At 72.7% G+C, this 54,427-nt stretch carries 60 protein-coding genes and 1 tRNA gene (2 of these 61 only partly in view); 33 read left to right on the top strand and 28 right to left on the bottom strand.

Features of this window, described 5'->3' with window-relative positions; all coding sequences use genetic code 11:
• On the bottom strand, window positions 1-687 hold the 5' portion of the coding sequence (locus FHX75_RS13635; protein ID WP_154939977.1) for a YibE/F family protein. The gene continues 651 nt to the left of window position 1, outside the view; the window shows 687 of its 1,338 coding nt (coding positions 1-687); the start codon lies at window positions 685-687; its stop codon lies off the left edge, out of view.
• A gap of 318 nt (window positions 688-1,005) precedes the next feature.
• Here FHX75_RS13635 and FHX75_RS13630 point away from each other — a divergent pair, with 318 nt between their 5' ends.
• From FHX75_RS13630 to FHX75_RS13620, 3 genes are all read left to right on the top strand, one after another.
• Window positions 1,006-3,039, top strand: coding sequence for a heavy metal translocating P-type ATPase (locus FHX75_RS13630; RefSeq protein ID WP_154939975.1), 2,034 nt, complete (start codon window positions 1,006-1,008; stop codon window positions 3,037-3,039).
• Between the two features lie 30 nt (window positions 3,040-3,069).
• Window positions 3,070-3,717, top strand: coding sequence for a hypothetical protein (locus FHX75_RS13625; protein WP_154939973.1), 648 nt, complete (start codon window positions 3,070-3,072; stop codon window positions 3,715-3,717).
• 68 nt (window positions 3,718-3,785) lie between these two features.
• Complete coding sequence (locus tag FHX75_RS13620; protein WP_154939971.1) at window positions 3,786-4,415, top strand: DUF305 domain-containing protein; 630 nt, start codon at window positions 3,786-3,788, stop codon at window positions 4,413-4,415.
• A 58-nt stretch (window positions 4,416-4,473) separates the two neighbouring features.
• On the opposite strand, the gene FHX75_RS13615 is transcribed toward FHX75_RS13620, so the two are convergent.
• A complete protein-coding gene (locus FHX75_RS13615) occupies window positions 4,474-4,773 on the bottom strand; it encodes a metal-sensitive transcriptional regulator (RefSeq protein ID WP_154939970.1) in 300 nt (99 codons plus the stop codon).
• A gap of 95 nt (window positions 4,774-4,868) precedes the next feature.
• On the opposite strand from FHX75_RS13615, the gene FHX75_RS13610 reads away from it, so the two are divergent.
• From FHX75_RS13610 to FHX75_RS13590, 5 genes are all read left to right on the top strand, one after another.
• On the top strand, window positions 4,869-5,078 hold the full coding sequence (locus tag FHX75_RS13610) for a heavy-metal-associated domain-containing protein (RefSeq protein ID WP_154939967.1): 210 nt from the start codon (window positions 4,869-4,871) through the stop codon (window positions 5,076-5,078).
• A 34-nt stretch (window positions 5,079-5,112) separates the two neighbouring features.
• Window positions 5,113-6,108, top strand: coding sequence for a hypothetical protein (locus FHX75_RS13605; RefSeq protein ID WP_154939965.1), 996 nt, complete (start codon window positions 5,113-5,115; stop codon window positions 6,106-6,108).
• A 14-nt stretch (window positions 6,109-6,122) separates the two neighbouring features.
• A complete protein-coding gene (locus tag FHX75_RS13600) occupies window positions 6,123-8,381 on the top strand; it encodes a heavy metal translocating P-type ATPase (RefSeq protein ID WP_154939963.1) in 2,259 nt (752 codons plus the stop codon).
• 179 nt (window positions 8,382-8,560) lie between these two features.
• Window positions 8,561-8,734: a CsbD family protein gene (locus tag FHX75_RS13595; protein ID WP_154939961.1), complete on the top strand. Its 174-nt coding sequence runs from the start codon at window positions 8,561-8,563 to the stop codon at window positions 8,732-8,734.
• 282 nt (window positions 8,735-9,016) lie between these two features.
• Window positions 9,017-9,520: a hypothetical protein gene (locus tag FHX75_RS13590; protein WP_154939959.1), complete on the top strand. Its 504-nt coding sequence runs from the start codon at window positions 9,017-9,019 to the stop codon at window positions 9,518-9,520.
• Window positions 9,521-9,604: 84 nt separating this feature from the next.
• Here FHX75_RS13590 and FHX75_RS13585 read toward each other — a convergent pair whose 3' ends face one another.
• The 4 genes from FHX75_RS13585 to FHX75_RS13570 form a co-directional block, all read right to left on the bottom strand.
• A complete protein-coding gene (locus FHX75_RS13585) occupies window positions 9,605-10,240 on the bottom strand; it encodes a dihydrofolate reductase family protein (RefSeq protein ID WP_154939957.1) in 636 nt (211 codons plus the stop codon).
• Between the two features lie 29 nt (window positions 10,241-10,269).
• Complete coding sequence (locus tag FHX75_RS13580) at window positions 10,270-11,514, bottom strand: RNA polymerase sigma factor (RefSeq protein ID WP_154939955.1); 1,245 nt, start codon at window positions 11,512-11,514, stop codon at window positions 10,270-10,272.
• Window positions 11,511-11,870 carry a YciI family protein gene (locus tag FHX75_RS13575; protein ID WP_246158287.1) on the bottom strand — a complete coding sequence of 120 codons (360 nt, stop codon included), beginning with the start codon at window positions 11,868-11,870 and terminating at the stop codon, window positions 11,511-11,513. Before FHX75_RS13575 ends, FHX75_RS13580 begins: the two co-directional genes overlap by 4 nt.
• Before the next feature lie 118 nt (window positions 11,871-11,988).
• A complete protein-coding gene (locus FHX75_RS13570) occupies window positions 11,989-13,230 on the bottom strand; it encodes a DUF2786 domain-containing protein (protein ID WP_246158020.1) in 1,242 nt (413 codons plus the stop codon).
• 234 nt (window positions 13,231-13,464) lie between these two features.
• Between FHX75_RS13570 and FHX75_RS13565 the strand changes: the two genes are divergently transcribed.
• Window positions 13,465-14,250 (top strand): DUF3152 domain-containing protein, encoded by a 786-nt coding sequence (locus tag FHX75_RS13565; RefSeq protein WP_154939949.1) that lies wholly within the window; start codon window positions 13,465-13,467, stop codon window positions 14,248-14,250.
• Between the two features lie 128 nt (window positions 14,251-14,378).
• A complete protein-coding gene (locus tag FHX75_RS30755; protein WP_170285368.1) occupies window positions 14,379-14,744 on the top strand; it encodes an STAS domain-containing protein in 366 nt (121 codons plus the stop codon).
• Here FHX75_RS30755 and FHX75_RS13555 read toward each other — a convergent pair.
• From FHX75_RS13555 to FHX75_RS13545, 3 genes are all read right to left on the bottom strand, one after another.
• Window positions 14,698-15,453 carry a GAF and ANTAR domain-containing protein gene (locus tag FHX75_RS13555; protein ID WP_211364460.1) on the bottom strand — a complete coding sequence of 252 codons (756 nt, stop codon included), beginning with the start codon at window positions 15,451-15,453 and terminating at the stop codon, window positions 14,698-14,700. The two genes, FHX75_RS30755 and FHX75_RS13555, sit on opposite strands and share 47 nt — an antisense overlap.
• 146 nt (window positions 15,454-15,599) lie before the next feature.
• Complete coding sequence (locus tag FHX75_RS13550) at window positions 15,600-16,796, bottom strand: PP2C family protein-serine/threonine phosphatase (protein WP_154939943.1); 1,197 nt, start codon at window positions 16,794-16,796, stop codon at window positions 15,600-15,602.
• A gap of 71 nt (window positions 16,797-16,867) precedes the next feature.
• The gene (locus FHX75_RS13545; protein WP_154939941.1) at window positions 16,868-17,296 is read right to left on the bottom strand and encodes an ATP-binding protein; all 429 of its coding nucleotides are present in this window, start codon (window positions 17,294-17,296) and stop codon (window positions 16,868-16,870) included.
• Between the two features lie 172 nt (window positions 17,297-17,468).
• On the opposite strand from FHX75_RS13545, the gene FHX75_RS13540 reads away from it, so the two are divergent.
• A complete protein-coding gene (locus tag FHX75_RS13540; protein WP_246158017.1) occupies window positions 17,469-18,137 on the top strand; it encodes a DUF1707 SHOCT-like domain-containing protein in 669 nt (222 codons plus the stop codon).
• A 148-nt stretch (window positions 18,138-18,285) separates the two neighbouring features.
• Window positions 18,286-18,504 (top strand): hypothetical protein, encoded by a 219-nt coding sequence (locus FHX75_RS13535; RefSeq protein ID WP_088964186.1) that lies wholly within the window; start codon window positions 18,286-18,288, stop codon window positions 18,502-18,504.
• A 114-nt stretch (window positions 18,505-18,618) separates the two neighbouring features.
• On the opposite strand, the gene FHX75_RS13530 is transcribed toward FHX75_RS13535, so the two are convergent.
• Entirely contained in the window at window positions 18,619-19,035 is a 417-nt protein-coding gene (locus tag FHX75_RS13530) for an FUSC family protein (RefSeq protein ID WP_246158014.1), read from the bottom strand.
• A gap of 246 nt (window positions 19,036-19,281) precedes the next feature.
• On the opposite strand from FHX75_RS13530, the gene FHX75_RS13525 reads away from it, so the two are divergent.
• Entirely contained in the window at window positions 19,282-19,605 is a 324-nt protein-coding gene (locus FHX75_RS13525) for a nuclear transport factor 2 family protein (protein ID WP_154939939.1), read from the top strand.
• 64 nt (window positions 19,606-19,669) lie between these two features.
• Here FHX75_RS13525 and FHX75_RS13520 read toward each other — a convergent pair whose 3' ends face one another.
• From FHX75_RS13520 to FHX75_RS13510, 3 genes are all read right to left on the bottom strand, one after another.
• Entirely contained in the window at window positions 19,670-20,851 is a 1,182-nt protein-coding gene (locus FHX75_RS13520; protein ID WP_154939937.1) for a low temperature requirement protein A, read from the bottom strand.
• 180 nt (window positions 20,852-21,031) lie between these two features.
• Window positions 21,032-21,550 (bottom strand): DUF5994 family protein, encoded by a 519-nt coding sequence (locus FHX75_RS13515; protein ID WP_154939935.1) that lies wholly within the window; start codon window positions 21,548-21,550, stop codon window positions 21,032-21,034.
• Window positions 21,551-21,553: 3 nt separating this feature from the next.
• Window positions 21,554-21,979, bottom strand: a complete 426-nt coding sequence (locus FHX75_RS13510; protein WP_154939933.1) for a LapA family protein — start codon at window positions 21,977-21,979, stop codon at window positions 21,554-21,556.
• Between the two features lie 613 nt (window positions 21,980-22,592).
• On the opposite strand from FHX75_RS13510, the gene FHX75_RS30750 reads away from it, so the two are divergent.
• The 5 genes from FHX75_RS30750 (at window position 22,593) to FHX75_RS13490 (ending at window position 27,577) form a co-directional block, all read left to right on the top strand.
• Entirely contained in the window at window positions 22,593-22,766 is a 174-nt protein-coding gene (locus FHX75_RS30750; RefSeq protein ID WP_170285367.1) for a hypothetical protein, read from the top strand.
• Window positions 22,763-23,794, top strand: a complete 1,032-nt coding sequence (locus FHX75_RS13505) for a glycosyltransferase family 4 protein (protein WP_154939931.1) — start codon at window positions 22,763-22,765, stop codon at window positions 23,792-23,794. Before FHX75_RS30750 ends, FHX75_RS13505 begins: the two co-directional genes overlap by 4 nt.
• A gap of 110 nt (window positions 23,795-23,904) precedes the next feature.
• Window positions 23,905-25,041: a glycosyltransferase gene (locus FHX75_RS13500; RefSeq protein ID WP_154939929.1), complete on the top strand. Its 1,137-nt coding sequence runs from the start codon at window positions 23,905-23,907 to the stop codon at window positions 25,039-25,041.
• Window positions 25,038-26,090, top strand: a complete 1,053-nt coding sequence (locus tag FHX75_RS13495) for a glycosyltransferase (protein ID WP_154939927.1) — start codon at window positions 25,038-25,040, stop codon at window positions 26,088-26,090. The genes FHX75_RS13500 and FHX75_RS13495 overlap by 4 nt, the downstream gene beginning before the upstream one ends.
• A complete protein-coding gene (locus tag FHX75_RS13490; protein ID WP_154939925.1) occupies window positions 26,087-27,577 on the top strand; it encodes a glycoside hydrolase family 130 protein in 1,491 nt (496 codons plus the stop codon). Before FHX75_RS13495 ends, FHX75_RS13490 begins: the two co-directional genes overlap by 4 nt.
• A 34-nt stretch (window positions 27,578-27,611) precedes the next feature.
• Here the strand turns inward: FHX75_RS13490 and FHX75_RS13485 are convergent, their stop codons facing one another.
• Window positions 27,612-28,331, bottom strand: coding sequence for a SigB/SigF/SigG family RNA polymerase sigma factor (locus tag FHX75_RS13485; protein ID WP_246158285.1), 720 nt, complete (start codon window positions 28,329-28,331; stop codon window positions 27,612-27,614).
• A 444-nt stretch (window positions 28,332-28,775) separates the two neighbouring features.
• Here FHX75_RS13485 and FHX75_RS30745 point away from each other — a divergent pair, with 444 nt between their 5' ends.
• Together FHX75_RS30745 and FHX75_RS13480 are read left to right on the top strand one after the other, a co-directional pair.
• Window positions 28,776-28,925, top strand: a complete 150-nt coding sequence (locus FHX75_RS30745; RefSeq protein ID WP_170285366.1) for a hypothetical protein — start codon at window positions 28,776-28,778, stop codon at window positions 28,923-28,925.
• Window positions 28,926-28,957: 32 nt separating this feature from the next.
• The gene (locus FHX75_RS13480) at window positions 28,958-30,004 is read left to right on the top strand and encodes a fatty acid desaturase family protein (RefSeq protein ID WP_154939921.1); all 1,047 of its coding nucleotides are present in this window, start codon (window positions 28,958-28,960) and stop codon (window positions 30,002-30,004) included.
• Window positions 30,005-30,094: 90 nt separating this feature from the next.
• Here the strand turns inward: FHX75_RS13480 and FHX75_RS13475 are convergent, their stop codons facing one another.
• Window positions 30,095-30,292 carry a hypothetical protein gene (locus FHX75_RS13475; RefSeq protein WP_154939918.1) on the bottom strand — a complete coding sequence of 66 codons (198 nt, stop codon included), beginning with the start codon at window positions 30,290-30,292 and terminating at the stop codon, window positions 30,095-30,097.
• Window positions 30,293-30,722: 430 nt separating this feature from the next.
• On the opposite strand from FHX75_RS13475, the gene FHX75_RS13470 reads away from it, so the two are divergent.
• Both FHX75_RS13470 and FHX75_RS13465 read left to right on the top strand, forming a co-directional pair.
• Entirely contained in the window at window positions 30,723-31,466 is a 744-nt protein-coding gene (locus tag FHX75_RS13470) for a protein kinase family protein (RefSeq protein ID WP_154939916.1), read from the top strand.
• Between the two features lie 126 nt (window positions 31,467-31,592).
• Window positions 31,593-31,668 (top strand) — tRNA-Arg (locus tag FHX75_RS13465).
• Window positions 31,669-31,689: 21 nt separating this feature from the next.
• Here FHX75_RS13465 and FHX75_RS32235 read toward each other — a convergent pair.
• On the bottom strand, window positions 31,690-32,007 hold the full coding sequence (locus tag FHX75_RS32235) for a tyrosine-type recombinase/integrase (RefSeq protein WP_154941957.1): 318 nt from the start codon (window positions 32,005-32,007) through the stop codon (window positions 31,690-31,692).
• Complete coding sequence (locus FHX75_RS13455) at window positions 31,991-32,548, bottom strand: DUF2716 domain-containing protein (RefSeq protein ID WP_170285365.1); 558 nt, start codon at window positions 32,546-32,548, stop codon at window positions 31,991-31,993. Before FHX75_RS13455 ends, FHX75_RS32235 begins: the two co-directional genes overlap by 17 nt.
• A gap of 245 nt (window positions 32,549-32,793) precedes the next feature.
• Here FHX75_RS13455 and FHX75_RS13450 point away from each other — a divergent pair, with 245 nt between their 5' ends.
• On the top strand, window positions 32,794-33,312 hold the full coding sequence (locus FHX75_RS13450; RefSeq protein WP_154939912.1) for a hypothetical protein: 519 nt from the start codon (window positions 32,794-32,796) through the stop codon (window positions 33,310-33,312).
• Window positions 33,313-33,764: 452 nt separating this feature from the next.
• On the opposite strand, the gene FHX75_RS13445 is transcribed toward FHX75_RS13450, so the two are convergent.
• Entirely contained in the window at window positions 33,765-34,292 is a 528-nt protein-coding gene (locus tag FHX75_RS13445; RefSeq protein WP_154939910.1) for an alpha/beta hydrolase family protein, read from the bottom strand.
• Window positions 34,293-34,537: 245 nt separating this feature from the next.
• On the opposite strand from FHX75_RS13445, the gene FHX75_RS13440 reads away from it, so the two are divergent.
• Window positions 34,538-34,885, top strand: a complete 348-nt coding sequence (locus FHX75_RS13440; protein WP_154939908.1) for an Imm8 family immunity protein — start codon at window positions 34,538-34,540, stop codon at window positions 34,883-34,885.
• 318 nt (window positions 34,886-35,203) lie between these two features.
• Here the strand turns inward: FHX75_RS13440 and FHX75_RS32230 are convergent, their stop codons facing one another.
• Together FHX75_RS32230 and FHX75_RS13435 are read right to left on the bottom strand one after the other, a co-directional pair.
• Entirely contained in the window at window positions 35,204-35,461 is a 258-nt protein-coding gene (locus tag FHX75_RS32230) for a DUF7710 domain-containing protein (RefSeq protein WP_425463491.1), read from the bottom strand.
• Between the two features lie 252 nt (window positions 35,462-35,713).
• Window positions 35,714-36,328: a class I SAM-dependent methyltransferase gene (locus tag FHX75_RS13435; RefSeq protein WP_154939906.1), complete on the bottom strand. Its 615-nt coding sequence runs from the start codon at window positions 36,326-36,328 to the stop codon at window positions 35,714-35,716.
• 1,151 nt (window positions 36,329-37,479) lie between these two features.
• Between FHX75_RS13435 and FHX75_RS13430 the strand changes: the two genes are divergently transcribed.
• Window positions 37,480-38,028, top strand: a complete 549-nt coding sequence (locus FHX75_RS13430) for a hypothetical protein (protein WP_154939904.1) — start codon at window positions 37,480-37,482, stop codon at window positions 38,026-38,028.
• Window positions 38,029-38,112: 84 nt separating this feature from the next.
• Window positions 38,113-38,886 (top strand): hypothetical protein, encoded by a 774-nt coding sequence (locus tag FHX75_RS13425; RefSeq protein ID WP_154939902.1) that lies wholly within the window; start codon window positions 38,113-38,115, stop codon window positions 38,884-38,886.
• 18 nt (window positions 38,887-38,904) lie between these two features.
• Here FHX75_RS13425 and FHX75_RS13420 read toward each other — a convergent pair whose 3' ends face one another.
• A complete protein-coding gene (locus FHX75_RS13420; RefSeq protein WP_154939900.1) occupies window positions 38,905-40,737 on the bottom strand; it encodes a glycoside hydrolase family 15 protein in 1,833 nt (610 codons plus the stop codon).
• Between the two features lie 430 nt (window positions 40,738-41,167).
• Between FHX75_RS13420 and FHX75_RS13415 the strand changes: the two genes are divergently transcribed.
• Complete coding sequence (locus tag FHX75_RS13415) at window positions 41,168-42,949, top strand: adenylyl cyclase (protein WP_154939898.1); 1,782 nt, start codon at window positions 41,168-41,170, stop codon at window positions 42,947-42,949.
• Window positions 42,950-43,196: 247 nt separating this feature from the next.
• Here the strand turns inward: FHX75_RS13415 and FHX75_RS13410 are convergent, their stop codons facing one another.
• Both FHX75_RS13410 and FHX75_RS13405 read right to left on the bottom strand, forming a co-directional pair.
• A complete protein-coding gene (locus FHX75_RS13410) occupies window positions 43,197-43,793 on the bottom strand; it encodes an ATP-dependent Clp protease proteolytic subunit (RefSeq protein ID WP_154939896.1) in 597 nt (198 codons plus the stop codon).
• Window positions 43,794-43,932: 139 nt separating this feature from the next.
• Window positions 43,933-44,520 carry a helix-turn-helix domain-containing protein gene (locus FHX75_RS13405; RefSeq protein ID WP_154939894.1) on the bottom strand — a complete coding sequence of 196 codons (588 nt, stop codon included), beginning with the start codon at window positions 44,518-44,520 and terminating at the stop codon, window positions 43,933-43,935.
• Window positions 44,521-44,674: 154 nt separating this feature from the next.
• Here FHX75_RS13405 and FHX75_RS13400 point away from each other — a divergent pair, with 154 nt between their 5' ends.
• On the top strand, window positions 44,675-45,691 hold the full coding sequence (locus FHX75_RS13400) for a potassium channel family protein (RefSeq protein WP_154939892.1): 1,017 nt from the start codon (window positions 44,675-44,677) through the stop codon (window positions 45,689-45,691).
• 95 nt (window positions 45,692-45,786) lie between these two features.
• Here the strand turns inward: FHX75_RS13400 and FHX75_RS13395 are convergent, their stop codons facing one another.
• The 3 genes from FHX75_RS13395 to FHX75_RS13385 all read right to left on the bottom strand — a co-directional run bounded on the left by FHX75_RS13395 (window position 45,787) and on the right by FHX75_RS13385 (window position 50,394).
• On the bottom strand, window positions 45,787-46,821 hold the full coding sequence (locus tag FHX75_RS13395; protein ID WP_088964140.1) for a 2-oxoacid:ferredoxin oxidoreductase subunit beta: 1,035 nt from the start codon (window positions 46,819-46,821) through the stop codon (window positions 45,787-45,789).
• The gene (locus FHX75_RS13390; protein WP_154939890.1) at window positions 46,814-48,661 is read right to left on the bottom strand and encodes a 2-oxoacid:acceptor oxidoreductase subunit alpha; all 1,848 of its coding nucleotides are present in this window, start codon (window positions 48,659-48,661) and stop codon (window positions 46,814-46,816) included. The genes FHX75_RS13395 and FHX75_RS13390 overlap by 8 nt, the downstream gene beginning before the upstream one ends.
• Before the next feature lie 290 nt (window positions 48,662-48,951).
• Window positions 48,952-50,394 (bottom strand): hypothetical protein, encoded by a 1,443-nt coding sequence (locus tag FHX75_RS13385; RefSeq protein WP_154939888.1) that lies wholly within the window; start codon window positions 50,392-50,394, stop codon window positions 48,952-48,954.
• Window positions 50,395-50,540: 146 nt separating this feature from the next.
• Here FHX75_RS13385 and ndhC point away from each other — a divergent pair, with 146 nt between their 5' ends.
• Window positions 50,541-50,918: an NADH-quinone oxidoreductase subunit A gene (gene ndhC, locus FHX75_RS13380; protein ID WP_154939886.1), complete on the top strand. Its 378-nt coding sequence runs from the start codon at window positions 50,541-50,543 to the stop codon at window positions 50,916-50,918.
• Between the two features lie 12 nt (window positions 50,919-50,930).
• Here the strand turns inward: ndhC and folP are convergent, their stop codons facing one another.
• Window positions 50,931-51,800 (bottom strand): dihydropteroate synthase, encoded by an 870-nt coding sequence (folP, locus tag FHX75_RS13375; RefSeq protein ID WP_154939884.1) that lies wholly within the window; start codon window positions 51,798-51,800, stop codon window positions 50,931-50,933.
• 155 nt (window positions 51,801-51,955) lie between these two features.
• Here folP and FHX75_RS13370 point away from each other — a divergent pair, with 155 nt between their 5' ends.
• Genes FHX75_RS13370 through FHX75_RS13355 form a run of 4 tightly spaced genes read left to right on the top strand, consistent with a single transcriptional unit; the run spans window position 51,956 to window position 54,374 of the window.
• Window positions 51,956-52,660, top strand: coding sequence for a DivIVA domain-containing protein (locus FHX75_RS13370; RefSeq protein WP_154939882.1), 705 nt, complete (start codon window positions 51,956-51,958; stop codon window positions 52,658-52,660).
• Window positions 52,657-53,154 carry an SRPBCC family protein gene (locus FHX75_RS13365; RefSeq protein ID WP_154939880.1) on the top strand — a complete coding sequence of 166 codons (498 nt, stop codon included), beginning with the start codon at window positions 52,657-52,659 and terminating at the stop codon, window positions 53,152-53,154. The genes FHX75_RS13370 and FHX75_RS13365 overlap by 4 nt, the downstream gene beginning before the upstream one ends.
• Before the next feature lie 42 nt (window positions 53,155-53,196).
• Window positions 53,197-53,796 (top strand): DNA-3-methyladenine glycosylase I, encoded by a 600-nt coding sequence (locus tag FHX75_RS13360; protein WP_154939878.1) that lies wholly within the window; start codon window positions 53,197-53,199, stop codon window positions 53,794-53,796.
• The gene (locus FHX75_RS13355) at window positions 53,793-54,374 is read left to right on the top strand and encodes a hypothetical protein (protein WP_154939876.1); all 582 of its coding nucleotides are present in this window, start codon (window positions 53,793-53,795) and stop codon (window positions 54,372-54,374) included. Before FHX75_RS13360 ends, FHX75_RS13355 begins: the two co-directional genes overlap by 4 nt.
• 49 nt (window positions 54,375-54,423) lie before the next feature.
• Here the strand turns inward: FHX75_RS13355 and FHX75_RS13350 are convergent, their stop codons facing one another.
• Window positions 54,424-54,427, bottom strand: the end of a protein-coding gene (locus FHX75_RS13350) for an enoyl-CoA hydratase/isomerase family protein (RefSeq protein ID WP_154939874.1). It continues 788 nt past the right edge of the window; 4 of the gene's 792 nt are visible here — the last part of the coding sequence; its start codon lies beyond the right edge, outside the window; its stop codon occupies window positions 54,424-54,426.

Raw genomic sequence — 54,427 nt, 5'->3', positions numbered from 1 at the left:
CACCAGGCTGCCGAGCGTGCCGAGGACCGCCACCGAGGTCTGCGCGGTGATCCCGTGGGTCAGGTACAGCACCACGAACATGATCAGCGCCGAGCCGGTGATCGCGATCAGAAGTGGCGAGCCGCCCGCCGCGATGCCGGGCACGACGAAGGTCAGCAGGATGGCGAAGCTGGCGCCCAGCCCGGCAAGCGCGGCCAGCCCGCGCAGCCGGCCGAACGCCACGATCGCCGCCGCGAAGAGCGCCACCAGCCACACCAGCGGCTTGCCCCGCTGGTGTTCGGCGATCTGGTAGCTGGTGGCGGTGGGGTCGGCCGGGTCGGCGAGCTGGACCAGCACCACCTCGTCGCCCACCGCCACGGCGGGTGCGCCCGGGCCGGCGGGCACCGGCGTCTCCACCTGCTGCCCGTTGTCCGGGCCCTGCTCGACCCGGACCGTCACGGTCCCGCACGGGCCCTCGACGGCGCCGGGCGCCTCCGGCGTCGGTGGGCAGGGTTCGGTCACCACCCGGGTCACCGTGCCGTGGTGGCGCGCCGGCTCGGCGCCGCCGTCGGCCTGCCGCGAGTCGCGCGGCCACAGCACCAGGGCGGCGATCACCGTGACGACGAACAGCGGGACCACCGTCGCGACGAGGATCCGTCGCACCCCCGGTGGGGCGGACGGAGCGGGACGGGTGTGGTCGGCGCCCATTGCGAGTCTCCCAACGATCCAGGGCGGAGTACGTGTCAGCCGGCCGGTCGGTTCAGCCGCGGAACGCGCGTGGCGGGCCGCGTACCCCGGTGTGGGCCCTGGGTGCCGGCGGGGTCACCCAGGGCGACCGGACGGTGCTGTCGCCCGGTGTGGCGACCCGCCCGGGCGGCCGCCCACGGCAGCCGAGCCCGGCGCGGTACGCGGGTCGGCGGCAGCAGCGGCGGATGGCGAGTCATGGCCGGAGAATCGTAGCCAGGTTCGGTGCGGGTCCGCCCGGTTCGTGCCATCGGCAGCGCGTTCACCGGGCATCGTGAGGGCATGGACCAGCAGGCCGGCCCGGCCCGGCACCCGGGGTCGGACCGGCACCGGGGGCACGACCGGCACGCCGGGCACGACCCGGAGATGTTCCGCCGCCGGTTCTGGCTCTGCCTGGCGCTGACCCTGCCCGTGGTCGCCACCAGCCACATGGTGATGGAGTGGTTCGGCTACTCGCTGGAGTTCCCCGGCCGGTCCCTGGTCGGGCCGGTGCTCGGCTCGGTGGTCTTCTGGTGGGGCGGCTGGCCGTTCCTCGTCGGCGCGGTGCGCGAGGTGCGCGACCGGGCCCCGGGGATGATGCTGCTGATCGGGATGGCGATCAGCGTCGCGTACGCCGCCTCGCTCGCCACCAGCCTCGGCGCCTTCGAGCTGGACTTCTGGTGGGAGCTGGCCGCCCTGGTCACCATCATGCTGCTCGGGCACTGGCAGGAGATGAAGGCCGTCGGGCAGGCGCGGGGCGCGCTCGCGGCGCTGGCCGCGCTGCTCCCCGACGACGCCGAGCGGGTCGGGCCGCAGGGCGGCACCGAACGGGTGCCGGTGAGCGGGCTGCGGGTGGCCGACGTGGTGCTGGTCCGCCCCGGTGGCCGGGTGCCGGCCGACGGGCGGATCGTCGACGGGGCCGCCGAGCTGGACGAGTCGATGGTCACCGGCGAGTCCCGCCCGGTCTCCCGCGCGGTCGGGGACCGGGTGGTGGCCGGCACCGTCGCCACCGACTCGGCGATCCGGGTCCGGGTGGAGGCCGTCGGCGACCAGACCACCCTCGCCGGCATCCAGCGCCTCGTGGCACAGGCGCAGCAGTCCGGCGGGCGGGCGCAGGCGCTGGCGGACCGCTTCGCCGCCTGGCTCTTCTACGTCGCCACGGGTACCGCCGTGCTAACCGTCGTGGGGTGGACCGCGCTGGGCGAGCGGGACCAGGCCGTGGTGCGGACCGTCACGGTGCTGGTGATCGCCTGCCCGCACGCGCTCGGCCTGGCCATCCCGCTGGTGATCGCGCTCTCCACCGCGCTGGCCGCCCGCTCCGGCGTGCTGGTCCGCGACCGGCTCGCGCTGGAACGGATGCGCACCGTGGACGTGGTGCTCTTCGACAAGACCGGCACCCTCACCAGGGGCGAGCACGCGGTGGTCGGGGTGGCCGCCGCGCCGGGGACCGGCGAGGACGAGGTGCTGCGGCTCGCCGCCGGGGTCGAGGCGGACAGCGAACACCCGCTGGCCCGGGCGATCGTCGCGGCCGCCGCCGAGCACGGCGGCCCGGCCCCGGCCGCCGGCTTCCGCTCGCTGCCGGGGCGCGGCGTCCGGGCCGACATCGACGGTGCGCCGTACGCGGTCGGCGGCCCCGCGCTCCTGCGTGAGCAGGGACTGGAGCTGCCCGGGGCGCTGGAGCCGGCGGCCCGGCGCTGGGCGGAGCGCGGCGCGGCGGTGCTGCACCTGGTCCGCCTGCCGGACACCGTCCTCGGCCTGCTCGCCCTCGCCGACCAGGTACGCCCCGAGGCCCGGGAGGCGATCGCGGAACTGCGGGCCGAGGGGGTCCGCAGCATCGCGATGATCACCGGGGACGCCCGGACGGTGGCCGAGGCGGTCGCCGCGGACCTCGGCTTCCGGCCCGGCGTCGACGAGGTCTTCGCCGAGGTGCTCCCCGCCGACAAGGACCGGAAGGTGACCGCGCTGCAACGCCGGGGGCTGCGGGTGGCGATGGTCGGGGACGGGGTCAACGACGCGCCGGCGCTGGCCCGGGCGGACGTGGGCATTGCGATCGGGGCGGGCACCGACGTGGCGATCGAGTCGGCCGGAGTGGTGCTGGCCTCCTCCGACCCGCGCGGGGTCGCCGGGGTGGTCCGGCTGAGCCGGGCGGCGTACCGGAAGATGCGGCAGAACCTCGCCTGGGCGGCCGGCTACAACGTGGTGGCGCTGCCACTGGCGGCCGGCGTGCTGGCCTTCGCGGGGGTGGCGTTGAGTCCGGCGCTCGCCGCGGCGCTGATGTCCGCCTCGACGATCGTGGTCGCGCTCAACGCCCAGTTGTTGCGCCGGGTACGCCTCTGATCCCCGCCCGGATCGGGCTAGCGTGGTCGGGTGCGAACGGTGACGGTGCGGCCGGCCGGGTGGTGGGCCCGGCTGCTCCTGCTCGCCTGCACCCTGCTCGGGCTGGCCGCCATGCACACCATCGGCCACGGCACGCACTCCGTCGCGTCCCACCCGGACGGCCACGCCGCCGTGTCGCAGCGGGCGCCGGTTGCTCAGGCCGCCCGGTCCGAGGCGGTCCCGGTCGCCCACGGCGCCACGCCCGCAGCGGTCCCGGCAGTCCAGGCGGCTCCGCCCGAGGCGATCCCGGCCGCCCACGGCGCCGCGCCCGCAGCGGTCCCGATCGTCCATGTCGCCGGGCCGGTGTCGTTCGCCGGCCAGGGCGGCGGGGTGGTGGTGGGTGACTGCTCCGGGGTCGGCTGCGAACGGGTCGCCGCCGACCAGTCGGCTCGTGCCCGCCCGCGCGGCGCAGTGGCGCTTCCCGCCGATCAGCCGGGCGGTGCCCCGAGTGGCTGGAGTGTCTGCCTGGCGGTGCTCGGCGCCTTCACGGTGGCACTGCTGCTGGCGACGCTGCTGCTCGGCCGTGCCCGCCCCGCCGTCGACACCCGCCACCCGTCGGGGCCGTCGCGTGGGCCGCGCGCCCCGCCACCCCGCCCGGTCGGGCTTCGCCTCGCCACGGTGTCGGTGCTGCGCAGATAGGCCGCCCCGACGCGGCCACGCCGCGTCCGGAGTCCGCTGCGTACGTACCCACACCGAAAGGTTTCGACATGTCCACTCGTACCATCGCGCGCCGTGCCGCCCTGGCCGGCGTCGCCCTGAGCGCCGCTCTCGCCCTGGCCGCCTGCGGCAGCGACGACCACCAGGCCGGCTCCGGCCACGACATGCCGGGCGCGGGCGCCACCGCCGGCCCCTCGGCGAGCGCGTCCGCCACGTTCGGCGACGCCGACATGATGTTCGCCCAGATGATGATCCCGCACCACCAGCAGGCGGTGCGGATGTCGGAGCTGGCCGACAGCCGTGCCCAGGACCCGGAGGTCAAGCACCTCGCCGCGCAGATCAAGGCCGGCCAGGCACCGGAGATCGCCACCATGACCGGCTGGCTCACCGCCTGGGGCCGGCCCGTCCCGTCCGGCAGCCCGAGCAGCGGCCACCACGACCACGGCATGCCGGGCATGATGTCCGACGCCGACATGGCGAAGCTGGCGGCCGCCTCCGGCCGGGAGTTCGACCGGCAGTTCCTGACCATGATGATCGCCCACCACGAGGGCGCGATCACCATGGCGGACGAGGAGCTCGCCAGCGGCGCCAACGCGGACGCCAAGGCCATGGCGCAGCAGATCGTCAACGCCCAGCAGGGCGAGATCGACGCGATGAAGAAGATCCTCGCCCGGCTCTGACCGCCGCCGGCCGGGGCGCCCGGAGCCGTCGTGGCTCCGGGCGTCCCGGCCGGCGGGCTCAGCCGCGCTTCATCAGGCGGCCGACGGCGGCCATCATCTCGGCGGCCATCTCGTCGGCGCGGCCCTCGGCGGCCCCCTCGTGCATGCAGTGCCGGGCGTGGCCGTCGAGCAGGCCGAGGGCGACCTTGTCCAGGGCGGCCTGGATCGCCGAGATCTGGGTCAGCACGTCGATGCAGTACCGGTCGTCGTCGACCATCTTCTCCACGCCGCGGACCTGGCCCTCGACGCGGCGCAGCCGCGCGAGCAGCTGGTCCTTGCTGGCGGTGTAGCCCCGGGTCGGGGTGCTCGGTGTGGTCATGACACCCAGGATAGCGTACCCCCTGGGGGTATGCTACGGTCCTCGGGAGAGCTACCCCTGGGGGGTATAGCATGGGATGCGGGAGGAGAGTTGCCATGGTCACCACCACGTACCAGGTACAGGGCATGACCTGCGGGCACTGCGTCAACTCGGTCAGCACCGAGGTGAGCGCGATCCAGGGCGTCAGCGACGTCCAGGTGGACCTGGCCTCCGGCCGGGTCACCGTCACCAGTGAGAGCCCGCTGGACACCGACGCCGTCCGCGCCGCCGTCGACGAGGCCGGGTACGACCTCGTCGAGGCGTGACGGGGTCACGACCCCAGAGAACCGAGGTATTCCGATGAACACGGCGACGAAGCTGAGCGGTTTCGCCCTCGGCCTCGCGGCGGTGTTCGGCACGGCGTACGGGGTCGGCCACCTGGCCGACCCCGTCACCCCGGCCGCCGACACCCGCCACGAGCCCGCCGGCACCGGCCACGGCTCCGACCCGCACGGCGGCGACCAGACCGGCGGCGACCAGACCGGTGCGGCACACCTGCCCGGCGGGCTGCTCGTCTCCGACCGCGGCTACACCATGCAGCCGGTGGACGCCCCGACCGGGCAGTTCGCCTTCCGGATCACCGGCCCGGACGGCGCCCCGGTGACCGGCTACGAGATCGCCCACGACAAGCGGATGCACCTGATCGTGGCGCGACGCGACCTGTCCGGCTTCCGGCACGTCCACCCCGAGCTGGGCGCCGACGGCACCTGGCGGGTGGACTCCCCGCTGGGCGGGCCGGGCGTCTGGCGCGCCTTCGCCGACTTCACCCCGTCGGGCGGGGAGCCGCTCACCCTCGGGGTCGACGTGACCGTCCCCGGCCAGCTCCAGCACCGGCCGCTGCCGGCACCCACCGCCAGCACCACGGTCGACGGCTACACGGTCACCCTCACCGGCACGCCGCAGCCGGGCCGCACCAGCCAGCTGACGCTGACCGTCAGCCGGGACGGGAAGCCGGTCACCGACCTGGAGCCCTACCTCGGCGCGTACGGGCACCTGGTGGCGTTGCGGCAGGGCGACCTCGCGTACCTGCACGTGCACCCGGAGGGCGTGCCCGGTGACGGGCGTACCCCGGCCGGGCCGGCGGTGAGCTTCGCCGCCGAGGTGCCCTCGGCCGGCAGCTACCGGCTCTACCTGGACTTCCGGCACGGCGGGGCGGTGCACACCGCCGAGTTCACCGTGCTGGCCGGCGACGCTCCGGCGGCCCCGGCGAGCACCCCGGGCACCCGGACCACCCCGACCGCTCCCACCCCGACCGCCGACGCCGGCCACGGCGCCCCCGGTCACGGGCACAACTGATCGGAGGTGCCCCGATGACCCCGACCGCGAACTCCCTGCCGGTCGCGCCCCACCGGATCGAGCTGACCATCGGCGGGATGACCTGCGCGTCCTGCGCCGCGCGGATCGAGAAGAAGCTCAACCGGATGGAGGGCGTGACCGCCACCGTCAACTACGCCACCGAGAAGGCCACCGTCCGGTACGCCGACGAGGTCACGCCGGAGGACCTCATCGCCACGGTGGAGAAGACCGGCTACACCGCCGTCGTGCCGCCCCCGCCCACCCCGGCCGGTACGACCGGACCGGCCGCCGAGCCGGCCGACGAGCTGCGCGGCCTGCGGACCAGGCTGTGGGTCTCGGTCGCGCTGACCGTGCCGGTGATCCTGCTGGCCATGGTGCCGGCCTGGCAGTTCACCTACTGGCAGTGGCTGTCGCTGACCCTGGCCGCCCCGGTGGTGGTCTACGGCGGGCTGCCGTTCCACCGGGCCGCCTGGATCAACCTGCGGCACGGCGCCGCCACCATGGACACCCTGGTCTCGCTCGGCACCCTGGCCGCGTTCGGCTGGTCGCTCTGGGCACTCTTCCTCGGTGATGCCGGGATGCCCGGGATGACCCACCCGTTCCGGCTGGACATCACCCGCACCGACGGCGCCGGCAACATCTACCTGGAGGCGGCGGCCGGCGTCACCGTGTTCATCCTCGCCGGCCGGTACTTCGAGGCCCGTTCCAAGCGGACCGCCGGCGCCGCCCTGCGCGCCCTGCTGGAGCTGGGCGCCCGGGACGTCGCGGTGCTGCGCGGCGACGTCGAGACCCGGATCCCGGTCGACCAGCTCGCGGTGGGGGACCGGTTCGTGGTCCGCCCCGGCGAGAAGGTCGCCACCGACGGGGTGGTGGACGAGGGCACCTCGGCCGTCGACGCCAGCATGCTCACCGGGGAGTCGGTGCCGGTCGAGGTCGGCCCGGGCGACACCGTGGTGGGCGCGACGGTGAACGCCGGTGGCCGGCTGGTGGTCACGGCCACCCGGGTCGGTGCGGACACCCAGCTCGCCCAGATGGCGAAGCTGGTGGAGCAGGCGCAGTCCGGCAAGGCGGCCGTGCAGCGGCTGGCCGACCGGATCTCCGGCGTCTTCGTCCCGATCGTGATCGCCCTGGCCGCCGGCACGCTCGGCTGGTGGCTCGGCACCGGGGCCGGCCCGACGGCCGCGTTCACCGCCGCGGTCGCCGTGCTGATCATCGCCTGCCCGTGCGCGCTCGGCCTGGCCACGCCCACCGCGCTGTTGGTCGGGACCGGCCGGGGAGCCCAGCTCGGCATCCTGATCAAGGGGCCGGAGATGCTGGAGTCCACCCGCCAGGTGGACACCGTCGTGCTGGACAAGACCGGCACGGTCACCACCGGCCGGATGACCCTGGTCGACGTGCTCCCCGCCCAGGGGGTCGACCGGACGGAACTGCTCCGGCTCGCCGGGGCGCTGGAGGCCGGCTCCGAGCACCCGGTCGCCCGGGCGGTCGCGGCGGGCGCCGCCGAGGCGGGCGCGCTGCCGCCGGTCACCGGCTTCGCCAACGCCGAGGGGCTCGGCGTCACCGGCACCGTGGACGGCCGCGAGGTGGTCGTCGGTCGGCTCCGGCTGCTGCGCGAGCGGGGCCTGGACGTACCCGAGGAGGTCGTCCGGGCGGCGGGTGACGCGGAGGCCGCCGGCCGGACGGCCGTGCTGGCCGGCTGGGACGGCCGGGCCCGGGGCGTCCTCGCGGTCGCCGACGCGGTCAAGCCGACCAGCCGGGCGGCGATCGACGGGCTGCGCGGCCTGGGACTGAAGCCGGTGCTGCTCACCGGCGACAACGCGACCGTCGCCCGGGCGGTGGCGGCCGAGGTCGGCATCGACGAGGTGATCGCCGAGGTGCTGCCGGCCGACAAGGTCGACGTGGTCAGGCGACTCCAGGGCGAGGGGCGGACCGTCGCGATGGTCGGCGACGGGGTCAACGACGCCGCCGCGCTGGCCCAGGCCGACCTGGGTCTGGCCATGGGCACCGGCACCGACGTGGCGATCGAGGCCGCCGATCTGACCCTGGTGCGCGGCGACCTCACCGCCGCGGTCGACGCCATCCGGCTCTCCCGGCGGACCCTGGCCATCATCAAGGGCAACCTCTTCTGGGCGTTCGCCTACAACCTGGCCGCGTTGCCGCTGGCCGCCGCCGGCCTGCTCAACCCGATGATCGCCGGGGCCGCGATGGCCTTCTCGTCGGTGTTCGTGGTCGCCAACAGCCTCCGGCTGCGCGGGTTCCGCCCGGTCGGCTGAGCACGGGCGCGCCGCCGCCGGTCCCACCGTGGGGCCGGCGGCGACGTCGTTCCTCCATCCCGCCGCCCCGACCACGGCACCGGTCACCGTGGGTGATCACGTATGGGTGATCGGTGTTTCCGGCGAAAAGGCCCGGGGTACATCCGGGACGTCGGAGGAACTGCAAACTGGAGGTTCGCATGGGTATCGACGACAAGATCGACAACGCTGGCGAGAACACCGCGGGCAAGATCAAGGAGGGCCTGGGTCGGGCGACCGACGACGAGCGCCTCGAGGCCGAGGGCCGCAACGACCAGGCGAAGTCCAACCTCAAGCAGGCCGGCGAGAAGATCAAGGACGCTTTCAAGAGCTGACCAACGCATTCCGCACGCCGGGCCGACCACTGTCGGCCCGGCGTGCGGCGCGCTGTGCCCGACGCCGATCGCTGTCACCACCGGGGGAGCCGCTTCGCGGCAGCGGAGCGTGAGTGCCTCCGGCACGCCGGCCGCAGCACGCCGACGTGACCTCGCAGCGATCCTGGTCGTTGCCAGAACGACATCCGCCGCGTTCCGACCCGGCGGCCGGGCGATGAGATCCGGCCGTGGGTCGACCCGCGCCGTCCCCACCGGACGGCCGACACCCGAACGGGGAAGTCCATGTTCCGAAGCTCCGCCGCCGCGCTCGCCCTGGTGGCCTGCGCCGCCCTCGTCGCCGGCTGCCAGCAGGCCGGGAACGACGCCGCCGACCCGCAGGACGCTCCGGCCGCCGCGAGCGCCACCGCCACCGCGAGCGCCGCCGCGACGCCCAGCCCGAGCGCGTCGCCGACCGGCCCGAGCGCCGCCAACACCGCCGCCGTCTGCCGGCGCGCCGATGAGCTGATCATCGAGGCCAGCCGGAGGATCGCCGACGACTCGGCGGCGGCCACCCGTCGCGAACTCACCCCGGAGCAGCTCAACGGCCAGCTCAAGGGCACCCTCGCCGGGCTCGCCGACGACCTGCGCAAGCAGGCCGGCAACGCCGAGGACCCGCGGATCAGGGACCTGGTGACCGATGCCGCGAAGCAGATCGACACGGGAGCCGCGGCGGCCAGCCCGGCGACCTGGATGGCGACCGGCTTCGTCCGCATCCCCGAGCGGCTCACCCGCGACTGCCACGTCTGACCGGCACGGCCCAGCTCGGCCCTCCCCGGCCGGTGGCACTCAGCCGGCCGGGGAGAGGAGCACGCCGCTACCGGTAGCCGGTGCTCAGCGCCGTACCCGGTAGGTCACGTGGGTGACGGTCGGGCCGGCGACCACCGACACCTGCTCCAGCCGGGGGTCGCCGACCCCCTCGAAGAGCCGTTCGCCGCCCCCGAGCACGATCGGCACGACGTGCAGCTGGAGGGTGTCCAGCAACCCCGCCGCCAGGCACTGGTTGACCGTGCTCGCGCCGCCCGCCACGGAGACCACCCCGTCGCCGGCCGCCTCCCGGGCCTGCCCCAGCGCGGCGGCGAGCCCGTCGGTGACGAACCGGAACTCCGTCCCGCCGCGCATCACCAGCGTCTCGCGCGGATGGTGGGTGAGCACGAATACCGGCGTACGGAACGGCGGGTCCTCGCCCCACCAGCCCGTCCAGTCGAGGTCCCACGGCCCGTCGCCGCCGCCGAACATCCGGCGTCCCATCACGTACGCCCCGATGTCGCGGGTCATCTCGTCGACCACCTCGACGTCGACGCCGCGCCCCCCACCGGCCAGCCCGTGCCGCTCCCGCCAGGCGTCCAGCCCGAAGAACCACTCGTGCAGGCGCAGCCCGCCCCGACCCAGCGGGTCCTGCCGGCTCTGGTCCGGCCCCGCCACGTACCCGTCCAACGACATCGAGATCTGACAGCTCACTGTGGTCATGCGGGGTGGACCCCCGTCGTCCCCGGAACTCATCGGTCGCCCGCCAGCCGGGCCGCGCGCACCTCCAGGTAGCGCCGCTCCGGCAGGCTGGTGGTCCGCCGGGCCGCCAGCAGGTACGCCTCCCGCGCCGCCGCCCGCTCCCCGGCCAGCTCCAGCAGGTGGGCCCGGACGGCCGCCAGCCGGTGGTGGCCGGCGATCCGCTCATCGGTGTCGAGCGGGGCGAGCAGGGCGAGCCCGGCGCGCGGACCGTCCACCATGGCCACCGCGGCGGCCCGGTTGAGGGTGACCATCGGGTTCGGCGACACGGCCGCCAGCACCCGGTAGAGCGCGACGATCTGCGGCCAGTCCGTCCGCTCCGCGGAGGGCGCCTCGGCGTGCACCGCCGCGATCGCCGCCTGGAGCTGGTACGGGCCCGGCGGCGACCAGGTCAGCGCCTCGGTCACCAGGGCCACCCCCTCGGTGATGGCGGCCCGGTCCCACCGGCTCCGGTCCTGTTCGGCGAGCGGGACCAGTTCCCCGCCCGGCCCGGTCCGCGCCGCCCGGTGCGCGTCGGTGAGCAGCATCAGCGCGAGCAGGCCGGCGACCTCGCCGTCGTCGGGCAGCGCCCGGTGCAGCTGGCGGGTCAGCCGGATCGCCTCGCCGGTCAGCTCGGCCCGGTGCAGGTCGGCCCCGCTGGAGGCGGTGTAGCCCTCGTTGAAGATCAGGTACAGCACGTGCAGCACCGTCCGCAGCCGCTCGTCCCGCTCGGCCGGCGACGGCATGACGAACCGCGCGCCGGCCGCCTCGACGCGCTGCTTGGCCCGGCGGATGCGCTGGCTCATGGTCGGCTCCGGCACCAGGAACGCCTGCGCGATCTGTGCCGTGCTCAGCCCACCCACCGCGCGCAGGGTCAGCGCCAGCTGCGCCGACCGGGGCAGCGCCGGATGGCAGCAGAGGAAGAACAGGGTGAGGCTGTCGTCCCCGGTGGACGGCGGCTCGTCGGCGGGCGGAGCGACCGCCGCGTACGCCGGCTCCCGGAGCGCGACGGCGACCTCGCGGTCGCGGCGGGCCCGCTCGCTGCGCCACTCGTCGGTCAGCCGGCGACCGGCGACGGTGAGCAGCCAGGCGCGGGGATTGTCCGGCACTCCCCGCTCCGGCCACTGCGTGGCGGCGGCCAGCAGCGCCTCCTGCACCGCGTCCTCGCAGGCGGAGAAGGCGCTGTGCCGGCGGACCAGGATGCCGAGGACCTGCGGCGCGAGGGTGCGCAGCAGGTCCTCCACCTCCCGCTGCGTCACATCTCGGTCCCGGCCTCGTCCATCACCGCGCGCACCTCCAGCACGCCGAAGCCCATCCGGACGTCGGGCCAGCGCGTGGCGATCTCGGCGGCCCGGTCCGGGCTGTCGCAGTCGACCATGAGGTAGCCGGCGAACTGCTCCTTGCTCTCCATGAACGGCCCGTCGGTGACCTCGGGGTGCTCGCCCCGGAGCCGGACCGTCCGGGTCTGTGACGGGTCGGCCAGCGCCTGGCCACCGACCAGCTCGCCGGACTCGGTCAGCTCCTTCATGATCTCGTCGACCTCGCCGAAGAGCGCGGTGCGCTCCTGCTCGGAGAGGCCCTCGACGAAGCCGGGCCGGTTCCAGATCAGCAACATGTACTTCACGTGGTGCTCCTGACGTCGTCTTGCCACGCCGTTCGTGGCTCTCGATGACAGGTCGGAGCCCGCCCGGTGGATCCGACACCGTCGCCGGAAAAGAATTCTGCCCGAGCGGTCAGCTCCGGCCGGGCAGTGGCCGGGCCGGTGGCGTGCCGGCGCTCAGCGACGCCCGGTCGGCGGCGGAGGTGCCAGAGTGCCAGCCGTCGGCGTCCCGGATGGTCAGCCGGGCCCGGGTGACGCCGGGGAAGAGGGTCTCCATCCGCTCGCGGACCGCGTCCGAGCGGGCGGCCAGCACGGGGAGCAGCCGTTCCGGGCCGGTCGCCTCGGCCGCCTGCCGGTTTGCCTCCTCGGTCGCGGCCCGCAGCCGTTCCCCGATCCGCAGCGCGAACGCGTGCAGGAACGACTCGTCGTACGCCTTGGTCCGCCGGCTGCTGCCCCGCTTGCGCTCGGTGCGCCCGCGCAGCATCGCGGCGGTGGCCTGCACCAGCAGCGACGTGTAGAGCAGCTCGACCGCCTCCAGGTCGCCGGCGAAGCCGAGCACGGTGGCGAAGCCCAGGTCGTCGTTCCAGACCGACTCGCACCGGTTCGCCGCCGCCACCTCCTGCACCAGGAGCGCCTTCGCCCCGGCGTACGGGGCGTCGGTGCTCAGGCGCATCCCGCCGGGCAGGTCGGGGCGTTCCGCGGTGGCCTCGACCATCGCCCGGTCCAGGCTGTGCCGGGCGATCAACTCCTGCGCCTTGCCGGTCAAAGCCTCCGCCTCGGCCGGGAAGGTGGTCGACTCGGCCTTGGCCAGCAGCGCCCGCACCCGGTCGAGCATCGGGGAACCGCTGCGCCCCGAGGTGGCGCGCCGGGCCACGGTCGGCCCGCCCCCGCCCGGCGGCGGGCGCAGCATCGCGATCGGCGGCAGGCCGTCCAGCAGCGCCAGCACCTCGACCGCGTCGCGCAGCGCGGTGATCCGGTCCTCGCCCTCGCGGGCGGCCCACCGGGCCAGCCAGCCGGCGTCGTCGTCCCACCACACCCGGGCCGCCAGCCCGTCGAGCTGCTCGTCCCACCACGGCGGGACGTCGCCGGCCTGCCCCCGCCGCTGCGCGGCGAGCGCGTCGCGTACCAGCCGGCCGGGTCGCGCGCCGAGGCGGCGGGTCACCATCCGGGCCACGTCGACCGGCTGCCAGCCGCGCGGCCAGAGCCGGGCGAGGGCGCCCGCCAGGCGGTCGAGGAGGGCGGCGTCGACCACCGCCGTGCCGTCCGGGGCGCCGGTGCCGACCACGAGCCGGTCCAGCTTCCGCTCCGCGTCGCGTACGTCGGTGCCGCGCACCGCCGCGACCGCGTCGGCGATGAGGGCGTGGGCGTCCGGCACGGGTGGTCCTTCCTGGGCGAGACGCCCGGGTGGTGTCCGGATCGTCGGGAGTGTCTGCCCGGCAACGGTACCGGGTGCGGATTCGACAGCCGGATCACTCATCCGCACGGGCCCCGTCCGCGTACTACTGCCCGAGCGGACGGAGGGTCGAGGGTGGGCAGCCTCACGGTGAGCGGGTCGGCCGACCGGAGCCGGCACCGTGGTCGTCGCGGGGCCGGGGCCCGGGCGGGCGCAATGGTGCTGGCACTGGTGGTGGTCGCCGGCCTGGGCGGCGGCGCCTGGGCGGCCCGGCGCGGCGAGCTGGACCTCGGGGAGCTGATCGGTGACGTCCGCCGGGCGCCCGCGCCGGCCCGCGCGGCGGTGGCCGCCGCGCCGGCTGACGCCCCACCCCCGGGCCGACCGGCGAAGCCCACCGCCCCCGTCCTGGGCTACCCCGAGCGCGGTACGGGCACCTGGCGCACGGCGACCGCCCGGGGTGCGGTGGCCGGCCGGGTGGGCGAGCTGCTGCGGTACCGGGTGGCGGTCGAGGGCGGCATCGACGAGGTGGACGTGGAACGGTTCGGCCGGGAGGTGGCCGTGGTGCTCGCCGACCGCCGGGGTTGGACGGGCGGGGGGCGGTGGCGGCTGCAACGGGTCGGCCCGGACGTCCCGGCCGACTTCACCGTGCTGCTGGCCACCCCGGCGACCCGCGCCGACCTGTGCGGGGACGCCGACGACCGCTACACCTCCTGCCGGAACGGGGACCGGGTGGTGGTCAACGTGGCCCGCTGGGCGCGCGGGGTGCCCGGGTTCGGCGGCGACCTGGCGACCTACCGGGCGTACGTGCTCAACCACGAGGTCGGCCACCGGCTCGGCATGGGGCACGAGCTGTGCCCGGCCCAAGGCGCGCCGGCCCCGGTGATGCAGCAGCAGACGCTGGGGCTGCACGGCTGCGCGCCGAACGCCTGGCCGTACGTCGACGGCACCCTGCACACCGGCCGTCCCGGCGAGTACGACGACCCGGTGCCGGCCGGGGACTGACCCCGGCGTCGGCGTCCCGCCCACGGGACGGGCCCGTGCTTTCCCCGCCGGCTGCGGCTAGGCTGGCTGCGCTGGTCTCTGCCTTCTGCTACGAGGGAACGAGCCCGGTGGGCGTAGGGAGCAGTGCAGTGCACACCGAGCCTGGGCAACTCTTGTCGACATCGGCGGCCGACCTCCGGATCACCCTCACCAACATCGGCGGCCACCTCCTGCGGGTGAGCGTCGCCGGCGAGGTGGATTTCGCCACCTCCGGCGAGCTGCGCGCGGCGCTGGACGCCGTGCTGGCCGACCTCACCGGCACCCCCGTCGAGGTGGACCTCGCCGAGGTGCCCTTCCTGGACTCCTCCGGCGTCCACGTCCTGCTCGACGCGTACGCCTGGGCCGCCGACCGGGACTGCCCGCTGGTGGTGGCGAACGCGCGGCCCGTGGTCCGTCGGGTCCTGGAGATCACCGGGGTGCTCGCCCTGCTCGGGCTCGCTCCCGCTGGCCGGTGACGCTCAGCTCGCCGGTCTCCACCAGCTCGCGGGCCACGTCGACCAGCTTGACGTTGATCCGTTGGCTCGCCATCACCAGCAGCTCGAAGGCCTGGGCGCCGGTGAGCCGGTGCCGTTCCATCAGGATGCCCTTGGCCTGGCCGATCAGGTCCCGTACGTCCAGCGCCCGGCTGAGCTGGTCGAGCCGCCGCGCGTCGGCGATCGCCACGGCGGCGTGCGAGGCGAAGAGCAGCCCGACCCGTTCCGACTCGCCGGTGAAGGCGTGCGGCTCCCGGGCGTAGAGGTTGAGCGCGCCCAGATTGTCCCGGGCGACGTAGAGCTGGAACGACAGCATGCTGCCGACGCCCAGCTCCCGCGCCCGGGCGATGAACCTGGGCCAGCGCTCCTCGGTGTCCACGTCGGGCAGCCGGACGGTCCGCTCGGTGTACGCCGAGGTGAGGCAGGGGCCCTCGCCGGTCTCGTACTGCGCCCGGTCGACCCGCAGCACCACCTCACCGGTGCCGGCGGGGGTGCTCACCCGGCGTCGCCCCTCGATCTCGGTTATCCCGGCGTGCCAGGCGCCGGGCACGGTGTCCACGGCAGCGTGCACGATGGCCCGCAGGGTGTCCTCCACCGTCCGCTCGCCCTGGAACTCCCGGGCGAGCATGGCGAGCCGGGCGGCGAGCGCGTGCCCGCTGGTCGCCCCGTCCCGGCCGGCGGAAGGGGGCACCGCAGGTCGGGATTGTGGTTGATCGTTGGCCGGCACGGTGCCTCCTCCCCACCGCATGCGGGGGTTCCGGCACGCCACCGACCCCGACGCGGTCCTTGACGAATCCGCCGATACCCCGGTGCGTCGCGCGTCAATCCGGTGGGTGATCAGGTCAACGGCTGCGCGGCGGGGCCGTGCCAGCGCACCAGCAGCACGGTCGCGTCGTCGGCGAGCTGTTCGTCCTGGTAGGCGAGGATCGCGTGCACCATGCGGCGGGCGGTCTCCGGCAGCGGCAGGTCGTCGGCGAGCGCCCGGACGGCGCAGTGCACCAGCCGGTCGACGCCGAAGGCCTCCCCGTCGGCGGAGCGCGCCTCGGTGATCCCGTCGGTGTGGAAGAGCACGTCGTCGCCGGGCTCCAGGGCCTCCTCGACCACCACCGGCGTCCGGTGCTCGCCGAGGGTGACCGGCAGCGCGGTCGGGGTCGGCAGCACGGTCGCCACCCGTCCCCGGCGCAGCACCAGGCCGCTCGGGTGCCCGGCGGAGATCACCCGCAGCCGGCCGCTGCGTTGGTCGAGTTCGGCCAGCACGCCGGTGATCAGGCCCCGCCGGTCGTGGTCGCGGACCACCGTGTCGATGTGGTGGTAGGTGGCGATCAGGTCGTGACCGGACCGCCGGGCGTTGCGGTACGCGGCCAGCGCCAGGCTGGCCAGCATCACCGCCCGCATCCCGCCGTACGAGCCGTGCCCCACCGCGTCGAAGAGCGCCAGGTGGGCGATGTCGCCGTTGACCGCGTAGTCGAAGGCGTCCCCGCCCACGTCGTAGCTGGGCTCCAGGATGCCGCTGATGGTCATGCAGCCCGTGGCGAAGGTCAGCGGCGGCAGTTGGGCGCGGAGCATCTCGGCGGCCATCCGCATCGGCGCACGGCGGCGCACCAGCTCCACGGTGTCGCTGTAGCTGGACCGGGTGACCACCAGCTCCGCCAGGAGCGCGCAGGCCGCCTCGAACTCGGAGACCCGGTCGGCGGGGATCGGCTCGGCGGAGAGCACCTCGACCACGCCCAGCCGTTCCAGCCCGTCCAGCAGCGGCACCCACAGCCGCGCCGGCCCGGGCCGGCTGTCGGCGGCGTACGGGCGCATCATCGCGTAGGCCCGCCCAGCCAGCGTGCCGTCGACGGCCAGCGAGCCCCGGTCGGCGCCCCCGTCGTCCATCGGCAGCAGTTCCCGCTGCTCGTGGTCGACCAGGTGGATCCGCATCGAGGTGGCGCCGAGCTCGGTGGCCATCCGTCCGGCCAGCGCCGGCAGGTCCTCCGGGCGCGCGTGGTGGGAGTGCCGCAGCAGTCCGTGCAGCGCTGCCCGCTCGCTCACCGTCGCCTCCGTCCTGCCGCCCCCATGCCGGTACGGGTACCCCGCCGGTCGCCGCCCGGAACGCCGGCCGGTCAGCTCCGGGGGAAGGCGGCCCAGATGTTCTTGGTGCGGTCGGTGGCGTACCAGCCGACGTCCAGCGAGACGGCCTCGGCGATCTGCAGGCCCCGCCCGCCGGCCCCCATCGGACGGGTGTCGACCAGCTCCGGGATGGTGCTCAGGTCGTGGTCGGCGACGTCCAGGATGAACCGGTCCTCGGCGACCAGCAGGCGCACGATGGTGGGCGGGATGCCGTGCCGCAGGGCGTTGGTGGCCAGCTCCGTGGCGACCAGGACCATCAGCTCGGGCACCTCGTCCAGCTCCTTCCCGGCGACCAGTTCCTCGCCGGTCAGCGCCTGGTGCAGGGACGCCCGCAGGCCGCGCAGGTCGGCGGCACTGGACAGCTGCCACCGGCGCAGCTCGGTAGCCTGCGGCGACGGGGGTGAGGTGCGCAGCTGTGCCATGATCCCGGTTTACCCTCCGTAGCCGCGTCCTAAGCGGTTTCCTCCGGTGTCGTGACCCGGACAGTGCCCCGCCGCAGGCCGCGGTCCCGGCCCGCGGCGACCCGGCCCCGGACCGCCGTCGGGCGGGTGGCGCGGGCCCGGCCGGGTGCGTGGTTGTTCTACGCTCCTCTATGTGAGCGAGCTCATTCCGGAACCGGTGCACCCGGGACAGATCCGTACCTCCGACGCCGACCGGGAGCGGGTCGCGGCCGTGCTGCGGGAGGCGGCGGCCGAGGGCCGGCTCGACCTGGGCGAGCTGGATGAGCGGCTGAGCCGGGTCTACGCCGCCCGCACCTACGCCGAACTGGAACCCCTGACCCAGGACCTCCCGGCCGTGGGGTCGTCGCTGTTCCCGCCCCCGCCGCCGGCGTACGTCGCCGGGGCACCGGTGTCGCGCAGCGGCTACGCCCTGGCCGGCAAGTTCGAGCGGTCCGGCCCGTGGAGCGTCGGCCCCGAGTTCACCTGCCTGGCGTTCTGGGGCGGCGGGCTGGTCGACCTGCGCGACGCGATCTTCACCGTCGGGGCGGTGCGGATCAAGGCCTACGCCCTGATGGGGGGCCTGGAGATCTGGGTGCCCGAGCACGCCACCGTGCACGTGACCGGGGTCGGGGTGATGGGTGGCTTCGACCACCGGGCCACCGGGCCGGGCGCGCCGGGTGCCCCGACGGTCACCGTCGGCGGGTTCGCCCTGTGGGGCGGGGTGGCGATCAAACGCAAGCCCTCCGAGCGGGAGCTGCGGATGCGCAAGCAGGAGAAGAAGCGCAGGAAGCTGGAGAACCGGTCGCCCGACTCCGACGACTGACGACCGGTCGGTCCGGTCGCCCGACTGCGACGGTGGGACCGAAAGCGGTTCCTTTCGCCGAGGTCCGGCCGCCCGGCCAGCCGATCGAGCTGCGGTAGTGGGCCACCGGGCAGTGCCGATCGGACGCCGGTTGAGATACCGTCGCGAGGTGATCGTCGAGGAGCATTGGTGGAACGGGGACGCGACGGCACGCGGCCGTCGCGACGTGTACATCCGCAGCGACGGGCTGCGCTGGGAGGTACAGGCACAGATCGGCGGCGCCTACGGCCGCTCGAAGGTGCAGGAGTGTCCGAGTCGTACCTCGGCGAGCATTCTCGCCGGGGCCTGGCGCGGGGGTAATCCCGCGTGGCGCGAGCTGCCCCGCTGAGCGCGGGCACGTTCGCGCGAAACTGACGCCGACCCCCGCCGGCGCGGTCGTCCGCGCCGCCGGGGTTCCGCCGTCCGCGTCAGGTCACCCATCACAAACGTTGATCACGGTACGTCAGGCGGCCGTGGTGGCCTGGTGGGCGAACAGGTCCCGCGTCGGGCCGGCCGCGCGGTGCACCACCCGCACCGGGTTGAACAGCACCGCCACCGAGATCGCGAGCGCCACCACGAAGCCGGTCTGCACCGGCCCCGCGCCGATCACCTCGATGATCAGGTCCCCGGCCAGCACCCCGAGGATCACCCTGGCCAGCAGCTCGGCGGTCCGGCGTACCCGGTTGCCGATCGCGGCGGCGATCGTGCCCACCGCCGCCGCGGGCGCGAACAGCGGCTGCGGGTTGTGCAGCAGGTTGCTGGCGATGGACCAGGACAGTCGCGCCGCCAGCCCCGCCTGGAGCGCGACGATGAAGTAGGTGCGCAGCCGTTCGTACGCCTCCCGCACGGTGCGCCGCGCGTTGTCGACGGCGGCGTTCATCGGGCGTCCCGGGACGGTCCGTCCGCCGGCGGGCGGGCCGGGGGCGCCGCACCGCAGCCGGGGGGACAGTCCGCAGGCGCGCTCACGTCCCTTCCTACCCGGCAGGCGGGGCCGTAGTCGTTCCCACCTCGGCTGCGGTGGGCCGCGCGGTGCGCCTGGCCGGCCGTTGCGGTGGCGATCACGTCCGCGGGCGCCCTCAGCGGTGCGACGATCCTCGGACCGACGCACGTCCACCGGAGGGCTCCGATGACCGAACCACCCGAGATCATCCGTCGCTACTTCGCGCTGGCCGGCCAGCCGGACCGGGACGCCTACTTCGCGCTCTTCGCCGACGACGCGGTCGTCGAGGACGAGGGCAGGGAACACCGGGGAATCGAGGCGATTCGCGCCTGGCGCCGGGACACGCCCCTGGTGTCGTACGAGATCACCGACGTCGAGGACACCTCGGCGGGGACGGTGGTGACCGCCACCATCAGTGGGGACTTTCCCGGCAGCCCCGTCGCCGGCCTGCGCTTCCGCTTCGCCGACTACGACGACCGGCAGATCCGCCGGCTGCGCATCGCGCCCTGAGCAGGAGGCGAGCCCGACGGGTGACCGGCTGGGTCGCACCCGCGATGGCGCCTCCGGTCGTCGGTCACAGGGCGGGCGCCGGCGGCTCGGGTGGGCTTCCGTAGGCGCGGATACCGTCCGAGACGGCGACCCCGGCCAGGACGAGGGTGGCGGTGAGGCCGGCCACCAGTGCGGGCGCGAGCATCAGGGCGGGGCTCGCGACGGCCAGTACGAGCAGCGCGACCAGCCGGGACGGTGACACGCGGCTGAACACCTCGTACTCGAATCGGGCGCGTCCGGCCAGGAACAACGCGGGTCCGCCGAGAATGACGCCGGCCAGCCAGGGAGTGGTCTGCTCGGTGGGATGGGCGATGACGATCTCGAAACCGGCGGCGGTGGCGACCACGCCGGCCACCATGAGCAGGTGGGTGTTGGGCGCGGACCGCACGAATGCGCCCGGATCCCGGGAGGCCTCGATGGCGGCTTGCAGCAGGGCCCCGGCGCGGTGGACGTAGATCTGCCACAGCAGCACGGTGGCGGCGAACGCCACCAGCAGGGCCGCGGTGTGGCTGGCCGTCACGTGGTGGTCGGCGTAGGTGAGGGTGGTGACGAGGAGGAGATCACCGAGGGCGAGCGTGAAGAACTGCTGATAACGCTCCGCCAGGTGGTCGGCGGCCACCCGGTACTGCGCCATCGGTACCCGACCGAGTCGTGGAGTGGGGTAACGGAGCCAGGCCGCCCCGTAGTCGACGGCGAGCGCGCCGCCCCACAGCAGGCCCCGCGCCGGGCCCGTCACGAGAGCGCCGGCGAGCCACGGTACGGCGGACACGACGAACCAGAAGATGAACCGGCCGGCGTGCAGTTGCGCCTTGCGGCCGCGCAGTGCGGCGGCGAGGAAGATGCCACGTCCCACGTGGATCGCCACGTACGCGCCCGCGAAGACGAGGGCGTGGTCGGAGAAGGCTCCGGGCAGCGAGCCAGCCATCAGGATGGTCCCGAGCATGACCCAGAGCGTCATGACGAAGATGGGCGGCCGCTGCGCGTGGTAGAGGTCGGTTGTCAGTGCGGTGACGGACCAGACCCACCAGATCGCCATCACCAGCACCACGGTCTGGAGGATCCCGACCCGGTCGAGACTCTCGGCCAGGGTGCGTGAGGTCAGGGCGAGCGCGGCGACGAAGACCAGATCGAGAAACAGCTCCAGCAGGGTCGCCCGCTGTGGCCCCTCACCCTCGCGGGTGAGGCCTACTGCTCGGTCGGTCGTCATCGGGTCGCCCGTCTACTGACTCCGGGTCGTGAAGGCCTCGAGGAGCGCCGTACCGAACATTAGTTGAACAATGGGCGCACTACGGGCAGAAGGTGTGATCCGCCCAGGGGGGCGACGGGATCCCGTCGCCCCCGCCGGCACTGTCTCAGTCGCGCCTCGCGTCGACCCGGGGATCCGGCCCTACCTGGTGACTCCGTCGCCACCGCCCTCGTTGTCCCACACCGCGTACGCATCGGGGCGGGTCGTGGCCGCCGGTGGTACCCGGACGGCGGCGAGGATCTCGGGCGCGCGCCTCAGGTCGGCCGGGTCGGCGGCGGTCGCCATCGCCCGCTCGGCTGCCGCCGGTGGGGTGGCGGGCGGCACCACGAGCAGGTCGACCTGGATGTCCCGACCGGTGGTGGCGACCAGCAGGGCGGGGTCGAGGGTGTCGAACCAGCCGAGCCGGACCACGTCCGGTCCGACGGTCAACCGGTGGGGCCGGCTGTCCCAGGCGTGGATGTTCAGCATGATGTGCCGGATCCGGCCATGGCGTTCGGCCAGGGCGAGGACGAGTCCGGGGAGTTCGGCGGCCGGGTCCCAGGATCGCGGCCACCAGCCGCCGTCCAGTACCGCCCGGCTCCGGGTGGTGGCGAGGACGAGCCGAGGTGCGCTGGGCGTCGAAGCGGCGATCGGGGCGGCAGGTTGGCCGGTGACGGACATGGCTCAGCCTTCCCGGTGAGGCCGCAGGGCCCGGGCGACGCCGGTCGCCGACGGGGCGGTCGGACCGGGCGCGGGCCGCCCCGCCGATCGCGTCGCGGAACGGCGGGCGCGCACCCTCAGCTGTGCGATCCGGGCGGTGCCGGGGAGGGCGACGAGCAGGACCCCGACGACCGCGGCCAGCAGCAGTGCCACCCCGAGCGGCAGGGCGACGTGTGCGCCGAGGAACGTCACCTCGGCCCGCTGCCCGTTCTGCAGTACGAAGACCAGGAGCAGCAGGAGCACGATCGCGAACACCACGGCGACGATCCACAGATCGCCGATCCGCGAGCGCTTCACCGCGGGGCGCAGGGGCGTCAGGCGAGTGGTGGCGGGGCCGTCGTGCCCGTTGGGGAGGGGAAGTCGGACATGGCTGTTTCGGGGTGCGGTCATCACGAACCGCCGCCTTCCGATGGGTGCCCGGCGTACCTGGCTGCCGGCGTGGGCCAGCGCGGGCGTCGGGCGAGGGCGGGTCTGCGACGGAGTGTCGCGGCCCGGTGTACCGGTGCGGGGGAGGGGCCGGCCAGGGACACGAGTGCAGGGTCGGCGACCTGGTGGATGGAGGTGCGGTGACGCGGTGACCCCGATCGGTGGGGTGCCTCCGCCGGCGGCGGGCCGTCAGTCCCCGGGGTTCCCGAGCGACACTGTCAGCGTACGCCTGAACCGCCTTCACCATCGGCAGGCGATTTCCGGGCAGCGCTGCCTCCGGTGATTGTGCCGATCCAGCCCGTGAGGCGTACGGTGGGTATGTCGCCCGGGGTCCCGGTGGCGCCAGGTGCCGTCGCCGCCAGCCCGCGAGGGGCCTTCAACGATCGTCATCCCCATCGGGGCAGCGAGCTCGTCGTGCTGGCTGATCGCCGACCACGTCCCGACCGCACGATCCGCCGGTCACGCAAGGTTTCAGGTCCGCCCCGCGCCCCGACGGCCGGTGGCGGAGCCGACCGGCGCCAACACACCGCCGTCCAGGAGCGTGACCGCCCCGGACGGCTTCACAAGGGAGTACCCGATGAGGATCGCCAGGCACCGGATCGTCACCGTCCTTCGCGAACGAGGCCAGCCCTTCAGGGCCGAGTGGGTCGAGCGCGAACTGCCGGAACGGGTGGACCCGGCCAAGCACGTCGGGCTGCTCGCCACCCTGCATCTCGATCCGGCCGAGCTCGCCGACGCGCCGTCCCCGTGAGGGTGGCGCTGCTCGGACCGGTCGCCTGGCGCACACCCCCGCACCACTACGGCCCCTGGGAGCAGGTGACCGGCCTGCTCGCCGAGGGGCTGGCCACCCGCGGCGTGGACGTGACACTCTTCGCGACGCTGGACTCGGTCACCTCCGCGCGGCTCGACGGGGTGTGCCCCCGGGGGTACGCCGACGACCCGGACATGGACGGCCGGGTGTGGGAGGCGATGCACGTCTCGCACGCGTTGGCCCGCTCGGGGCAGTTCGACCTGGTGCACAACCACCTCGACTGGTTGCCGCTGGCCTTCGCCGAACAGTGCCGCGCTCCGCTGCTCACCACCGTGCACGGCTTCTCCGGCGCCGGGATCCTCCCGGCGTACGCCCGGGCCCGCTCGTCCTACGTGTCGATCTCCGACGCCGACCGGAGCGCCGAACTCGACTACGTCGCCACGGTGCACCACGGCGTCGACCTCACCGCGCTGCCGTTCACCTGCGACGCCGGCCCCGGGCTGGCCGCCTTCGGCCGGATCCATCCCGACAAGGGCACCCACACCGCCATCGAGATCGCCCGCCTCGCCGGTCGGCCCCTGACCATCTGCGGCATCGTGCAGGACGAGCGGTACTTCGCCGAGCAGGTGGCCCCGCACATCGACGGTGATCAGGTTGTCTTCCTCGGATCGGTGGGTCCCCGCCGGCGCGCGGAGGTGCTGGGCGCCAGCACCGCCCTGCTGCACCCGATCGCCTTCGACGAGCCGTTCGGACTGTCGGTGGTGGAGTCGATGGTCTGCGGCACACCGGTCGTCGCGTACGCGCGCGGGTCCATGCCGGAAGTCGTCGACGAAGGGGTGACGGGCTTCCTCGTACACACCGTCGAGCAGGCGGCCGACGCCGTCACCCGGGCCACCGGGCTCGACCGGGCCGGCTGCCGGGCGCGGGCCCGGCAGCGCTTCAGCGCGGACCGGATGGTCACCGACTACCTGTCCGTCTACGACCACCTGACCAACCACGCCCGGCCAGGATCCCTCGCCCGTAGCTGACCCGCCCCTTTCGTTCCGCCGGCTACACACGCTGGCCGGCGTGCGCCGTCACCGCGTGAGGTTCGCCCCCGTGCTCCGGCGGCGGCCGACAACCGGAAGGCCCGACACCCATGCTCAGCTACGGATTCCTCAGCACCCACCCGCCGACCCGATGCGGACTGGCCACCTTCAACTCCGCCCTCGCCGCCCACCTGACCGCCGACGGCGCGCGCGGCGGCATCGTGCGGGTCACCGACCGCGGCGACGACCAGCGGCCCGGGCCCGGGGTGGTGCACACCTGGTCGACGCGCACCCCGACCGGCTGGCGGGACGCCGCAGCCATCCTGAACACCTACGACGTGGCCGTCGTGCAGCACGAGTACGGCATCTACCCCGGCGCGGACGGCGAGGACGTCCTGCCGCTGCTGCGCCGGCTCACCGTGCCGAGCATCGTCGTCCTGCACACCGTGCTCCGCCAGCCCTCCGCCCGGCAGAAGTCCCTGCTGGAGCAGATCGTCACCGTCGCCGGGGCGGTCGTCACGATGACCGACACGGCCCGCGACCGGCTGCTCGTCGGCTACACCGTGCCTCCGGGCAAGGTCACCGTCATCCCGCACGGTGCCGCCGAGCATGTCGGCGCACCCGTCGCCCGTCGTACCCGGCCGCACCTGCTGACCTGGGGGCTGCTCGGTCCGGGCAAGGGCGTCGAGTGGTCGTTGCGGGCCCTCGCACGGTTGCAGGACCTCGACCCGACACCCACCTACACCGTCGCCGGCCGGACCCATCCGAAGGTGATCGAGCACCAGGGGGAGGCGTACCGGTCGGGACTGCACCGACTCGGCGCCGAGCTGGGCATCGCGCACGCCGTGGATTACCAGGACGTCTACCACGACCAGGTCGCGCTCGGCCGGTTGATCCGCTCCGCCGACGTGGTGGTGCTGCCCTACGACTCCCGGGAACAGGTCACCTCCGGAGTGCTCATCGAGGCGGTGGCCGCCGGAGTGCCCGTCGTCTCCACGGCGTTCCCGCACGCCGTCGAGCTGCTCACCGGCGGCCCCGGTCTGGTCGTACCCCATCGGGATCCGGCGGCGCTGGCCGCGGCGATCCGGCGGATCCTGGTCGAACCGGGCCTGGCCGCCCGGCTGGCCGGGCGCGTCCAGCCACTGGCCGCGCACCTGCGCTGGCCGGCCGTGGCGGCCCGCTACGGCACCCTGGCCGAGCGGCTCACCGCCGCCCGCCCGTCCGTGGTCAGCGCGGCGTCGGCGTGACCGCGACCACCGGCCGGCCCACCACGTCGGTCGGCCGGCGCGCGTCGGCAGCCCCCGCGCCGAGCTTCGCGCACCTCATCCGGTTGAGCGACGACACCGGCCTGTTCGAGCACGCCCGGCACGCCATCGTCCGCCGGGAGCACGGCTACTGCACCGACGACGTGGCCCGCGGCCTGGTCGTGACCAGCCGACAGCCGGAGCCGACCGAGGAGGTGCTCCGGCTCGCGGAGCGCTACCTCGCCTTCCTGACCCACGCCCAGGACGCCGGTGGCGCGTTCCACAACCGGCTCGGCCACGACCGGCGCTGGACCGACCAGCCCGCGCTCGGCGACTGGTGGGGCCGGGCGCTGTGGGGGCTGGGCACCGCCGCCGCCCGCAGCCCCGCCGCCTGGATCCGGGAGGAGGCGCTGGTCGCCTTCAGCAGGGGTGCCACCCGGCGGGCCCCGACTCCGCACGCGATGGCCTTCGCCGGGCTCGGCGCGGCCGAGGTGCTGCGCCGCCACCCCGCCCATGCCGCCGCAGCCGCGCTGCTGGCCGACGCGGCCACCGCGGTCGGCGGACCCGGGCCCGACCCGCGGTGGCCCTGGCCGCGGCAACAGCTGACGTACGCCAGCGCGGCCCTCGCCGAGGTGGTCATCGCCGCCAGCCAGCTACGCCACGGCGGCCCACCCCTCGACGACGGGCTGCGGATGCTGGCCTGGCTGCGCGACGTCCAGGTCCGCGACGGGCGGCTGTCGGTCATACCCGCCGGCGGGTGGCGGTGCGGCGCGGTGCGGCTCCGCCACGACCAGCAGCCGATCGAGGCCGCCGCCTTCGCCGACGCCTGCGCCACCGCCGCCACGGTCACCGGCGACCTCGGCTGGGAGACCGGGGTGCGGCAGGCGGTCGGGTGGTTCCTCGGCGACAACGACGTCGGCACGGCGATGTGGGATCCGGAGACGGGCGGCGGCTACGACGGGCTGACCGCGCACGGACCCAACCTCAACCAGGGTGCCGAGTCCACCCTCGCGCTGATCTCCACCCTGCAGCACGCCGGGCGGTGGTCGTGACCGGGACCCTGGCCGTCCGGCACGGCGTGACCCTCACCCCGGATCCACGCCGGGTCATCGCCAAGCTCTTCATTCCCGGCGAGGATGCCGCGGTGGTCCGCACCCGCGCCGGAGCGCTCATCGACCGCGTCGCGCACCTCGACGACGAGGAGACCGGCAGGCTGCTGCGGGACACCTTCGACCGCTTCGGCACCCGGCACCGCGACCTGGCCGGCACGTTCCACCACCACTACGACCTCGTGCGGCACCGCATCGCGCGCGCCCGTGACCTGTCCCCGACCACCCGACTCCTGGTCGGTGCCTACTTCAGCCACGAGTACGCGGTCGAGTCCGCCGCGCTGTGCAACCCGTCGATGGTCGCCCACCCCGACCAGACCAACCTGGACGCCGGGCAGTTGCGCGTCGCGATCAGCCTGCGCCAGATCGGCGAGGGCCACCTGTCGTCCATCGGGTTCGCCACGGCGATCGTCGGACCCGGGCGCCGGCTCACCGTCGCCGACCGGTCCGGCCCCCTGGTGGTCGGGCAGCGAACGGGCGTACGGCACCGCCGGGACCTGCTCGCTGCCGGCCTGGCCGAGGAGGACTGGGACAACGAGGTCACCGCCACCGTGCTGGACGCCCTGCCCGACCGGTACGACGAGGCTGCCTTCGAGCGGGTGCTCGGCAACCTGCCACCGGACCTGCTCTCCCGCAGCACCGGGCTGGACACCCTCGAACACCTGCGCCGCATCGACGCCGCGAGCTACGCCACGACCTTCCCCGCCGACACCGCCCTGCACGAACGGGTGCTCTGGCCGGCCACTCCGGCGGAGAGCAACGGCATGGAGGACGCCCGGTTCGTCAGGTTCACCGACGAGTCCGGACCGGTGTACCGGGCCACCTACACCGCCTACGACGGACGGCGCATCGCCACCCGTGCGCTGGCCAGCACCGACCTGCGCCGCTTCGAGGTGACCCCGATGCGCGGGCCGGGCGCCCGCAACAAGGGCGTCGCGCTGTTCCCCCGTACCGTCGGCGGCCGTCACCTCGCGCTGTGCCGCGCCGACGGCGAGACCATCGGTCTGACCTGCTTGGACGGCGACAACCGGTGGCAGGAGCCGACGCCGCTGCACGCGCCCCGGGACAGCTGGGAGCTGATCCAGGTCGGCAACTGCGGGTCCCCCATCGAGACCGACGCCGGCTGGCTCGTGCTCACCCACGGGGTCGGCCCGATGCGCCGGTACGCCGTCGGTGCGCTCCTGCTCGACCTGCATCGACCGGAGCGGGTCGTCGCGCAGCTTCCCGGCGCGCTCCTGTCACCCGACGCGGCCGACCGGGACGGTTACGTGCCCAACGTCGTCTACTCCTGTGGCGGGCTGATTCACGCCGGGGAGCTGTGGCTGCCGTACGGGGCCAGCGACGCCCGGGTCGGGTTCGCCACCGTACCGGTGGCCGCCCTCGTCGCGGCGATGGTGGAAACCCCGCCGCGCGGCGGCCGGGACGGGTGAGCGCCGGGGCTGCGGGCCGGATGGGACCGGCGGTTCAGAGGCGCTCGTCGGAGAAATGGCCGCGCAGGGTGGCCAGCGCTCGGGTGATGAGCCGGGAGACGTGCATCTGCGAGATGCCGATCTGCTCGGCGATCTGGCCCTGGGTGAGATTGCCGTGGAAGCGCATGCTCAGGATCCGGCGTTCGCGTTCCGGCAGCGTGGCGAGGGCCGGGCCGAGGGCGACGCGGAGCTCGACGAGGTCGAGGCCGTGGTCGTGCGTCCCGAGGGTGTCGCCGAGTTCCATGCTGCCGTCGGCGCCGGTCGGGGTGGACAGGGAGGTGGCGCGGTAGGCGCGGGCCCCTTCCAGTCCTTCCAGGACCGTCTCCTCGGGCAGGTCGAGGTACGTCGCGATGTCGGCCACGGTCGGTGAGCGCCCCAGGGTGTGGCTGAGGGTGCTGTTGGCCTCGGTGATCGACAGACGGAGCTCCTGCAGGCGGCGGGGCACCCGCACGGCCCAGGTACGGTCGCGGAAGTACCGCTTGATCTCGCCGATGACGGTCGGGATGGCGTACCCGGTGAAGTCGACGCCCCGGGTGGGGTCGAAGTTGTCGACGGCCTTGATCAGCCCGACCACCGCGGTCTGGGCCAGATCCTCGTCGTGTACGCCGCGTCCCGAGTAGCGGCGCGCCAGGTGGCGGGCGAGCGGCAACCACGCCTCGATGGCGCGTTCCCGCAGCGCCGGGCGACGGGGGTCGCCGGCCGGAGTCGCGGCCATCGTCGCCAGGAGGGCATCCGCGCTGTCGGCGCTCTGCGCGCTGCTGCGCTGGCCGAAGCGGGTGCTGGTCGTCGGTTCGAAGGTGGTGACCATGAGTGTGGCCTTCCCGCACGTGCCCGCTGATCGAGTCGACCGGAAGATCTCCGAACCGGCTGTCGCCGGGGCGCACATACGGGCTGGTGCGCTGTCGCAAGGCCACGATCACGGGCCTCGCCACCGCGTCATGTCGTTCACTTGATGCCGCGAACGCTACCCGAAAGACCGATCAATTGCTAGCCGAAAGTATGAGGTGTCCCAGCGTGGCGGCCGCTGACTCGGCGACGGCGGGAGGATCACCCAATCCGCCCCGGCACGGCTCGGCGATGGCTGACACTGAAGGTGAAAGGTTGCCGGGTCAGCCGGCAGCCGGCCGTCAAGAGGGAGTGCATCGTGACGTCGGGATCGATGACTGAACGGATCAAGGGTCTGCTCAACAGCCCGAAGGGTCGTGACCTGATGCGGTTCGGCCGCACCCAGGCGGCCAAGCCCAGCACCCAGCAGAAGCTTCGACAGCTCATGGAGCGGGTGACCGGAGGACCGGGTCGACGCCGCTGATCAACTGGCGGACTGCGACGAGTGGACATGCGATCGTGAGTGACACCAGCATTGGCGCCGACCGCCAGCGAGGCAGTGACTACGCCGACCTGTCCCGGCAGGTCCGGGCCGCGGGTCTACTCGAGCGGCGGCGGGGGCACTACACCGTGCGGATCGGCCTCGTCGTCGCTTCCTTCGTCGGACTGTGGGGCCTGTTCGCCCGGTTGGGTGAATCGTGGTGGCAGCTCGGCGTCGCAGCGGCCCTCGCGGTGGTCTTCGCGCAGGCCGGATTCATCGGCCACGACGCCGGGCACCGGCAGATAGCCCGTACGCGGCGCGGGAACGACCTGATCGGCCTGGTGCACGGCAACCTGCTGACCGGGCTCAGCTACGGGTGGTGGGTGGACAAGCACAACCGTCACCACGCCCACCCGAATACCGAGGGCAAGGACCCCGACATCACCGTGGCGCCCCTGTCCTTCACCACCGGCCAGGCCCGGCGACGGCGCGGCCTCGGTGCGCTGGTCGTCCGCTTCCAGGCGTACCTGTTCTTCCCGCTGCTCCTGCTGGAAGGCCTGCACCTGCACGCCAACAGCGTGAAGGCCCTCCTCGGCCCACGCCCCATCGCGCGTCGGCCCGCCGAAGTCGGACTGCTCGCCCTGCACCTGGGCGGCTACCTCGCCGCCGTCCTGCTGGTGTTGAGCCCGGCGCAGGCCGTCGCGTTCATCGCGGTCAACCAGGGGGTGCTCGGCCTCTACCTCGGCTGCTCGTTCGCGCCCAACCACAAGGGCATGCCGATCCTCGCTGCCGAGGACAACGTCGACTATCTGCGGAGGCAGGTCCTCACCTCGCGCAACGTGCGCGGTGGGCGGTTCGTCGACGCCCTGCTCGGTGGGCTGAACTATCAGATCGAACACCATCTGTTCCCGAGCATGCCGTGCCCCAACCTGCGCCACGCCCGGCCATTGATCCGCCGGTTCTGCGCCGAGCACGACATCGACTACCACGAGACCACCCTCGGCCGCTCCTGGGCAGAGGCACTGCGCCACCTGGACGACATCGGATCCGGCGAGCCGCGGACGGACGCCGCGCTGCGCTGAGGCCGCGTTCCCGCGTACCTCGTGGTCTGGCCCGCGGGCGGTCCCGAATGCCGGCGCGGCCTGCTCGCTCGATTGGCTGGCGGCGTCGGGTCAGTCGCGCTGCTCCGGGTCGTCACCCCTGGTCGCCGTCGGCCGCTTCGCGGGGCGGGTCGGGGTCACCGTGAAGGGATGGCGCAGCTGCCGCATCGCCTCCTCGCTGCCGTCAAAGGTCACGCCCGGGTCGTCGCCCTCGTCCTTGGTCGGCGTGGCGAGAAACAACGCGGAGCGATCATTGTCGTTCGATGTCATGCAACAGTCCCATTTCAGCAGGTGAGGAGCGCACTGGTTCGCGGGCAGTTCTCGCCGCGCATTCGTGGTAAACCGGGCCGGCGCTCGCACTGGCGCTCGGTGGCGGTGTCTCGATCACGGGCGACCGCCCGGCGACACACACCGAACCTTACCCGGCGTTGCCGTCCGCCGTGCACCGCAGCCGCAGCGGGCCGCCCGCCGGCCGCGACGCGCGGTCCGACCCCTGCCCCGGCGAAGCGGGCGGGACCGTGCGGCGCGGACCACCCCGGCGCCCGGAGGCGGCGTCCGCCCGCTGGTCGCGGGGACGCCGGCTCCGATCCGCGGGTACGTCAGTACCCGGCGATGAAGTAGCCCGTCTGGTCGTGGGAAGGAACTGAGTCACCCAGCACGTGGCACCTGCCCACGGTGTGTGTGACGTAGGTTCGCCCCTGTGCTCGACCTGCCACTGTCGTCCGCGTTCGTGGTCTTCGACGCCCAGGGCTCCGGCTGCCTGTCCTACGGGGTTGAGGTGGCGGGCCGTCGCTGGTTCGTCAAGCGGGCCACCACACCGGAGGCTCGGCTTTCGCTGGTTCGGGTAGGCCGGCTGCACGCCGTGGTGGCGCACCCGGCGATCGTCAGCCCCGAACGGATCCTCGACGGCCCCGACGGGCCGGTACTGGTGTACCCGTGGCACGACGGCAACGTGCTCAACCGGGCCACAACGCATGGCTCCGACCGGACGGCGCTGGCCCGGTTCCAGCAGCTTCCCCTTCCGGAGGTGGAGGCGGCCATCGACACGATCCTCAACGCGCACCTGGCCGTCACCGCCGCCGGGTTCGTCGCGGTCGACCTGTACGACGGCTGTTTCCTGTACGACTTCGTCGCCCGCCGGATGCGCCTGGTAGACCTCGACGAGTACCGGCCCGGCCCGTTCGTCCTCGACGCAGACCGGTTGCCGGGGTCGCGCCGCTACATGGCGCCGGAGGAGTTCGTCCGTGGGGCGATCATCGACCAGCGCAGCACCGTTTACACCCTCGGTCGCAGCATCGGCCACCTGCTCAGCTCTCCAGAGGGCTGGCGAGGGTCCACCAGCCAGCGTGATGTCGCGGCACGCGCGACTCAGCGGCAGCCCGCGGACCGGTACCCCGACGTCGCCGCACTCACCTGCGATTGGCGTTCGGCGATAGAGGCATAGCAGGCCCGGGAGGGCCCCACCGGCCGACCACGATCAGCTCCCGCTAGAGGCAGCAAAAGCGGGGTCGCCCCCGGCCGCTCCCTGCCACCCCGGGTCCACCCGCAGGTCGCTAGACTAGGCGCTCGCGCCCTCGTAGCTCAGGGGATAGAGCATCGGTTTCCTAAACCGTGTGTCGCAGGTTCGAATCCTGCCGGGGGCACCAGGTCACAGCCTTGATCATCGATCACTGATCCGCCTTCCGAGGCTTTCGTGCCCGCTGCGTGCCCGATCGCTTCGCCACCTTCGACCGGCTCGCGTCCAGGTGCTGGGCAACCTCGGCGTCCCGGCCGTCAACGGCACGGGCGTAGTGGCGGGTGGTCACGCTGGCGTTGGCGTGCCCGAGCCGACGAGCGGCCACCAGGACACCATGCGAGTCCGCGACCCAGCTCGCGTGCGTGGCCCGCAGGTCGTGAGGCGTGACGTCGGCCAGCCCAGCGGACCGCACTGCAGCGAGGAACCGGCGCCGGAAGCCGTAGTGGGTACTGCTACGACCGGTCGACAGGCTTGCCGTCGCGGCGGTAGAGACGGGTCAGCACACCAGCGTTACGAGCTGCGACGGCGTTGATCAGATCGGCTCCCCAGATGCACAGAGTGGCCTCCCACGGGTGCCCGAACGTGCCGAAGCGCAGGTCTCGACTGGCGAAGATGTAGTAGTCGCCGTTCGGGAAGACCTCGACGGGCCACATGTCCGTGCGCGAATCAGGATCAACGCGATGCGGCCAGCAGCGATACGCCGGGTGCTGCCAGTCCAGGACGTACACCCAATCGTCGTCGGCAACGCAATCCTGCAGGGCGCCCATGACCAGCCGGTTGAGCCCGTCTTCATCGACCGCGAAGCGCCACAGCCCTGACCGCCATCGCTCATCGAAGTCGTGTCGGCTGATTGCGAGGTCCCAGGTCAGCGACGGGACGGGCTCGATAATGGCGGGCCATTGCGAGGCGTCCATGCTGGCCCGGAACTGGAAGCGCTCGTCGAAGCCGTCCCAAACCTGGTCGTACTCAGCCCTGTTGAGATGCTGCCAGCCGGTCACCGGTGTCGTCACCGCTAGATCCTCTCTGAGTCGGCCGCGACGGTCGAGCCACATAGCTGCTGCCGGCAATCCGACGCCACCGAACCAAGGTGTGACCGTCAAGCATCTGGTGGGACGCAAGCGTCAAGCATGTCCCGCGCCAAGACCGTGGTGGCGGCCGTGGCGGCATATGTCTAGTCCCACCACATGCTTGACGAATCCGTCCCACCACATGCACGACGCTTCACCTAGGTTGCTGTCGGCTGCATCATGGCGGAGTGACATGGATGCCAACGCCTGCCGACGCCGACGTCCTGGCCCGGCGAGCCGCACTCGCCAGGGCCGTCAACGAGGAATTAGCGGTTGCCGGACTGCCTGTGGTGCCGAACGATACGGGCCTTGATCGATCGGTCGCCGTCGGTGCGCTGGTATCTGTCGATCCGCTCGACGATGAGAGTGGGGGTGGCGTCTTCGTCGAGTGGGTTACGCACTTCGTGCTGGCCTCTGCGGCCATGGATGCTCTGAGTGAGGGCCGTGAGGGCGATCCTTCCCTCCACCTCGCAGGCACGGTCGCAAGCGCGATGCAGGACGCGATAGCTGAGATCCTGTCGGCGGCTGGCTACACCGTGGCCAAGGACGTTAACGACATGGCACCCTTCCAACTGCAGGTGAAGAGCCGGCAGTCCGGGCTGTCGTGGCGAGACTGGCTGGACGCGCAGACTGCGCGCCGCGAAGAAGCCCTCAGGGAGACCGCCAATAACCGCACCCCGCACGCCCGCGGCGAGCCGCCCAGTTGAGGGCCGCGTCGCGATCATGTCAAGCGTCTGGTGGGACGCGAGTGTCAAGCATGTGCCGTGACGGGACACGGCCGTGGCGGCATACAACTGCCGAATTGCGCTCTATCAGATCAAGGCGGCCCGCACAGCGGGCCGCGCCGGACCGGCCCCGGCCTGCTGGCGACCTCCGGCCGGCATCGGCCGGGCCGGCCGGCCACGCTGATGGGACACAGAACCTTGAAGACCTCGGGGCTCTGCCCCGAACCCCGGCCCTCCTCAGAGATCAGCCGGGAGCGCGGATCACCTCGCCGGGCACCACAAGGGCTACCAGCATCCCCGGACGGGGCCAAGGTCGTTCGGCTGGTGAGGCGCTCCACCTTGTCCCCGTCCGGGGATGCTGGACGGTCTGGCGACTGCCCGACGAGGAGATCCGCTTCTAGGTACCGGCAGCCATGCAGCTACGGCTGGCTCGGTCAGCCAATCGCGTCGAGGAACTCCTCCACGGCGACCACGACTCGACTGAGCACTGCGATCGACTCGGTAAGCGGGCCGGGTACGTACATACCGTGATCCGCGCCTTCCACCTCTAGCACGTGGGGTGACAGCCGGCGGGCCAGGTCACTGTCCCAAACTTTATCGGCAGTGCCGCCCACGAGCAGGAACGGCGCGGTCGCACGGCCCAACGCGTCAGCCACCCACGGCAGGGTGAGCAAGGGCGTGAGCCACACGGCGGGCAAAGCTTTCTCGGCGGCAATCGCTGCCGCATTCGTGCCGAGCGACTTGCCGATCAGCAGTGGGCGGCCGCTGATGGTGTCGATCAGTGGAGTGATCTCACCGCCGACCCAGCTCTCGATCTCCGGCTGATCAGGCTTCGGAAACTCCTGGGACCACGAGTACCGATGTACCGTTGCGCCCCGCTGTTCCGCCACATCGCCGGCATACATCAGCAGGGGAGCGCCCGGTCCGAACCTACCGCCGGGAATCACGACAGCGTCAGTCATGCGGACGACCCTACCTAGACGCTGCGGGGACAAGATATGTGTGATCTCGCCAGCCGGGCGGGCGTCCGGAGCTCCCAGGCGAGCGGTCCGCATCTAGTTCGCAAGAGGTCGACGACAGCGGGAGCGGTGCGAGATGTCGAGAGGTATCTTCGCTGCTAAACCCTCATGTGCCCAGGTCGGCGGGACTGGCGGTTTGATCTCATAATCCGCGTGTCGTCGGTGGGGCCGGGCGGTAGCTTGCCCCCATGCGTGCGGAAGTGCGACACATCCGGTTCCCCGACATGGAATCCGACCAACCCTTCGATCCTCGGAACACCTTGCAACTGGTCGAGGTGTACGTCGGCGTCGTAGGCGAACCAGGTGAGGAGCAGTACCAGGTAACTGCATGCACCCCTGCTGCTCTGGCCGACCTACTGGTCCGGCAGCCCTCCCTGGCGGGGCGGCATTGGCTGTTCGTGGCAGAGTTCTCGCCAGCGCCCGTCGAGGCAGCCTTGCGCAAGCTGATCGGGAACGTCGAAGCGACCAGCCGGACCGAGCTCGCTGAGAAGGTCGGCCGGATTGGTCTATGGGAGTTCGAGGACTACCGCGGCTAACAGAGGCTGCTGGCCCTGCAACCAGTACAGCCACCCGTACAGCCAAGCCGGTCGACGGCCCTGCGCTCGGACCGACGCAAGGCGACGAGGTGAGCAGGCCAGCCGCAGTGACCGACGCCGGTCGACAGGAGTCTTGATCTTTGCAAAGCAGGGGAGCGGGGCGTGCCCGTTCCGTGCCCGATGGGGCGGGTGCCGAGGGTCAACAGCGGTCAGCTCCTGGACGTGCGAGCCGGCATGGAGACGCAGGCCAAGCGAGGTCATTCCCGAGCAGGCTTCCGCCGTGTCCACACTTCCTAAACCGTGTGCCGGTCGACCTGGCTACTCCGGCACGCCATCGGTCAGATGCAGGTGGCTGAGGTTAGGTGAGAAGGCACCAACATGGTCAGGGGTCCCGTGGTGCGGCTTGCTTGGTCGGAAGCGACCGGCCGCCACGGCCTGGTCGTAGCAGCCGACGCCTACGGGGTACTCGCTCAGAATGCCCGACAGTCGATGCCGCGCTGCCCATGCGAGTCCGTCAGCTTGAGACCGAAACACGCCGGAAGCGAATCGCGCGTTCGAGCCGTGAAAGACCCACACCGTGGGGGTCGCTGCGCCACAGGGGTCAGGGCTGGCGGGTGTTTGCACGGCCAAAGTATGCCGGCAGAGTCAGCCAGCGTGCGGCCCTTGCCAGCCGACCGGATCGCAGCGGGGGTAGCTGTCGACAGCAACGGCGACAGCAACCGGCTAGGACGAGAACAGCCGGCAGCGGCCGGGCGCGGACAGTCGCCCGAGGTCGCAGACGCGGACGGACCCCGCCGGACGACGCGCACAAAGCTTGTAAACGAGTGCTCACTGGTTCGTGTTGACCCGGTGAGCATGCAGGGCGAGCCAGGTCCTGCTGGACCGAGTCTGGCTCGCGTGGTGCACCTTGAAGCCGGCTGTGACGAGCAGGGCGGTCAGATCCGGCAGACGGTGGAAGGTGAACCAGCGTCTGCGGTTGGAGCCGTAGTTGGATGCAATCTCCCAGCCTTCGCCGTCGCCTTCCGTCAGGTTGAGGTAGAGCTGGCCGCCGAGGCGAATCGCGCGGGCGAACTCGCCGAGGACCGTGGGTACCGCTTGACGGGGAATGTGCAACAACGCTGCCTGGCACCAGATCGCGTCAACTGCTCCAGACCGTAGAGGAAGATGCCGCATGTCGGCTTGGGCGACGCCCGGCAAGCCACCGGTCCGCAGTTGCCCCAGGGACAGGTCGAAGCCGACCACTCGCAAGCCCCGCTCTCGCAGGAGCCTGACCTCGCGGCCGGGACCGCAACCGACGTCGGCCACCATGCCCCCTGCCGGAAGGCGTGTGGTCAGCAGTGCAATGTCTTCCAGGAGCTTGGGGTCAATGGTCGAGTTGGCCCGAGCGTACGTCGTCGAGATGGCGTCGTACGTTCGTTGCGTCTCGGTGATGGGCTCAGACATGCGGGCGAGACTATCGGCCCTGCGGACTGCTTGCCTTCAGGCAGCAGGGAGGCAGCAAGAGCGACGCGACCCGAGAATCCGAGGCATCGTCGGACCGCATCGTTCCTGCACCCAACCACGTCCTGTAACAGCGAACCACAGCCGTTGATAAGCCATACCCGGCTCCCCCCCGACGGGGTTCACGAACGACGGGTCGGAGGCGCCCGAGCCGACGAGCTGTCCTTGCGGCTATCACCACTGCTCATCGAGGGCTGCGATCTGCTTGCGGAGGGTTCGGGCGTCCTTCGTCGGCAGGACCGCAACGGCGACGTCCAGGATCCAGCGCAGCTCGGGCGGATTCGGACAGCACTCCATCACCCCACAGCCGGCGGTCGGATCCCACAGGCGATGCCAGGGGTGGCGCACGAACCATGACCAGGCCCGCAGTGCATCAGATGGCGACAGCCTCAGCGCGGCTCGTTGGATCAATCGCGCCCGACGGGTGCAAGTCCCCATCCACTCCTCGGGCTACGCCTTCAGCTCCGAGGAGTGCGGTGGGTCGGACGGGTCTGGCTGCTTGCCGTAATGCTCAGACAGCCGCTGCTTCACCTTCCCTGGGGCCAGCGCTGGGTGGCTCCTTCGGGGCTGCTGACGGGCCGGACAGCACCGCCGGCATGACCGGCCTGGCTGACGTCACCTGTCGCCCCGGCTCCGCTGGGTCCGGTGCGCCTGGCGCCTTTGAGGCGCCGTACCGCCTCGGCTCCGGCCGCTCCCGCCGCAACCAGCGCCGCCATCAGTGGCCATGGAGTACGACGACGAGCCACGGCTTGTTGCCTCTTCGGAGCAGGACGACGAGTCACGGCTTGTTGCCTCTTCAGGTACCTCTGTGCTGTCATTTCCTCATTGTCGGCACCCGCGCCGGCCCAGGCGGCTAAATCGATGCCTGCGAATGGTCCGGCTGACCCTGCCGGCGAACCCGATGGATGACGGACGCTCCGGCCGGGATGCTCCTGAAGATCAGCCATACGATGGCTTGCGGTTGGCGGGGGGGAATCTCAAAGGTGCTTAAGAGCACGCCTAGCCGGCGAGGGCCGGCACGCCCTACGCACGCGCCTGAACTCAACAGCGCGCGAGCCATCCCACGACAGGCCGATCCGGTTGACGAAGGTGTCGTGCGCAAAAGAGCTGCACCTGCTGACGCCGAGGAGCCACCGGACGTGCTGGAGCGGGTCGGGCCGCTGGAGTCGGCCGCCCAGCGGGAGCTGTTCGGCACGGCCGAATTCGTTCCGCCGGATCCGCCGGACCGCCTGCGCCGGTTCACCGCGCGGGCGGCGCGCGACCTGATGGCCGGATGGCTATCCTCCGCGATGGTGGTCGTACCGCACGGGACGCGACCTGCACTACCCGGCACCGCCGAGCAGGCCTGCCCCCGCGGCAGCGTGCAGCCCTCCGGTGAGGTGTACCGGCCGGCGTTGCTGAAGCGGCTCGGCTCCAAGGGCGTCCTGATCATCGGCTCCGACAGCGTCGCCACGGTGGACGGCGACGGTGACGTGCACACGGTGCCGCTGGCCGATGCGCTCCTGATCGAGGGGGACGGGAGGTTCTGGCTCGCACATCCGGGCCACGGCTGTGTCACCGACGTCTCCGACCAATCCGCAGCCGTCGTCCGACTCCGCTCGGTGCTGCCTCCCAGGCGCGTCCGGCAGGAACACCGACTGTAGGCGTGGTGATCCGACGGCTGTCGCCCTAATGAATTTTTCCGGCGGTTGGACTTCTGCCGGACCGCCTCAGTGAGGTCGCTCCAGGTGCCGGCCGAGGTCTTCATCATCCGGTCGACCATCGACCGGGCTGATGCCTCGTCGGTGACGTCGTACGAGACTGGTGTGGGGCTGGGCGACCGAAGACGCGAGCAACGGCCCAGACGTCCGTGGACGGCGGTAGACGCCGTTTTGATGGCTCCCGTGCGGGAAGCAAACGGCGTGGCAGAGTCGAAGCGACGTCGGCTGGCAGAAGACGACCTGTTGAAGGGGTTCGACCAGACAGGGCCGGGCGGAGGAAGGCTCGGCGGCTTCTTCGCCATCACCATCGGCGCATCCCTGTACGCATGGCATTTCGCGTTCAGCTTCGGTGCCTACCACACGGTCCTCTACTACTTTCGGCAGCAACTCTTCGTCGTGTCGCTGGTCGTGCTCCTGGGAGGGCTGATCATGCGCTCTCGGATGCAGATCCACCCGTGGCTGCTGGCCCTGTTCACGCCTTGGCTCCTACTCACCCTGGTGCGGCTTGTCCTTCCGGCCGGCGAACCGGGTGCCCTTCCACGTGTCGTGGACCGTATCCTGCTCGTCGCCACCGTGGTGGTGTTGCCGATCATTGCCTGGGTCGTTGCGCGGTTGCTCGCACCGAACTACTTCACCTTGCCCGATCGGCGAAGCAAAATCGCAGTTGTGGCTATTGTCGCCGTCGTGACAATCACTGGCTATTCCGCTGGCCGGTGGAACGATCGCTTTCTCACCTGTGGAGACTTCCAAGTCGCCGGCGATGACGAGCCAAAGAACTGTTCCCACGTACCCCGTCGCTGACCGGTGGATACGTCACGCCTACTTTCTTCGGCGGTCGAGGAGCTGGTCGAGGGCGACTGCGGTGTTGATGAGGGCGAGGTGGCTGAACGCTTGGGGGAAGTTGCCGGTCTGTTCGCCGCTCGGGGCGATCTCTTCGGCGTAGAGGCCCAGGTGGCTGCTGAAGGTGAGCATCTTCTCGAAGGCGAGGCGGGCTTCGTCGAGGCGTCCGGCGTAGGCGAGGGCTTCCACGTACCAGAAGGTGCACATGTTGAAGGTGCCTTCGTCGCCGGGTAGGCCGTCGGGGGAGGCGGCAGGGTCGTATCGGTAGACGAGGCTGTCGGAGACGAGTTCGTCGTCGATGGCGTGGAGCGTGGACTGCCACATGGGGTCGCTGGGTGTCACGAAGCCGACGGACGGCATGGTGAGTAGCGCGGCGTCGAGGACTGACTCGCCGTAGCTCTGGACGAAGGAGCGGCGGCCGGGGTCGTAGCCGTGTTCCATGACCTGGTTGTAGATGGTGTCCCGTTGCTGGTCCCAGCGGCTGGTGTTGCCGGGTCGGCCGTGTCGTGCCGCGAGGCGGATGGCGCGGTCGAGGGCGACCCAGGACATCAGCCGGCCGTAGGTGTGGTTGCGGGGGTGGCTTCGGCTTTCCCAGATACCCGCGTCGGGCTGGTCCCAGTTGTCGCAGAGCCAGTCGACGAGTTTGACGGTGCTGCGCCAGACCTGGTGTGAGGCGCGGATGCCTTGTTCGTCGGCGAGGTGCATCGCGTACAGCGCCTCGCCGTGGATGTCGAGCTGCAACTGGTCGGCCGCGCCGTTGCCGACCCGGACCGGACCGGAGCCGCGGTAGCCCTCGAAGTGGTCGAGAACCTCTTCGTGCAGATCCGACGACCCGTCGATGCGGTACATGATTTTCAGCGGGTTGCCGCTGTCGCCGGCCTCACGGACGCGCTCGTCGAGCCAGTCCACGTACCGGGTGGCCTCCTCGGTGAAGCCGAGCCCTAGAAGCGCGTGGACGGAGAATGAGGTGTCGCGGATCCAGGTGTAGCGGTAGTCCCAGTTCCGGGTGCCGCCGACCATTTCCGGTAGTGCGGCGGTCGGGGCGGCGATCATGGCGCCGCTGGGCGCGTACGTCATGAGCTTGAGGGTGATCGCGGAGCGTTCCACCATCTCCCGCCACCGTCCGGTGTAGCGGGAGCAGTCGAGCCAGCGGCGCCAGTAGTCGCGGGTCTGCTCGAACATCGCCTGGACCTCGTCAGCGGGAATGACGCGGGGGTCGTGGGTAGAGGCGGTCTCCACCACCATTCCGCCGGTGTCGCCCTGGCGGAACGTGGCGAACATGAGCAGGTCCCCGCCGCTGGCGTGGACGTCGGCCTCGTGTACCAGCCGCCCGACGGGGCGGACCGGATTGACGGTGAGTCTCATTGAGGAGCTGTGGAAGGCGACGCCATCGGCCTGCAGCTCCAGATCGTGGCGGTCGCGGCCGTAGTTGAAACGGGGCCGACATTCGATGCGGAACCGCATGCTGCCCCGAACCATGTTGACCATCCGCACGAGCCTGTGCTGGTCGGTGACCTGCTCGCCGGTGACCGGCATGAAATCGATGATCTCGCCGACGCCGTCTGCGCTGATGAATCGGGTGATCAGGATAGGCGTGCCGGGCAGATACAGCTGCTTGCTCAGGTAGTCGACGCCGTCCGGCGCGATGCGGAGGTACCCGCCACGTTGACGGTCCAGTATGCCGGCGAAGATGCTGGGGGAGTCGAATCGCGGAGCGCAGAACCAGTCGACCGTGCCATCGCGGGCGATCAACGCGGCGGTCTGCAGATCGCCGATGAGCCCATGGTCCTCAAGGGCCAGGTACTCGTCCACGCCACCTCCCACCTCGCCTACGGTCCCTACGCAAGGTAGAGGTACCTGCGCCGCCGCGGGTGAGGTCGGAAGAGGACCACTCTGCGGAGGTACCGCTACAGCGGCACTGGTCGACGGACCTTGCGCACGAGTCCTCCCGCGACGGCGGGTAGGCGACGTGCTCAGCCGAGCCCGCACCGGCTCCGCCCGTCCTCTCCGTCTTCAGCGGGCCGTCAGGTGGCCGCCGCATGCTTGCCGTGCTGTTGCAGCCGTGGCGCCAGGGCGCGCAGAAGCCCGAGGTCACCGTGGCGTAGCCGACCGACCACTGGCGCGATCGACGCCCGCAAGGTAGAAAAAGCTCTATCCCACTGACCCGTTCCCGATGCCCGCCGAGCCGCTGAGAGAGCGCTCTCTCGAAGCCGGTCGGCAGCCCACACCGACAGGTAGGTCGATGACAGCCCACCTCCACCCGTCCCGTCGGCAGCTCTTCACCCTCGCTGCCGCGACCGCCGCCGCGGCGGGACTCGCCCCCGCCACCGCCGCCTCCGCCGCTCCCGCACGCCACCACGAGGACGAGCCCGACTTCGGCCCAAACGTCTTCGTCTACGACCCGAGCACCCCGGCCGCCGAGATCCAGTCCACCGTGGACCGGCTCTTCGCTCGGCAGGAGCACAACGAGATGGGCACCGACCGGTACGCGGTGCTCTTCAAGCCCGGCCGCTACGAGGTGAACGCCCGGCTGGGCTACTACACGACCGTGGCCGGCCTGGGCGAGCACCCGGACGACGTGGAGATCCACGGCGCGGTACGCGTCGTCGGCCAGCCCGACCCGAACTCCCCGGCCGGCATCTCCGCGCTGACCAACTTCTGGCGCTCGGCGGAGAACCTCGCCATCACCCCCACCGACTGGTCGAACCAGTGGGCCGTCTCCCAGGCCTCGCCGATGCGTCGGGTGCACGTCAAGGGCATCCTCTGGCTGGAACCCGGCAACGGCGGCTACTCCAGCGGCGGCTTCATCGCTGACTCCAAGGTGGACGGCATTACCATCAACGGCTCCCAGCAGCAGTGGCTGACCCGCGACAGCGAGCTGGGCGGCGACTGGACCAACGGGGTCTGGAACCAGGTCTTCTCCGGTGTGCTCGGCGCGCCCGCCCAGGGCTTCCCGAACCCGCCGTACACCACGTTGCCGACCAGCCCGGTGATCCGGGAGAAGCCGTACCTGTTCGTGGACGCCGCCGGCCGCTGGCGGGTCGCCGTGCCGGGGCTGCGCCGCGACACCGCCGGCACCAGTTGGGCGGCCGGCGGCGGGACGACCCGCTCGCTGCCGCTGCGGGACTTCTTCATCGCCCGCCCGAGCCACGACGCGCAGCGGATCAACCGGGAGCTGGCGCGCGGCCGGCACCTGCTGCTCACCCCGGGCGTCTACCGCCTGGACCGCGCGCTGCGGGTAATCCACCCGGGCACCGTGGTGCTCGGCCTCGGCATGCCGAGCCTCGCCCCGACCGGTGGCGACGCCGCGCTGCGGGTCGCCGACGTCGACGGCGTCCGCATCGCCGGCATCCTGGTCGACGCCGGCGAGGCGGAGTCGGACGTGCTGGTCCAGATCGGCCACCGGCACTCCCGCCGCGACCACGCCGACGACCCGATCTCGCTGCAGGACGTCTTCTTCCGCATCGGCGGGCCCTGGGTCGGGCGCGCGCGGACCAGCCTGGTGGTGGAGAGCGACCACACGCTGATCGACAACGTCTGGGCCTGGCGCGGCGACCACGGCAACGGCATCGGCTGGACGGCCAACACCGCCGGCACCGGCGTGATCGTCAACGGCGACGACGTGACCGCCTACGGGCTCTTCGTGGAGCACTACCAGCGCTACCAGACCATCTGGAACGGCGAGCGCGGCCGGACGATCTTCTACCAGAGCGAGCTGCCCTACGACCCGCCGAGCCAGGCCGCCTGGACCAGCCCCACCGGCCGGGGCTGGGCGTCCTACAAGGTCGGTGACCGGGTACGCGAGCACGAGGCCTGGGGGTTGGGCGTCTACTCCTACTTCAACCAGGGCGTGGACATCCGCTGCGACCGGGCGATCGAGGCGCCGCGCCGGCCCGGGGTCCGCTTCCACGACATGGTGACCGTCTTCCTCGACGGCAGCGGCGGTATCGAGAAGACCGTCAACGAGGTCGGCACCCCGGTCGTCGGCAGCTACGGCACCAGCCCGGTGATCAGTTACCCGTGAGCACGGCGCGCGGGCGACCGCGCGGCGGTGACCGCCCGTCCCCATACCGGGGGCGGGCGGTCGTGTAACACGATTCGTTCCGAAAGCGCTGCGCCTTCTTGCTGAGCGGCGTGGCGCATGCCCGGCATAGGCTCGAAATGCACTGAGGATCGCAGGTCACGGCCGGGCGGACGCGATCGAGGGGGCGAGTCCGCTCCGGGCCGGGATCGTCGGTGTCCAGTCATCCGCGTCAGCACGGGCCTGCCGGTCAGCCGGCGAGCTGGTCCACCCGGGCGATCACCTGGTCGATCAGGCCGTAGTCGCGGGCCTGGTCGGCGGTGAACCAGCGGTCCCGGTCCCAGTCGCGCTGGATCTCCTCCAGCGTCCGACCACTGTGCTGGGCGATCAGCTCCTGCATGGTCCGCTTCACGTGCAGCATGTTCTCCGCCTGGATGGTGATGTCGGCGGCGGTGCCACCCATCCCGCCGGAGGGCTGGTGCATCATGATCCGCGAGTGCGGGAGGGCGAAGCGCTTGCCCGCCGCGCCGGCGCAGAGCAGGAACTGCCCCATCGACCCGGCGAAGCCGAGCGCCAGCGTGGCCACGTCGTTCTGCACGTAGCGCATGGTGTCGTAGACGGCCATCCCCGCGCTCACCGAGCCGCCCGGCGAGTTGATGTAGAGGAAGATGTCCCGCTCGCTGTCCTCGGCGGCGAGCAGCAGGATCTGCGCGCAGATCTGGTTCGCGGTGTCGTCGGTGACCTCGGTGCCGAGGAAGACGATCCGCTCCCGCAGCAGCCGCTCGAACACGTGGTCCCCGAAGGTCGGCTGACCGCCGTCCAGCATGCGCACGTCGTACCCGATCATCGCGACCGCCCTCCAGACTGGCGCCGGCGGGCGAGGAGCACCGCCCGGGAACCGGCGTCTCCAGCCTGCGCCCGGCGCCGGTCGCGGCCCCAGGATTTCTGCCGGCGGCAGATCCGCCGACGGCAGAACCGCGGCCGGCCTACACCGCGGTCAGCCGCCGCCGGCCCGCCCGGGCCCGGCGGCGGGCCAGCATCCTGGAGGTACGCGGGCCGGGGCGCCCGGCCGGCGCGGAGGCGATCAACCGGACCCGCAGCCCCGCCCCGCCGACGGTCGACCCGACGGGCGACGCCGGACCGCCGACGTGCAGGATCGGCCCGCCCAGCCGCAGCACCGGCCCGGCTGGGTGCCGGCAGGAGGTCGGAGCGGCCGACACCGGCGGCGTCGCCCCGGCGGGCTGGAAGCCGATCCGGACAGTCGGGCCGTTCTCGCCGCGGGCCGCCGGCACCCGGTCCAGCCGGGACAGGGCGGCCCGGGGCGCGGCGGGGATCCGCCGTTCGACCCGGCGCAGGTCGTCGCGGGCCTCTTCGAGCAGGTCGGACAGGTTGATGCCGAGGGCGCGGCAGATCGCGGCGAGCACCTCGGAGGAGGCTTCCTTGCGCCCCCGCTCCACCTCGGAGAGATAGGGCAGCGACACCCCGGCCGCCTCGGCGACCTCGCGCAGCGTCCGGCCCTGGCGCAGCCGTAGCCGGCGCAGGACCCCACCGATCACCCGGCGCAGCAACGACATGCGGGCCTCCTCATGGTCGGCGTCGGCGGAACTTCCCCCATCATGCCCGTCGTCGTGCCCGCCCACCCGCCCGGTCGGCCACCCCGGCGTGCGGATGCCGGCCCAACCGCTATGTTGTGGGCGTGCAGGCGATCCGGGGGAAGCAGGACCGACGGTGATCCATTTCCCGGCGCAGCGGCGCGGCCCGCTGAGCGCGTTGAGCCTCCGGCTGGCCGCCGCCCTGGGCCTGGTGGTGCTGACCGTCGCGGTGGTCTTCCTCGACCGGGACGGCTACCGCGACGTCGACGAGAACGGGCTGACCCTGCTCGACTGCGCCTACTACGCCGTGGTCACCCTCTCCACGACCGGGTACGGCGACATCACCCCGTTCTCGCAGTCGGCCCGGCTGGTCAACGTCCTGTTCATCACCCCCGCCCGGGTGCTCTTCCTGATCATCCTGGTCGGCACCACCCTGGAAGTCCTGACCGAGCAGTACCGGACCGGCCGTCGGCTGGGGCGGTGGAGGAGAACCGTGAAGGACCACGTCATCATCTGCGGCTACGGCACCAAGGGCCGCAGCGCGGTCTCCGCCCTGCTGGAGAACGGCCTGGACAAGTCCCGGATCGTGGTGGTGGAGCGCAGCGGCACCGCGCTGCGGCAGGCGACCTCCGCCGGCCTGGTCGCCATCGAGGGCTCCGCCACCCGCTCGTCGGTGCTGGAGGAGGCGCACGTCCGCAACGCCAAGGCGGTGATCATCGCGACCGACAGCGACGACGCCTCGGTGCTGGTGGCGCTCACCGCGCGGCAGCTCACCGCCGGCCAGGTCCGGATCATCGCGGCGGTCCGCGAGGCGGAGAACGCCCCGCTGCTGCGGCAGAGCGGCGCGCACCACGTGATCGTCTCCTCGGCCACCGCCGGCCGGCTGCTGGGGCTCTCCACCTCGGCGCCGCCGCTGATCGACGTGGTGGAGGATCTGCTCACCCCCGGCCAGGGCATGGCGCTGGCGATGCGCTCCGCCGAGCGGCACGAGGTCGGCAAGTCGCCGCGTGAGCTGGAGTCCCTGGTCATCGCGCTGGTTCGCCGGGGCAAGGTGGTCACCCTCGCGGACAAGGCCGGCGCGGTGATCGAGACCGGCGACATGCTCGTCCACGTCCGCGACGACCGCCCCCAAACCACCGCCACCCACCCCTGACCCTCCCCGGGCGGCGCCCGGACGCACTTACCGAGAAAGAGTGGCTATTCCCGACGGAATAGCCACTCTTTCTCGGTAAGCGGGTAAGGCTGGGGTCAGAGGATGGTCCAGGTGTCGCCGGTGGCGAGGAGACCGGCGAGCTGCTGCTCGGGGGTCTCGGTGACCTTCGCCTTGGCGGCGGCCACCTGCTCCTGCACCACGCTGTCGTAGGACGGGCGGTCGACCGAGCGGAACACGCCGATCGGGGTGTTGCGCAGGTCGAGACCGGGCAGTCGGGACAGCGCGAAGGCGTACGCGGGGTCGTTCACTCCGGCGTCGTGCACCACGATCTCCTCGGCCGGGGTGGCCGCGGTCTCCCGGACCTCCAGCCCGAACCCGCCCGGCGGGTGGACGACGCAGAACTGCCCGTCCTTGCCGAACGTGATCGGCTGCCCGTGCTCCAGCCGGATCAGGTAGTCGTCCCGGGTGGCCGGCTCCTTGAGCTGGTCGAACGCGCCGTCGTTGAAGATGTTGCAGTTCTGGTAGATCTCCACGAACGCGGAACCCTGGTGCTGGGCGGCGGCCCGCAGCACCGACTGGAGGTGCTTGCGGTCCGAGTCGATGGTGCGGCCGACGAAGGTGGCCTCCGCGCCCAGCGCCAGCGACAGCGGGTTGAACGGGGCGTCCGCCGAGCCGACCGGGGTCGACTTGGTGATCTTGCCGACCTCGGAGGTCGGCGAGTACTGCCCCTTGGTCAGGCCGTAGATCCGGTTGTTGAACAGCAGGATCTTGAGGTTGACGTTGCGGCGCAGCGCGTGGATCAGGTGGTTGCCGCCGATCGACAGGGCGTCACCGTCGCCGGTGACCACCCAGACCGACAGGTCCGGCCGGGACACCGACAGGCCGGTGGCGATCGCCGGGGCGCGGCCGTGGATCGAGTGCATCCCGTAGGTGTTCATGTAGTACGGGAAGCGCGACGAGCAGCCGATCCCGGAGACGAAGACGGTGTTCTCCCGGGCGATGTTCAGCTCCGGCATGAACTGCTGGACGGCCGCCAGGATCGCGTAGTCACCGCAACCGGGGCACCAGCGCACCTCCTGGTCGGACTTGAAGTCCTTGGCGGTGAGCTTCAGGGCGACGGGCTCAGACATTCTTCAGGACCTCTTCCAGCGTCGTCTCCAGCTCGGCGGCGGTGAACGGCAGGCCGCGGACCTGGTTGTAGCCGATCGCGTCGACCAGGTACTTGGCCCGGATCACGTGGGCGAGCTGGCCGAGGTTCATCTCGGGGATGACCACCCGGTCGTAGGAGCGCAGCACCTCGCCGAGGTTGGCGGGCATCGGCGCCAGGTGGCGCAGGTGCGCCTGCGCGATCGACAGGCCGCGCTGGCGCAGGCCCCGGCAGGCCGCGCCGATCGGCCCGTACGTCGAGCCCCAGCCGAGCACCAGCACCCGGGCGTCGCCGTCCGGGTCCTCCACCTCGACGTCCGGCACCGGGATCGTCTCGATCCGGGCCGCCCGGGTCCGCACCATGAAGTCGTGGTTCGCCGGGTCGTACGAGATGTCACCGGTCTTGTCGGCCTTCTCCAGGCCGCCGATGCGGTGCTCCAGCCCCGGCGTACCCGGGATGGCCCACGGCCGGGCCAGGGTCTCCGGGTCGCGCAGGTAGGGCAGGAACGTGGTGCCGTCCTCGCCGTTGGGCTCGGTGGCGAACTCGACCCGCAGGTCGGGCAGGGACTCCACGTCGGGCAGCAGCCACGGCTCGGAGCCGTTGGCGACGTAGTTGTCGGACAGCAGGATCACCGGGGTGCGGTAGGTCAGCGCGATCCGGGCCGCCTCCAGCGCCGCGTGGAAGCAGTCGGAGGGCGACTTCGGCGCGATCACCGCGACCGGGGCCTCACCGTGCCGGCCGTGCAGCGCCATGTTCAGGTCGGCCTGCTCGGTCTTGGTGGGCATGCCGGTGGACGGCCCGGCCCGCTGCACGTCGACGATGACCAGCGGCAGCTCCAGCGCCACCGCGAGGGAGATCGTCTCGCTCTTGAGCGCCACGCCCGGGCCGCTGGTGGTGGTGACACCGAGCGAGCCGCCGTACGAGGCGCCCAGCGCGGCGCCGACCGCGGCGATCTCGTCCTCGGCCTGCATGGTGACCACGCCGAACCGCTTGTGCTTGCTCAGCTCGTGCAGGATGTCCGACGCCGGGGTGATCGGGTACGCCCCGAGGAACACCGGCAGCCCGGAGCGGACGCCGGCGGCCACCAGGCCGAGCGAGAGCGCCGCGTTGCCGGTGATGTTCCGGTAGGTGCCCGGCAGCATCTTGGCCGGCTTCACCTCGTACCGGACGGAGAACGAGTCGGTGGTCTCGCCGAAGTTCCAGCCGGCCCGGAAGGCGGCCACGTTCGCGGCGACCAGCTCCGGACGGGCGGCGAACTTGCGCTCCAGGAAGCGCAGCGTCGACTCGTACGGCCGGGAGTACATCCAGGAGAGCAGGCCCAGCGCGAACATGTTCTTGGCCCGCTCGGCGTCCTTCTTGGACACCGCCTGGTCGGCGAGGGCGCCGACCGTCATCGAGGTCAGCGCCACCGGGTGCACCACGTAGCCGGCGAGCGAGTCGTCGTCCAGCGGGCTGGACTCGTAGCCCACCTTGGCCAGATTGCGCCGGGTGAACTCGTCGGTGTTGACGATGATGTCCGCGCCGCGGGGCAGGTCGGCCAGGTTGGCCTTGAGCGCCGCCGGGTTCATCGCCACCAGCACGTTCGGCGCGTCGCCGGGGGTGAGGATGTCGTAGTCGGCGAAGTGCACCTGGAAGCTCGACACGCCGGGCAGCGTGCCGGCGGGCGCCCGGATCTCGGCCGGGAAGTTGGGCAACGTGGAGATGTCGTTGCCCAGCTGCGCCGTCTCGGAGGTGAACCGGTCGCCGGTCAACTGCATGCCGTCGCCGGAGTCACCGGCGAACCGGATGACCACCCGGTCCAGTTGACGGATCTGCTTGGTCACGCCTGCACCTCGCTTCGCTCAGCCCCGTCGCGCGGGCGGCTGAACCTGATGGTGACCCGGCCTTGCCCCGCCACGTGACCTCCTTGACGCGCCGCTGCGCCGATCCGCCCGTGGCTGGTCCGGCCCGCTGTCGTTTCTCACCCCAGAGCCTACGTCGAGCCGTTAGGGCATCCTTGGTGGAGGTCCGACGAGTGGGAACGAATCCGAAGGTTGTTCGTCCGGTTGTGGGCCGTTTCGGGGTGACCGCCGTAATCGAGATCACGGCCGTCGACCCTTACCGGCCGGCCGGTTCAGTCGGATGCCGGATTCGCCGACGGGTCCGGCACCGGCCCGCCCATCCGGCGCCGCAACGAGCTGGTGGCCAGCACGAGCGCCAGCACCACCAGCAGCCCGGAGACCACGATCAGGGTGACCGCGATCCGCTGCGCCGAGGTCATCGCGCCCCCGTCGGAGCTCTGACCGCCCGCGGCGATCACGCCCTGCGAGCCGGTGGGGACCGGGGTGGACGCCGGCGGGGTGGCCAGCGCCACCGCCGCGGTGATCCGGAAGCTCATCTGCATCTGCCGGGTCCGCCCGGAGCGCGGGTCGAGTTGGGCGATCACCGCTCCGGCCAGCGGCGCCTCGCGCTGGGCCTGCGGGGTGGCGGCGACCGGCAGGCGCAGGGTGGCGGTACGGCCCGCCGCCACGGTCCCGGCGTCGCAACGGGTACGCGTCGGCGCGACCACCTCGCAGCCGGGCGTGGAGAGCACGCTGACCCCGTCGGGCAGGACCACCTCGACCCGCCCCGCGGCGTCCACCCGGCCGGTGTTGCTCAGCCGGACGCCCAGTTCGGCGGGGCCGCCGCTGATGTCGAAGGCCACCTCGTCGGCGTCGAGGCTCATTCCGGGCACCGGCGGGCCGGGCGGGAAGAGGACCGCGAAGCCCTCGTTGTCCGCGGCGGTGGCCGTCCCCGCGCCGGACGCGGTGACCCGTACCGAGCCGCTGAGCGGCATCTTCCGCCACGCCTGTCCGTCGACCCGGACCCGGATCAGGCTGGTGAACTTCGCGCCCGGGGCGGCGGCCCACTCGCCGCACTGCCAGTTGCCGCCGCCCGCCGCGGCGCAGCCCGGGGTGCCCGCGTCGGTCACCCCGGCGGGCAGGGTGTAGGTGAGGTGGACCCGCCCGGCGAGCGTCCCGGTGTTGGCGACGGTCACCCGCAGCGTGGTGGTGGTGCTCCGGGCGTTCCAGTAGCCGGGGCCGAGCGCGATGTCGCGGGTGGTGACCCGTACCCCGAGGCCGCCGGTGTCCTGCTGGCTCGGCGCGGGGTCGCCCGGGGGCACCGGCCGGCCGCCGCCACCCTGCGGGGGCGGCGGCGGGGCCGGCGCGGTGGTGGTCGGCGCGGTGGTGGTCGGGGCGGGGTCGCCGGGGGCGGGCGTCGTCGGGGTGGCCGTGGTCGGCTCGGGTGCCGGGGTGGTCGGCTCCGGGTCGGGGGGCAGCGTCGGCGGCGCGGTGGTCGGCAGCGGCGCGGTGGCGGTCGGCTCGACCGGCGGGGTGGTCTCGTCCGTCGGCTCACCACCCGGCGTCGTCGCGTCGGTCGCGGCGGTGACCACCCGTAGCGCCGTCGGGGAGGCGGTGGCCAGCCCCGGCGCGGCCGCGAGCGCGACCGCCAGCCCGGTGGCCAGCGACGCCGCTACCAGTGAAGAGGTACGCCAGGCCAGCGCCCGCCGACCGGGGCGTACGTCCACGCGGGCCATCTGTCCTCCGTGACACTGGGTGAGCTTTCATTATTCGGTAACAGTTGCCGGAGGGCACTAGTCCCACCGGGAAACAAATTCGTAACGTGTTCGGTACGCCTCCCGGGCCGGTCGGGCGGGACCGGTGGCCGGTAGGCTGACCCACCGTGACCGGTTACCTGGGCTCGTACGCGACGCTCGGGCTCCTGCTGCTCGCCAGCGCCCTCTTCTTCGTTACGGCGTTCTCGGCCAATCGGGTGTTACGTCCCAGCCGTCCGGCTGATCCCTGGAGCAAGCGGACCAGCTACGAGTGCGGTCTCGACCCGGTCGGCGGCGACTGGGCGCAGGTGCAGATCCGCTACTACGTGTACGCGTACCTCTACGTCCTGTTCGCGGTCGAGGCGGTCTTCCTCTTCCCCTGGGCGCTGGTCTTCGACCGTCCTGGCTTCGGCCTGGTCACCGTCGCCGAGATGGGCATCTTCGTGGCCGTGGTGGCGCTCGGCATCCTCTACGCCTGGCGCAAGAACATCCTCCGCTGGACCTGACACCCGCGCCGGTCAGGCGAGGCCGCGGCGGGTGAGCGTCGGGGGCCGGTTGCCGCGGATCGAGGCGACCATGTCCAGCACCCGCCGGGTCGGGCGCACCTGGTGGGCGCGGAAGACCCGGGCACCGAGCCAGGCCGAGACGGCGGTCGCGGCGAGGGTGCCCTCCAGTCGTTCCGGCACCGGCAGGTCCAGCGTCTCGCCGATGAAGTCCTTGTTCGACAGGGCCACCAGCAGCGGCCAGCCGGTCCCGGTCAGCTCGTCGAGCCGGCGGGTGATCTCCAGCGAGTGCCGGGTGTTCTTGCCGAAGTCGTGCGCCGGATCGATCAGGATGCCGTCGGGGCGTACCCCCAGGGCCACCGCGCGCTCGGCGAGCCCGGTCACCGTGGTGACCACGTCGGCGACCACGTCGTCGAAGGCGGCCCGGTGCGGCCGGGTCCGCGGAGCGAGCCCGCCGGCGTGCGAGCAGACCAGCCCGGCCCCGGTCTGCGCGGCGACCCGGGCCAGCGCCGGGTCGGCGCCGGACCAGGTGTCGTTGAGCAGGTCGGCGCCGGCCGCCACCGCCTCCACCGCGACCTCGGCTCGCCAGGTGTCGATCGAGATCACCACGTCGGGGAAGGCGGCCCGGACGGCGGCGATGGTGTCCACCGTCCGGCGGATCTCCTCGGCGACGTCGACCTCGTCGCCCGGCCCGGCCTTCACCCCGCCGATGTCGATGATCTCCGCGCCCTCGGTCACCGCGGCCTCCACCGCGCGCAGCGCGCTGTCCTGGGCGAAGGTCGCGCCCCGGTCGAAGAACGAGTCCGGCGTGCGGTTGACGATCGCCATCACCACCAGCTCGCCCGGTGCGAACGTCCGCCCACCGAGCCGCAGCGCCCCGGCCATCCCCGCCTCCCGCCCGTCGCCGGCCGGGTCGCCCGGCCGCTGACGACGCTAGCCGGTCGGCCGGCGCGCCGCCGGGCCGGGACGTCACCAGGGGATCCGGGGCGCTGCGGTGGTTGGGGTCGCTCGGGGGGCGGTCGCCGTGCCACGATCTGTCCATGGGTCAGGTTCTGCTCGTACTGGTCATCGCGTTGACCGTGGCGGCGGTGGTGTTCGGGGTGACGGTGCTGGTCTCCGGCCGGGACGCCGGCCTGGCGCCGGCCGAGCCGGACGGCCGGGCCGTGCCGCTGCCGGGCAGCCGCCCGCTGCGCGAGGCGGACGTCGGCGAGGTCCGCTTCGACACCGCGCTGCGCGGCTACCGGATGGCCCAGGTCGACCAGGCGATGCGCCGGGCCGCCTACGACATCGGCTACAAGGCCGAGCTGATCGGCGTGCTGGAGGCCGAGGTCGCGGCGCTGCGCGAGGGTCGGCTGGCCGACGCCGACGCGCTGCGCCGGGCCCGCGAGGAGGCGGCCGGCAACGCGTCGGCCATCGACCCCGGGTACGCCGAGCTCACGGACGCCACGGTGACACCGGCGCACGGGTCGACCGACGCCCCGCGGGACGTCGAGCCGGGCGCGGCGGCCCCGGACGGCAGCCGGCCGCTCGACGCCGACCGGCCGGCGGCCGACGACGTCGACCGGCCGCTCGACGCGCCGGCCCTGCGCACCGCCGCCGACGCCGGGGCCGAGGCGTCCGTCGACGCCGCGCCCGCCCTGCGTACCGCGGCCGTGGACACCGACCCCCGCTCCGACGGCACCGACTCCGATGCCGACCCGGCCGGCGGGCGGCCCGGCGACAGGGTCCGCTCGGAGTCGCTGTGACCGGCCCGGAGGGCGTGGACGGCCTGCGTGAGGCCGCCCAGCCCGGGGCCGGCGAGTTCACCGCCACGGTGATCGTGGACGCCCCCGCCCCCCGGGTCTTCGCCGCGCTCACCGACTGGGAGCGGCAGTCCGAGTGGATCCCGTTCACCAGGGTCCGCGTCGTCGAGGGCGACGGCGGGGAGGGCACCCTGGTCGAGGCGGTCACCGCGCTCGGGCCGGCGGTGCTGCGCGACGAGATGCGGGTGGTCCGGGTCGACGCGCCGTACGAGGTCGGCGTCGTGCACTGCGGCAAGCTGCTCCGCGGTCCCGGCGTGCTGCGCTGCACCCCGCTGGCCCGGGACCGCACCCAGGTGGTCTGGCACGAGTGGTTCCACCTGCCCGGCGGGCCGGCCGGCCGGGTGGCGTGGCCGCTGCTCTGGCCGGGCTCCAAGGCGAGCCTGACCCTGGCGCTGAAGCGCTTCGCCCGGCTGGTCGAGCAGGGCCGGCTGCCCTGACCCCACCCGGCGCTGTCGGGGCCAGGCCCTAGCCTGTACGCCGTGACTGACCTGGTGACCGGCCCCGACGGCCTGACCCGCTGCGCCTGGGGGTCGAGCACCCCGGACTACGCCGTCTACCACGACACCGAGTGGGGTCGGCCGCTGCGCGGCGACGACGCGCTCTACGAGCGGCTGACGCTGGAGGCGTTCCAGTCCGGCCTGTCCTGGCTGACCATCCTGCGCAAGCGCCCGGCGTTCCGGCTGGCCTTCGACGAGTTCCGGATCGAGCGGGTCGCCGGTTACGGCGACGCCGACGTGGTCCGGCTGCTCGCCGACGCGGGGATCGTCCGCAACCGCGCCAAGATCGAGGCGGCGATCGCCAACGCGCGGGCCGCGCTGGAGCTGCCCGACGGGCTCTCCGCGCTGCTCTGGTCGTACGCGCCGCCGCCCCGGGCCGCCCGGCCGGAGTCGTTCGCCGAGGTGCCCGCCCTGACGCCGGAGTCCACCGCGCTGGCCAAGGCCCTCAAGAAGAGCGGCTTCCGCTTCGTCGGCCCCACCACCGCGTACGCGCTGATGCAGGCCACCGGCATGGTCGACGACCACCTGGCCGGCTGCCACGTGGCCGCCGGCCAGGTGGCCCGTGATGAGATGGGGGCATGACCGCGACCGACCACCGCGCCAGCGGGACGACCGACGTCGACGGGCCGGCTGAGGGCGCCTGGGCGGTGCTCCTGCCGGCCGGCCGGTACGACGCCGAACGCCTCGTCCACCACGACACCCTGGAGCTGCCCGCCCCGGCCGGGGAGTCCCGGCCGCGCCCCGGTGACCCGGTGGCGGTGCTGGTGCCGGAGCCGCCCCGGCTGGTGGCCCTGGGTCGGGTGGCCCGCGCGGGCGCGGACTCGCTGGTGGTGACGTACACCCGGCGGGCCTTCGACGAGCCGGCCCCGGCCGAGCAGGTGCCGGTCGCCGGGCCGGTCACCCCGCTGGACGCCGGGGTCTACCGCGAGCTGGCCGACCGGCTCGGCCCGCCGCCGCTGCGCCGCACCTGGCTGGTCAGCCTGGACCTCCCGATCGAGGCGGACTCCCGGGCCGAGGCGGTCCGGCTCTTCTGGTCGTACGTGCAGGAGCTGGGCCCGGCCGAGCTGCCCGCGTTCGTCTCCCCGTCCGGCGACGAGCTGGCCATGCAGGCGTTCGTGCTGGGCGCCGAGGCGAACCAGGACCCGGAAGAGGACGACTGACCCGGTGAGCGCCGAGCCGGCCCGGCGGACCGGGCCGGCGACAGCGACGTCAG

It is taken from the genome of Micromonospora palomenae, assembly GCF_007829925.1.
Classification (GTDB): domain Bacteria; phylum Actinomycetota; class Actinomycetes; order Mycobacteriales; family Micromonosporaceae; genus Micromonospora; species Micromonospora purpureochromogenes.
This window is presented reverse-complemented; position numbering and strand designations above follow the sequence as displayed.

What these genes read in the sequence shown, in the direction of transcription:
- FHX75_RS13630 (WP_154939975.1), top strand. Translation starts at nt 1,006, where the DNA reads ATGGACCAGCAGGCCGGCCCGGCCCGGCACCCGGGGTCGGACCGGCAC.
- FHX75_RS13620 (WP_154939971.1), top strand. Translation starts at nt 3,786, where the DNA reads ATGTCCACTCGTACCATCGCGCGCCGTGCCGCCCTGGCCGGCGTCGCC.
- FHX75_RS13615 (WP_154939970.1), bottom strand. Translation starts at nt 4,773, where the DNA reads ATGACCACACCGAGCACCCCGACCCGGGGCTACACCGCCAGCAAGGAC.
- FHX75_RS13610 (WP_154939967.1), top strand. Translation starts at nt 4,869, where the DNA reads ATGGTCACCACCACGTACCAGGTACAGGGCATGACCTGCGGGCACTGC.
- FHX75_RS13605 (WP_154939965.1), top strand. Translation starts at nt 5,113, where the DNA reads ATGAACACGGCGACGAAGCTGAGCGGTTTCGCCCTCGGCCTCGCGGCG.
- FHX75_RS13600 (WP_154939963.1), top strand. Translation starts at nt 6,123, where the DNA reads ATGACCCCGACCGCGAACTCCCTGCCGGTCGCGCCCCACCGGATCGAG.
- FHX75_RS13595 (WP_154939961.1), top strand. Translation starts at nt 8,561, where the DNA reads ATGGGTATCGACGACAAGATCGACAACGCTGGCGAGAACACCGCGGGC.
- FHX75_RS13590 (WP_154939959.1), top strand. Translation starts at nt 9,017, where the DNA reads ATGTTCCGAAGCTCCGCCGCCGCGCTCGCCCTGGTGGCCTGCGCCGCC.
- FHX75_RS13585 (WP_154939957.1), bottom strand. Translation starts at nt 10,240, where the DNA reads ATGACCACAGTGAGCTGTCAGATCTCGATGTCGTTGGACGGGTACGTG.
- FHX75_RS13575 (WP_246158287.1), bottom strand. Translation starts at nt 11,870, where the DNA reads ATGTTGCTGATCTGGAACCGGCCCGGCTTCGTCGAGGGCCTCTCCGAG.
- FHX75_RS13565 (WP_154939949.1), top strand. Translation starts at nt 13,465, where the DNA reads ATGGTGCTGGCACTGGTGGTGGTCGCCGGCCTGGGCGGCGGCGCCTGG.
- FHX75_RS13545 (WP_154939941.1), bottom strand. Translation starts at nt 17,296, where the DNA reads ATGGCACAGCTGCGCACCTCACCCCCGTCGCCGCAGGCTACCGAGCTG.
- FHX75_RS13530 (WP_246158014.1), bottom strand. Translation starts at nt 19,035, where the DNA reads ATGAACGCCGCCGTCGACAACGCGCGGCGCACCGTGCGGGAGGCGTAC.
- FHX75_RS13525 (WP_154939939.1), top strand. Translation starts at nt 19,282, where the DNA reads ATGACCGAACCACCCGAGATCATCCGTCGCTACTTCGCGCTGGCCGGC.
- FHX75_RS13520 (WP_154939937.1), bottom strand. Translation starts at nt 20,851, where the DNA reads ATGACGACCGACCGAGCAGTAGGCCTCACCCGCGAGGGTGAGGGGCCA.
- FHX75_RS13515 (WP_154939935.1), bottom strand. Translation starts at nt 21,550, where the DNA reads ATGTCCGTCACCGGCCAACCTGCCGCCCCGATCGCCGCTTCGACGCCC.
- FHX75_RS13510 (WP_154939933.1), bottom strand. Translation starts at nt 21,979, where the DNA reads ATGACCGCACCCCGAAACAGCCATGTCCGACTTCCCCTCCCCAACGGG.
- FHX75_RS30750 (WP_170285367.1), top strand. Translation starts at nt 22,593, where the DNA reads ATGAGGATCGCCAGGCACCGGATCGTCACCGTCCTTCGCGAACGAGGC.
- FHX75_RS13500 (WP_154939929.1), top strand. Translation starts at nt 23,905, where the DNA reads ATGCTCAGCTACGGATTCCTCAGCACCCACCCGCCGACCCGATGCGGA.
- FHX75_RS13485 (WP_246158285.1), bottom strand. Translation starts at nt 28,331, where the DNA reads ATGGCCGCGACTCCGGCCGGCGACCCCCGTCGCCCGGCGCTGCGGGAA.
- FHX75_RS30745 (WP_170285366.1), top strand. Translation starts at nt 28,776, where the DNA reads ATGACTGAACGGATCAAGGGTCTGCTCAACAGCCCGAAGGGTCGTGAC.
- FHX75_RS13475 (WP_154939918.1), bottom strand. Translation starts at nt 30,292, where the DNA reads ATGACATCGAACGACAATGATCGCTCCGCGTTGTTTCTCGCCACGCCG.
- FHX75_RS13445 (WP_154939910.1), bottom strand. Translation starts at nt 34,292, where the DNA reads ATGACTGACGCTGTCGTGATTCCCGGCGGTAGGTTCGGACCGGGCGCT.
- FHX75_RS13440 (WP_154939908.1), top strand. Translation starts at nt 34,538, where the DNA reads ATGCGTGCGGAAGTGCGACACATCCGGTTCCCCGACATGGAATCCGAC.
- FHX75_RS13435 (WP_154939906.1), bottom strand. Translation starts at nt 36,328, where the DNA reads ATGTCTGAGCCCATCACCGAGACGCAACGAACGTACGACGCCATCTCG.
- FHX75_RS13415 (WP_154939898.1), top strand. Translation starts at nt 41,168, where the DNA reads ATGACAGCCCACCTCCACCCGTCCCGTCGGCAGCTCTTCACCCTCGCT.
- FHX75_RS13410 (WP_154939896.1), bottom strand. Translation starts at nt 43,793, where the DNA reads ATGATCGGGTACGACGTGCGCATGCTGGACGGCGGTCAGCCGACCTTC.
- FHX75_RS13405 (WP_154939894.1), bottom strand. Translation starts at nt 44,520, where the DNA reads ATGTCGTTGCTGCGCCGGGTGATCGGTGGGGTCCTGCGCCGGCTACGG.
- FHX75_RS13395 (WP_088964140.1), bottom strand. Translation starts at nt 46,821, where the DNA reads ATGTCTGAGCCCGTCGCCCTGAAGCTCACCGCCAAGGACTTCAAGTCC.
- FHX75_RS13385 (WP_154939888.1), bottom strand. Translation starts at nt 50,394, where the DNA reads ATGGCCCGCGTGGACGTACGCCCCGGTCGGCGGGCGCTGGCCTGGCGT.
- folP (WP_154939884.1), bottom strand. Translation starts at nt 51,800, where the DNA reads ATGGCCGGGGCGCTGCGGCTCGGTGGGCGGACGTTCGCACCGGGCGAG.
- FHX75_RS13370 (WP_154939882.1), top strand. Translation starts at nt 51,956, where the DNA reads ATGGGTCAGGTTCTGCTCGTACTGGTCATCGCGTTGACCGTGGCGGCG.
- FHX75_RS13355 (WP_154939876.1), top strand. Translation starts at nt 53,793, where the DNA reads ATGACCGCGACCGACCACCGCGCCAGCGGGACGACCGACGTCGACGGG.